The sequence below is a fragment of the Bordetella sputigena genome (assembly GCF_965137885.1).
Lineage (GTDB): Bacteria > Pseudomonadota > Gammaproteobacteria > Burkholderiales > Burkholderiaceae_B > Bordetella_C > Bordetella_C sputigena.
In genome coordinates this window covers 340085-397755 of record NZ_CBCSCA010000006.1, presented here as the reverse complement: position 1 = coordinate 397755, position 57671 = coordinate 340085, and the positions used below count along the sequence as shown (strand labels likewise).

The 57671-nt window shown below is 67.5% G+C and carries 49 protein-coding genes and 1 pseudogene (1 of these 50 cut by a window edge); 27 read left to right on the top strand and 23 right to left on the bottom strand.

Features of this window, described 5'->3' with window-relative positions:
- The first annotated feature begins 54 nt into the window (after window positions 1-54).
- Window positions 55-252: a response regulator transcription factor gene (locus ACNA0R_RS14705; RefSeq protein ID WP_232464632.1), complete on the top strand. Its 198-nt coding sequence runs from the start codon at window positions 55-57 to the stop codon at window positions 250-252.
- Window positions 253-358: 106 nt separating this feature from the next.
- Here the strand turns inward: ACNA0R_RS14705 and ACNA0R_RS14700 are convergent, their stop codons facing one another.
- Entirely contained in the window at window positions 359-1126 is a 768-nt protein-coding gene (locus ACNA0R_RS14700) for a copper resistance protein NlpE N-terminal domain-containing protein (protein WP_415826770.1), read from the bottom strand.
- Between the two features lie 281 nt (window positions 1127-1407).
- On the opposite strand from ACNA0R_RS14700, the gene ACNA0R_RS14695 reads away from it, so the two are divergent.
- The 7 genes from ACNA0R_RS14695 to ACNA0R_RS14665 all read left to right on the top strand — a co-directional run bounded on the left by ACNA0R_RS14695 (window position 1408) and on the right by ACNA0R_RS14665 (window position 13394).
- A complete protein-coding gene (locus ACNA0R_RS14695; protein ID WP_415826769.1) occupies window positions 1408-2241 on the top strand; it encodes a prepilin peptidase in 834 nt (277 codons plus the stop codon).
- Between the two features lie 15 nt (window positions 2242-2256).
- Window positions 2257-2895, top strand: coding sequence for a dephospho-CoA kinase (coaE, locus tag ACNA0R_RS14690; RefSeq protein WP_415826743.1), 639 nt, complete (start codon window positions 2257-2259; stop codon window positions 2893-2895).
- Window positions 2896-2968: 73 nt separating this feature from the next.
- A complete protein-coding gene (gene zapD, locus ACNA0R_RS14685; protein WP_415826742.1) occupies window positions 2969-3718 on the top strand; it encodes a cell division protein ZapD in 750 nt (249 codons plus the stop codon).
- Window positions 3719-3871: 153 nt separating this feature from the next.
- Window positions 3872-5218, top strand: coding sequence for an MdtA/MuxA family multidrug efflux RND transporter periplasmic adaptor subunit (locus ACNA0R_RS14680; protein ID WP_415826741.1), 1347 nt, complete (start codon window positions 3872-3874; stop codon window positions 5216-5218).
- A 78-nt stretch (window positions 5219-5296) separates the two neighbouring features.
- Window positions 5297-8470 (top strand): efflux RND transporter permease subunit, encoded by a 3174-nt coding sequence (locus ACNA0R_RS14675; protein ID WP_415826740.1) that lies wholly within the window; start codon window positions 5297-5299, stop codon window positions 8468-8470.
- Window positions 8467-11661 carry an efflux RND transporter permease subunit gene (locus tag ACNA0R_RS14670; RefSeq protein ID WP_415826739.1) on the top strand — a complete coding sequence of 1065 codons (3195 nt, stop codon included), beginning with the start codon at window positions 8467-8469 and terminating at the stop codon, window positions 11659-11661. The genes ACNA0R_RS14675 and ACNA0R_RS14670 overlap by 4 nt, the downstream gene beginning before the upstream one ends.
- 80 nt (window positions 11662-11741) lie before the next feature.
- The gene (locus ACNA0R_RS14665; protein WP_415826768.1) at window positions 11742-13394 is read left to right on the top strand and encodes an efflux transporter outer membrane subunit; all 1653 of its coding nucleotides are present in this window, start codon (window positions 11742-11744) and stop codon (window positions 13392-13394) included.
- Here the strand turns inward: ACNA0R_RS14665 and ACNA0R_RS14660 are convergent.
- The 6 genes from ACNA0R_RS14660 to ACNA0R_RS14635 all read right to left on the bottom strand — a co-directional run bounded on the left by ACNA0R_RS14660 (window position 13372) and on the right by ACNA0R_RS14635 (window position 19118).
- Entirely contained in the window at window positions 13372-14340 is a 969-nt protein-coding gene (locus ACNA0R_RS14660; RefSeq protein ID WP_415826738.1) for a Nudix family hydrolase, read from the bottom strand. The genes ACNA0R_RS14665 and ACNA0R_RS14660 overlap by 23 nt on opposite strands.
- Entirely contained in the window at window positions 14333-15202 is an 870-nt protein-coding gene (locus ACNA0R_RS14655) for an ATP-binding protein (protein ID WP_415826737.1), read from the bottom strand. Before ACNA0R_RS14655 ends, ACNA0R_RS14660 begins: the two co-directional genes overlap by 8 nt.
- Window positions 15203-15293: 91 nt before the next feature.
- A complete protein-coding gene (gene argJ, locus ACNA0R_RS14650) occupies window positions 15294-16520 on the bottom strand; it encodes a bifunctional glutamate N-acetyltransferase/amino-acid acetyltransferase ArgJ (protein ID WP_415826736.1) in 1227 nt (408 codons plus the stop codon).
- A gap of 50 nt (window positions 16521-16570) precedes the next feature.
- Complete coding sequence (locus tag ACNA0R_RS14645) at window positions 16571-17614, bottom strand: hypothetical protein (protein WP_415826735.1); 1044 nt, start codon at window positions 17612-17614, stop codon at window positions 16571-16573.
- Between the two features lie 26 nt (window positions 17615-17640).
- Window positions 17641-18141 carry a MarR family winged helix-turn-helix transcriptional regulator gene (locus ACNA0R_RS14640; protein ID WP_415826734.1) on the bottom strand — a complete coding sequence of 167 codons (501 nt, stop codon included), beginning with the start codon at window positions 18139-18141 and terminating at the stop codon, window positions 17641-17643.
- Complete coding sequence (locus ACNA0R_RS14635) at window positions 18138-19118, bottom strand: alpha/beta hydrolase (RefSeq protein ID WP_415826733.1); 981 nt, start codon at window positions 19116-19118, stop codon at window positions 18138-18140. The genes ACNA0R_RS14640 and ACNA0R_RS14635 overlap by 4 nt, the downstream gene beginning before the upstream one ends.
- Window positions 19119-19282: 164 nt before the next feature.
- Between ACNA0R_RS14635 and ACNA0R_RS14630 the strand changes: the two genes are divergently transcribed.
- The 15 genes and pseudogenes from ACNA0R_RS14630 (at window position 19283) to ACNA0R_RS14560 (ending at window position 36024) form a co-directional block, all read left to right on the top strand.
- The gene (locus tag ACNA0R_RS14630) at window positions 19283-20446 is read left to right on the top strand and encodes an ABC transporter substrate-binding protein (protein WP_415826731.1); all 1164 of its coding nucleotides are present in this window, start codon (window positions 19283-19285) and stop codon (window positions 20444-20446) included.
- 7 nt (window positions 20447-20453) lie between these two features.
- Window positions 20454-21374, top strand: a complete 921-nt coding sequence (locus ACNA0R_RS14625; RefSeq protein WP_415826730.1) for a branched-chain amino acid ABC transporter permease — start codon at window positions 20454-20456, stop codon at window positions 21372-21374.
- 2 nt (window positions 21375-21376) lie between these two features.
- Window positions 21377-22339 (top strand): annotated as a pseudogene (locus ACNA0R_RS14620) (branched-chain amino acid ABC transporter permease); the annotation flags it as partial.
- Between the two features lie 30 nt (window positions 22340-22369).
- A complete protein-coding gene (locus ACNA0R_RS14615) occupies window positions 22370-23209 on the top strand; it encodes an ABC transporter ATP-binding protein (RefSeq protein ID WP_415826767.1) in 840 nt (279 codons plus the stop codon).
- An 80-nt stretch (window positions 23210-23289) separates the two neighbouring features.
- Window positions 23290-24078, top strand: coding sequence for an ABC transporter ATP-binding protein (locus tag ACNA0R_RS14610; RefSeq protein WP_415826766.1), 789 nt, complete (start codon window positions 23290-23292; stop codon window positions 24076-24078).
- A gap of 289 nt (window positions 24079-24367) precedes the next feature.
- Entirely contained in the window at window positions 24368-26356 is a 1989-nt protein-coding gene (gene siaA / locus ACNA0R_RS14605) for a biofilm regulation protein phosphatase SiaA (RefSeq protein WP_415826729.1), read from the top strand.
- A gap of 18 nt (window positions 26357-26374) precedes the next feature.
- Window positions 26375-26917: a biofilm regulation protein kinase SiaB gene (gene siaB, locus ACNA0R_RS14600; protein ID WP_415826728.1), complete on the top strand. Its 543-nt coding sequence runs from the start codon at window positions 26375-26377 to the stop codon at window positions 26915-26917.
- A 26-nt stretch (window positions 26918-26943) separates the two neighbouring features.
- The gene (gene siaC, locus ACNA0R_RS14595; protein WP_415826727.1) at window positions 26944-27318 is read left to right on the top strand and encodes a biofilm regulation phosphoprotein SiaC; all 375 of its coding nucleotides are present in this window, start codon (window positions 26944-26946) and stop codon (window positions 27316-27318) included.
- Complete coding sequence (gene siaD, locus ACNA0R_RS14590; RefSeq protein ID WP_415826726.1) at window positions 27318-28121, top strand: biofilm regulation diguanylate cyclase SiaD; 804 nt, start codon at window positions 27318-27320, stop codon at window positions 28119-28121. The genes siaC and siaD overlap by 1 nt, the downstream gene beginning before the upstream one ends.
- Before the next feature lie 148 nt (window positions 28122-28269).
- The gene (locus tag ACNA0R_RS14585) at window positions 28270-30672 is read left to right on the top strand and encodes a bifunctional salicylyl-CoA 5-hydroxylase/oxidoreductase (RefSeq protein WP_415826725.1); all 2403 of its coding nucleotides are present in this window, start codon (window positions 28270-28272) and stop codon (window positions 30670-30672) included.
- Window positions 30669-31463: an SDR family NAD(P)-dependent oxidoreductase gene (locus tag ACNA0R_RS14580; protein ID WP_415826724.1), complete on the top strand. Its 795-nt coding sequence runs from the start codon at window positions 30669-30671 to the stop codon at window positions 31461-31463. Before ACNA0R_RS14585 ends, ACNA0R_RS14580 begins: the two co-directional genes overlap by 4 nt.
- Before the next feature lie 166 nt (window positions 31464-31629).
- Window positions 31630-32460, top strand: coding sequence for an enoyl-CoA hydratase family protein (locus tag ACNA0R_RS14575; protein ID WP_415826765.1), 831 nt, complete (start codon window positions 31630-31632; stop codon window positions 32458-32460).
- A 109-nt stretch (window positions 32461-32569) separates the two neighbouring features.
- On the top strand, window positions 32570-33745 hold the full coding sequence (locus tag ACNA0R_RS14570) for an acyl-CoA dehydrogenase family protein (RefSeq protein WP_415826723.1): 1176 nt from the start codon (window positions 32570-32572) through the stop codon (window positions 33743-33745).
- 35 nt (window positions 33746-33780) lie between these two features.
- Complete coding sequence (locus ACNA0R_RS14565; protein ID WP_415826722.1) at window positions 33781-35535, top strand: AMP-binding protein; 1755 nt, start codon at window positions 33781-33783, stop codon at window positions 35533-35535.
- 84 nt (window positions 35536-35619) lie between these two features.
- Window positions 35620-36024 carry a RidA family protein gene (locus ACNA0R_RS14560; RefSeq protein WP_415826721.1) on the top strand — a complete coding sequence of 135 codons (405 nt, stop codon included), beginning with the start codon at window positions 35620-35622 and terminating at the stop codon, window positions 36022-36024.
- Window positions 36025-36088: 64 nt separating this feature from the next.
- On the opposite strand, the gene hemL is transcribed toward ACNA0R_RS14560, so the two are convergent.
- The 3 genes from hemL to thiD form a co-directional block, all read right to left on the bottom strand.
- Entirely contained in the window at window positions 36089-37372 is a 1284-nt protein-coding gene (hemL, locus tag ACNA0R_RS14555) for a glutamate-1-semialdehyde 2,1-aminomutase (protein WP_415826720.1), read from the bottom strand.
- Window positions 37373-37453: 81 nt separating this feature from the next.
- On the bottom strand, window positions 37454-38137 hold the full coding sequence (gene thiE, locus ACNA0R_RS14550) for a thiamine phosphate synthase (protein WP_415826719.1): 684 nt from the start codon (window positions 38135-38137) through the stop codon (window positions 37454-37456).
- Window positions 38134-38943 carry a bifunctional hydroxymethylpyrimidine kinase/phosphomethylpyrimidine kinase gene (gene thiD, locus ACNA0R_RS14545; RefSeq protein ID WP_415826718.1) on the bottom strand — a complete coding sequence of 270 codons (810 nt, stop codon included), beginning with the start codon at window positions 38941-38943 and terminating at the stop codon, window positions 38134-38136. Before thiD ends, thiE begins: the two co-directional genes overlap by 4 nt.
- A 147-nt stretch (window positions 38944-39090) precedes the next feature.
- Here thiD and ACNA0R_RS14540 point away from each other — a divergent pair, with 147 nt between their 5' ends.
- The 4 genes from ACNA0R_RS14540 to ACNA0R_RS14525 all read left to right on the top strand — a co-directional run bounded on the left by ACNA0R_RS14540 (window position 39091) and on the right by ACNA0R_RS14525 (window position 41411).
- Window positions 39091-39255: a rubredoxin gene (locus ACNA0R_RS14540; protein ID WP_066632200.1), complete on the top strand. Its 165-nt coding sequence runs from the start codon at window positions 39091-39093 to the stop codon at window positions 39253-39255.
- A gap of 76 nt (window positions 39256-39331) precedes the next feature.
- Complete coding sequence (locus tag ACNA0R_RS14535; protein WP_415826717.1) at window positions 39332-39925, top strand: YqgE/AlgH family protein; 594 nt, start codon at window positions 39332-39334, stop codon at window positions 39923-39925.
- A 73-nt stretch (window positions 39926-39998) separates the two neighbouring features.
- Window positions 39999-40397 (top strand): Holliday junction resolvase RuvX, encoded by a 399-nt coding sequence (gene ruvX / locus ACNA0R_RS14530; RefSeq protein WP_415826764.1) that lies wholly within the window; start codon window positions 39999-40001, stop codon window positions 40395-40397.
- A 267-nt stretch (window positions 40398-40664) separates the two neighbouring features.
- On the top strand, window positions 40665-41411 hold the full coding sequence (locus ACNA0R_RS14525) for a lysophospholipid acyltransferase family protein (RefSeq protein WP_415826763.1): 747 nt from the start codon (window positions 40665-40667) through the stop codon (window positions 41409-41411).
- An 82-nt stretch (window positions 41412-41493) separates the two neighbouring features.
- Here the strand turns inward: ACNA0R_RS14525 and ACNA0R_RS14520 are convergent, their stop codons facing one another.
- The 13 genes from ACNA0R_RS14520 to mpl all read right to left on the bottom strand — a co-directional run.
- Entirely contained in the window at window positions 41494-42327 is an 834-nt protein-coding gene (locus ACNA0R_RS14520; RefSeq protein WP_415826716.1) for a symmetrical bis(5'-nucleosyl)-tetraphosphatase, read from the bottom strand.
- Window positions 42324-43502, bottom strand: a complete 1179-nt coding sequence (gene lptG, locus ACNA0R_RS14515; protein WP_415826715.1) for an LPS export ABC transporter permease LptG — start codon at window positions 43500-43502, stop codon at window positions 42324-42326. Before lptG ends, ACNA0R_RS14520 begins: the two co-directional genes overlap by 4 nt.
- 143 nt (window positions 43503-43645) lie before the next feature.
- A complete protein-coding gene (gene mtgA, locus ACNA0R_RS14510) occupies window positions 43646-44380 on the bottom strand; it encodes a monofunctional biosynthetic peptidoglycan transglycosylase (RefSeq protein ID WP_415826713.1) in 735 nt (244 codons plus the stop codon).
- 17 nt (window positions 44381-44397) lie between these two features.
- Complete coding sequence (aroE, locus tag ACNA0R_RS14505; protein ID WP_415826712.1) at window positions 44398-45288, bottom strand: shikimate dehydrogenase; 891 nt, start codon at window positions 45286-45288, stop codon at window positions 44398-44400.
- The gene (locus tag ACNA0R_RS14500) at window positions 45285-46133 is read right to left on the bottom strand and encodes an energy transducer TonB (protein WP_415826762.1); all 849 of its coding nucleotides are present in this window, start codon (window positions 46131-46133) and stop codon (window positions 45285-45287) included. Before ACNA0R_RS14500 ends, aroE begins: the two co-directional genes overlap by 4 nt.
- Window positions 46134-46229: 96 nt before the next feature.
- Complete coding sequence (locus ACNA0R_RS14495) at window positions 46230-47315, bottom strand: ABC transporter ATP-binding protein (RefSeq protein ID WP_415826710.1); 1086 nt, start codon at window positions 47313-47315, stop codon at window positions 46230-46232.
- Window positions 47308-49080 carry an ABC transporter permease gene (locus tag ACNA0R_RS14490; protein WP_415826709.1) on the bottom strand — a complete coding sequence of 591 codons (1773 nt, stop codon included), beginning with the start codon at window positions 49078-49080 and terminating at the stop codon, window positions 47308-47310. The genes ACNA0R_RS14495 and ACNA0R_RS14490 overlap by 8 nt, the downstream gene beginning before the upstream one ends.
- A 154-nt stretch (window positions 49081-49234) precedes the next feature.
- Window positions 49235-50329 (bottom strand): ABC transporter substrate-binding protein, encoded by a 1095-nt coding sequence (locus tag ACNA0R_RS14485; protein ID WP_415826708.1) that lies wholly within the window; start codon window positions 50327-50329, stop codon window positions 49235-49237.
- A gap of 177 nt (window positions 50330-50506) precedes the next feature.
- Window positions 50507-53188, bottom strand: coding sequence for a sensor histidine kinase (locus tag ACNA0R_RS14480; protein ID WP_415826707.1), 2682 nt, complete (start codon window positions 53186-53188; stop codon window positions 50507-50509).
- Between the two features lie 5 nt (window positions 53189-53193).
- Window positions 53194-53865 (bottom strand): response regulator transcription factor, encoded by a 672-nt coding sequence (locus ACNA0R_RS14475; RefSeq protein WP_415826706.1) that lies wholly within the window; start codon window positions 53863-53865, stop codon window positions 53194-53196.
- A 48-nt stretch (window positions 53866-53913) separates the two neighbouring features.
- A complete protein-coding gene (locus ACNA0R_RS14470) occupies window positions 53914-55863 on the bottom strand; it encodes a ribonuclease catalytic domain-containing protein (RefSeq protein WP_415826705.1) in 1950 nt (649 codons plus the stop codon).
- Between the two features lie 70 nt (window positions 55864-55933).
- Window positions 55934-56554, bottom strand: a complete 621-nt coding sequence (locus ACNA0R_RS14465) for a YqiA/YcfP family alpha/beta fold hydrolase (RefSeq protein WP_415826704.1) — start codon at window positions 56552-56554, stop codon at window positions 55934-55936.
- A protein-coding gene (gene mpl, locus ACNA0R_RS14460; RefSeq protein ID WP_415826703.1) for a UDP-N-acetylmuramate:L-alanyl-gamma-D-glutamyl-meso-diaminopimelate ligase crosses the window boundary here: on the bottom strand, window positions 56551-57671 show its 3' portion. It continues 256 nt past the right edge of the window; 1121 of the gene's 1377 nt are visible here — the last part of the coding sequence; its start codon lies off the right edge, out of view; its stop codon occupies window positions 56551-56553. Before mpl ends, ACNA0R_RS14465 begins: the two co-directional genes overlap by 4 nt.

Sequence of the window (57671 nt, the reverse complement as noted above, 5' to 3'; positions counted from 1 at the left end):
AACATCAGGGAGGCCAGCATGAATCACCCGCGGGGGTGCGCAGGAAAGCGCGCGGTGGCGTTGACGCCCCGCGAGCGCGATATTGCGACGTATCTCGTCACCGGCAAATCCAATAAATACATCGCCATCGAGCTGAATATTTCATCGCGGACGGCCGAGGCCCATCGTGCCCGCATTTTCCGCAAAATGGGGGTGCGCAATGCCATGGAACTGGCATGCCGCATGTGCCCCTATAGCGGCTGCAATGATTAGCTGCGCTGGCCGGCTGGAGGCCGGCCGAGCCATGCCGGCGCACGTCGGGCCCGGCGACACCAGCCCCGGCCATACCGGGCCGGGCCGCGTCAGGCCTGGGCGGCGATCACGGGCACTTCGGCGGTGTCTGCTTGGCCAGTTCGTTGATCGGATCCAGATCCGGCTGGCGCGTCAGGGTGTAATTCAGGTTGGGCGTGACGCCGGCGATGGCGCGCAGGCGCAGCACATTGTTGGCGGCCACGACGAATTCGGCGCGGGTGGTGTTGTCCGGGCCGATCAGGAACACGCGCGGCGGCTTTTCATCCGTGACCTGCCAGCAGCCCTGTTCCGCGATGGGTTTCTCGCGACTGCTCGCGTTGTCCAGATAGGCGGAACGGCCGCGCCAGCGTCCGTTGGGCGCAAGCGTCAGCGTGATGCGCTGGGCTTCGCACTCCATGCCCGCCGCGAAGCACGGCAGGGTGCCCATATAGGTCTGCGGCTGCGGTACCAGGCTGCGCTCGGCGGCGCTGGGCGACGGCGCTGGTGCCGGGGTGGCGGCCCCGGTACCCGTGTCGGCCGACGCGGTGCTGGTCGGCGGCATGGGTTGGCCGTCTTCGGTGGTATTGCCTTCCTGGATCGCGCGGGCGCGCTGCGCTTCCTGCTGTTGCTGCTGGCTGGGCGTGGGCGCCTTCAGGTCGATCTGCAACTGCGACGGCGCGCGCACCACCGGACGGTAGTCGGCACCCGTGCCCATGATCTGCGCGTCGGTGATGGTGCTGGCGCGGGGCGGATCGTAGTAGCCCGCCTGTCTCTGTTCGGCACAGCCCGCCACGCCGGCTGCCCCCGCCAATATCGCGGCCAGCACCGCGGCGGACCGCAAGCGCCGGGACGGCATGGAGTGGGCAGGCGATGCGCCGGCGGCGGAAAGGGCAGGAGGGACAGGAAGGGCGGGCATGACAGCGTATCCAGGGTTGCAGCACATGCGCACAATTCTCGCATGAATGCTCTACCGCGGCGCGCCGTCTTCCGCGTTGAACGGGCGATCGGGTTCGGCATTGAACAAATTACGACATGTCGGAATAATGCCGGGCGCCCGCTGTCCGCGAACGGGCGCGACGGCCGCTGGCGCACGCCGCATGCCTGGAGCCGCGCTCCGGCTTCCCGCTTTCTCCATGGATAACCCACGTGCAGCTCGATCCCCATCTCGCCATTGTGCTCGCCGCGGTGCTTGGCCTGGCCGTCGGCAGTTGGCTGACGACGGTGGTGCATCGCTTGCCGCGCATACTGGAATATGACTGGGAAGAGGCGTCCCGCGATGCGCGGGACGCCAGCGGCCCGGCGCCTCCACGACCGAGCCTGTGGCGCCCATCCTGCCGGTGTCCGGCGTGCGGCGGCGCGATACGCGGGTGGCGGCGCATACCCGTGCTGGGCTGGCTGGGCCTGCATGGCCGCTGCGGCGAGTGCCGCGCCCGCATCCCTTGGCGCTATCCCGCCATCGAGCTGGTGACGGCGGGGCTGTATGCACTGTGCGTCTGGCATTACGGCGCCAGCCTGGCGGCGCTGTGCGCGATGGTGCTGGCCGCGGCCCTGGTCGCCCTGGCGTGGATCGACGCGCAAACGGGACTGCTGCCGGATGTCATTACCCTGCCGCTGGTCTGGGCCGGCCTGCTGGTCAATACGCAGGCCGTCTTCGCGTCGCCCGTCCAGGCCATCCTGGGCGCCGCGCTGGGCTATCTATTCCTGCGTATCCTGCACCATGTGTTCCTGTGGACGACCGGCCGCGAAGGCATGGGCTACGGCGACTTCAAGCTGCTGGCCGCGCTGGGCGCCTGGCTGGGGGCGGCGGCGCTGCCGCTGGTGCTGATCGTCGCGTCGCTGTCCGGTGTCGTGGTCGGCCTGGGGCTGATCCTGGCGCGGCGCGTGGGACGTCACCAGCCGCAGCCGTTTGGCCCGTATCTGGCCCTGGCTGGTATCGTTGGACTTCTGATGGCTGTACCGCCCTTGGCGTAGGGCACTGGGGACGACATGCATGGGGAAGGGCCGCGTTTGAAGATCGGGCTGACCGGCGGGATCGGTTCCGGCAAAAGCCGCGTGGCGGATCTGCTGGCGTCCTGGGGCGCGACGGTGATCGATACGGATGAGATCTCGCGCTCGCTGACCGCGGCCGGCGGCGCGGCGATGGCCGAAATCGTACAGGCCTTCGGGCCCGCGGCCGCGGCGGCGGATGGGGCCATGGACCGCGCCTGGATGCGCGCCCGCGTTTTCGAGGACCCGCGCGCCCGCGCGCGGCTGGAAGGGATCCTGCATCCCCTGATATCGCGCGCGGCGCTGGACGCCGGCGCGCGCGCAACGGGGTGTTATGTGGTCTACGTGGTGCCGTTGCTCATCGAGTCCGGACGCTGGGCGGATCGCGTGGACCGCGTATGCGTGGTCGATTGCGATCCCGAAACCCAGATCCGCCGCGTGCGCTCGCGCAGCGGGCTGACGGCCGACACCATAGAGCGTATTATGGCGGCACAGGCCGCGCGGGATACCCGTCTGGCCGCTGCGCATGACGTTATTTTGAATGACGGCGCCACGTCCGCTGAAACGCTGTGCGCGCGGACGAAAGCACAGCACGACCGATGGTGCGCCCTGGCGTCGGGCTCGGGCCACGCCGCGTAAGCGCGGCCGGCATCCATGACAATCCCGGCGCGACTTTGGTTGCGACCGGTTCTACGACGGGTCTGTATCGAGCGTGATTCTTTACGAATATCCCTTCAATGAGCGCATCCGGGCGTATCTGCGCCTGGAATACCTCTTCGACCGGCTGTTCTTCTTCGCACGCCCGGGTGATCCCAAGAATCACCAGATCGCCGTCGGCACCATTTTTGACATTCTCGACGCCATCGAGCGCACGGATGTCAAAAGTTCGGTGCTGCAGGACATCGAACGGCAGCGATTGCAGCTGGTCGGGCTGCGCGACCATCCCGACGTGTCGCAGGACGCGCTGGAAGGCATGCTGCGGGATATGGAAAAAACCAGCACATCGCTGGTGTCGCAAGGCAAAACCGGTCAACCGCTGCGTGAAAACGAATGGCTGGTCAGCCTGCGCGGGCGCCTGGCCGTGCCGGGCGGCGGCACCCAGATCGAAATGCCGTCGTATTACGCCTGGCAGCAAAAGCCGGAGGCCGTGCGCTGCGCCGACCTGAAAGCCTGGATCGAACCATTGCTGCCTTTGCATGAAGGGCTGCAGATCGGCTTGCGCCTGTTGCGGGAATCCGGCCGCCGGGTCGAAGCCGTGGCCGAACAAGGCACGTATCAGCAGATGCTGGCCGGCAAGGCGCATCAGCTGCTGCGCGTCTGGGTGGATGGCGAAAGCGGGATCTTTCCTGAGATCAGCGCGAATAAGTACATGATCTGGATAAGGTTTTCCACCCAGGACGGCGAGCTCAAGCCGCAGCAGGTCGGCCGCGACGTGGCCTTCGAGATGTCGCTCTGCGCTTGACGCCTCGGGTGCGCGCCACCGGCGCGGCTGAGCTGCGTTTCGCGCCCCGATGGCATACCTGTTGCGGGCGATTTCAAAACAGCGAGCGCCGCTATAAAACCGGACTGCTCTGATAGACAATAGCGGTCCCGGTAGCGTCCCCCTTTGGCCCTCATGTCCGATCGTCCTCGCATTGCTCCGTCCCCCCGGCCGCGCCGGCGCGTACTCGCATGGATCGTCGTGATTCTTGTGCTGGCGGGTATCGCCTGGCTGGTGTTTCGCCCGAAACCGGGGGCGGAGAACGGCGGTCCGGCGCGGGTGGGGGCGGCCGGCCATCGTACGGGCGCCGCGGCCGGAGGCAGCGCCGGCGGCGCCCGGCATCGACCCGGCGCCGGGGGACCGGGAGCCCCCATGGCGGAGCCGCCGGTGCCCGTGCGCGTATATGTCGCGGCCACCAAGGACGTCGACATTTCCCTGCCCGCGCTGGGTACGGTCACCGCATACAACACGGTCACGGTACGCAGCCGCGTCGACGGCGAACTGGTGCAGGTCAATTTCAAGGAAGGCCAGCGGGTCAAGGCCGGCGACGTGCTGGCGCAGGTCGATCCCCGTCCGTTCAACGTGCAACTGCAGCAGGCCATGGGCACCCAGCAGCAGAACCTGGCGCAGCTGGAAAACGCCCGCCGGGACCTCGCGCGCTACCAGGCGCTGTACAAGCAGGATTCCATCGCCAAACAGCAGGTCGATACCCAGGCCGCGCTGGTGCGCCAGTACGAAGGCACGCTCAAGACCGACCAGGCGAATGTCGACAACGCCAAGTTGCAGCTGACTTTCGCCCGCATTACCGCGCCGATCGACGGCCGCCTGGGCCTGCGCCAGGTGGATCCCGGCAATCTGGTGTCCTCGGGCGACACCAACGGCCTGGTGGTGATTACCCAGACCCAGCCCATCGCGGCGATCTTCACGCTGCCGGAAACGCAGCTCCCGGAGGTGCGCGAGCAGTTGCATGCCGGCAGGACGCTGCGCGTCGATGCCTGGGACCGCACCAACACCAGGCGCCTGGCGACCGGCGTGCTGGAGACGCTGGATAACCAGATCGACGTCAGCACCGGCACGGTCAAGATGAAGGCGCGCTTCGACAATGCCGACGATGCGCTGTTTCCCAACCAGTTCGTCAACATCCAATTGCTGGTGGAGACCCGCAAGGGCCAGACCGTGATTCCCAACGGCGCGGTGCAGCGCGGTTCGCAGGGGCCATTCGTCTTCGTGGCGCAGCCCGACAATACGGTGGTCGTGCGCCAGCTGAAGCTGGGGCCGGTCAGCGGCGAACTGGTGGTGGTGACCGATGGCCTCAAGCCCGGCGACCGGGTGGTGACGGAGGGTACCGATCGGCTGCGCGCCGGCTCGAAGGTCGAAGTCGTGAGCGACCCCGCCGCGGTCACGCCGCCCACGCCAGGCGCATCGCTGGGCGCGGGGCCGGCCACGGCCACGCCCGGCACGGCGCCGCGGACCACGCCTTGAGGCCACGCTCGTGAGTTGCCGCCTGTGAGCCTCGACGTGAGCACCAACCCGTGAGCCTTAACCCGTGAGCCCCAATCCGTGAGCCCATCCCGCGTCTTCATCCTGCGGCCGGTGGCCACCACGCTGTCGATGGTGGCGATCCTGATCGCCGGCCTGATCGCCTATCGGCTGCTGCCGGTATCGGCGCTGCCGGAGGTCGATTATCCGACCATCCAGGTGGTGACGCTGTATCCGGGCGCCAGCCCGGACGTGATGACGTCGCTGGTGACGTCGCCGCTGGAGCGGCAGTTCGGCCAGATGCCCGGCCTGAACCAGATGTCGTCCACGAGTTCCGGCGGCGCATCGGTCATCACGCTGCAGTTCACACTGGATATCTCGCTGGACGTGGCCGAGCAGGAGGTGCAGGCCGCCATCAACGCGGCGTCCAACCTGCTGCCGTCAGACCTGCCGCTGCCGCCCACCTACAACAAGGTCAATCCGGCCGACGCGCCGGTGCTGACGCTGGGCATTACATCGCCGACCATGCCGCTGCCGCAGGTGCGCGATCTGATCGACACGCGCATGGCGCAGAAGCTGTCGCAGATACCGGGCGTGGGCCTGGTCAGCATCGCCGGGGGCCAGCGGCCGGCCGTGCGCATACAAGTGAATCCGCAGGCGCTGGCCGCCAACGGATTGGCGATGTCGGACCTGCGCACCGCCATCGTCGCGGCCAACGTCAACCAGCCCAAGGGCAACCTGGACGGGCCGCGGCGCTCGACGACCATCAACGCCAACGACCAGCTGAAGGCGCCCACCGACTACAACGACCTGATCATCGCGTACCGCAACAACGCGCCGCTGCGGCTGTCGGACGTGGCCAAGGCGGTGCAGGGGGCGGAGGACGTGCGCCAGGCCGCGTGGGCCGGCGACAAGCCGGCCGTGCTGCTGAACGTGCAGCGCCAGCCCGGCGCCAACGTCATCGATGTGGTGAATCGCATCAACGCGCTGCTGCCGCAACTGCGCTCATCGCTTCCTGCCACGCTGGACGTGACCGTGGTGGCCGACCGCACCCAGACCATCCGCGATTCCATCGACGACGTGCGCTTCGAAATGCTGCTGTCGATCGGGCTGGTCGTGATGGTGACCTTCCTGTTCCTGCGCAGCCTGACGGCCACGCTGATTCCCAGCGTGGTGGTGCCGCTGTCGCTGATCGGTACCTTCGGCATCATGTACCTGGCCGGCTTCAGCATCAACAATCTGACGCTGATGGCGCTGACCATCGCCACGGGTTTCGTGGTGGACGATGCCATCGTCATGATCGAGAACATCGCGCGCCATCTGGAGGAAGGCGAAACGCCTTTGCAGGCGGCGCTGAAGGGGGCCGGGCAGATCGGCTTCACGCTGATCTCGCTGACCTTTTCGCTGATCGCGGTGCTGATCCCGCTGCTGTTCATGACCGAAGTGGTCGGCCGCCTGTTCCGCGAATTCGCCATCACGCTGGCGGTGTCCATCCTGATCTCCCTGCTGGTGTCGCTGACGCTGACGCCGATGATGTGCGCGCGCTTGTTGCGGCCCGAAGGCAGGCCGGCGCGCGACGCCGCGGGCCGGCCGCTGCCCGCCGGCGCGGCGGAGCCGGGCCAGCCAGCGCGGCAGGTGGCGCATCATGGCCGCTTCCATCAATGGACCGGGGCGGCGATCGATCGCACGATCGCGGGCTACGACCGCATGCTGCGGGTGGTGCTGGATCACCAGCCGCTGACTCTCCTGGTGGCCGTGGCCACGTTTGCGTTGACGGTCGTGCTGTACGCCGCGGTGCCCAAAGGCTTTTTCCCGCCGCAGGACACGGGGCTGATCCAGGCCATCACGCAGGGGCCGCAGACGATTTCCTTCCCGGCCATGGCGGAGCGCCAGCAGGAAGCCGCGCGCGTCATCCTGGCCGATCCCGACGTGCAGACCGTGTCGTCCTTCATCGGCGTGGACGGCAGCAATGCCACCTTGAGCGCCGGCCGCATCCAGATCGCGCTGAAGCCGCGCGAACAACGCGAAGGATCGATGGCCGAGGTCCTGGCGCGCCTGCGCCAGTCGCTGGCCAAGGTGCAGGGCATGACGGTCTACATGCAGCCGGTGCAGGACCTGACCATCGAGGATCGGATCGCTCGCACGCAGTACCAGATGACGCTGTCCAATCCGGACCTGCAATTGCTCAGCGCGTGGACGCCGCGCGTGGTAGAGCGGCTGCGCCAGCTGCCGCAGCTGGCCGACGTCACCGACGACTTGCAGGACGAAGGCCTGGAAACCTACATCGATATCGATCGCGACGCGGCCTCGCGCCTGGGGATTACCGCGGCAGTGATCGACGAGGCCCTGTACAACGCCTTCGGCCAGCGGCTGATTTCCACCATCTTCACGCAGTCGGCGCAGTATCGCGTGGTGCTGGAGGTGCAGCCGCAGTTCAGCCGCGGACCCGACGCGCTATCGCAGATCTACGTGCCGACGGCCGCCGGGACGCAGGTGCCGCTGTCCAGCGTGGCGCGCATCAGCGAATCCAGCACGGTGCTGGCGATCAACCGGCTGGACCAGTTCCCCATGGTGACGGTGTCGTTCAACCTGGCGCCGGGCGCATCGCTGTCGGACGCGGTGGACGCCATCCATGCCGCGGAAAAGGACATGGGCCTGCCCGCCGGCATCGAGACGCGCTTCCAGGGCGCCGCGCAGGCGTTCCAGAATTCGCTGACCAGCACACTGTGGCTGATCCTGGCGGCCATCGTCACCATGTACATCGTGCTGGGCGTGCTGTACGAGAGCTTCATCCACCCGGTGACCATCCTGTCGACGCTGCCGTCGGCCGGCGTGGGCGCGCTGCTGGCGCTGCTGCTGACGCGCACCGAGCTGGACATGATAGGCATCATCGGCATCATCCTGCTGATCGGCATCGTCAAGAAGAATGCCATCATGATGATCGACTTCGCCCTGGAGGCCGAGCGCAAGCGCGGCCTGCCCCCGCGCGAGGCCATCCATGAGGCGGCGCTGCTGCGTTTCCGGCCCATCCTGATGACGACGCTGGCGGCCCTGTTCGGCGCGGTGCCGCTGATGCTGTCCACCGGCACGGGATCGGAGCTGCGCCAGCCGCTGGGCCTGGTCATGGTGGGCGGCCTGCTGGTCAGCCAGGTGCTGACGCTGTTCACCACGCCGGTCATCTACCTGATGTTCGATCGCCTGGCGCGCCGCTCGGGCAAGCGCCCGCAGACCGGGACCGCCGAGGCGCCGCGATGATCCTGTCGGCGCCCTTCATCGTGCGCCCGGTGGCGACCACGCTACTGGCGCTGGCGGTCGTGCTGGCGGGTTCGCTCGCCTTTCGCCTGCTGCCGGTGGCGCCGCTGCCCGAAGTGGATATCCCGACGATCTCCGTCACGGCCAGCCTGCCCGGCGCGAGTCCGGAAACCATGGCGTCCAGCGTGGCGACGCCGCTGGAACGCGCGCTGGGCGCCATCGCCGGCGTGACCGAAATGACGTCCAGCAGCACGCAGGGGTCGACGCGCATCACGCTGCAGTTCGACCTGAGCCGCAACATCGACGGCGCCGCGCGCGACGTGCAGGCCGCCATCAACGCCTCGCGCACGCTGCTGCCCAGCGGCTTGAAGAGCAATCCCACCTATCGCAAGGCGAATCCATCGGCCGCGCCCATCATGACGCTGGCGCTGACGTCCGATACGCACACGCAGGGCGAGCTGTACGACCTGGCGTCGACCATCGTGGCGCAGAAGCTGTCGCAGGTGAACGGCGTCGGCGACGTCACGGTGGGCGGCAGTTCGTTGCCGGCGGTGCGCGTGGAAGTGCTGCCCGGCGCGCTGAGCAATCGCGGCGTCTCGCTGGACGAAGTGCGCACGGCGTTGTCGAACGCCAACGCCAACCGGCCCAAGGGTTTCATCGACAGCGGCGACTACCAGTGGACCATCATGGCCAGCGACCAGCTGAGCAAGGCCGCGCAGTACCGGCCGCTGATCGTGGCCTGGCGCGACGGCGCGCCGGTACGGCTGTCCGACGTGGCCACGGTGGAGGATTCCGTCGAGGATCTGTTCCAGACGGGCTTCCACAACCAGCGCAAGGCCATCCTGCTGATCGTGCGGCGCGAGGCCGCCGCCAACATCATCAAGGTCGTCGACGACCTGCGCGAAGAGCTGCCGCAACTGCAGGCGCAGATGCCCGGCGGCGTGGAACTGGTGGTGGCGCAGGACCGCACGCCCAGCATCCGCGCGTCGCTGTACGAGGCCGAACTGACGCTGGCGATCGCGGTCGGCCTGGTGATGATCGTGGTGCTGATCTTCCTGCGGCGGCTGCGCGCGGCGCTGATACCCAGCGTGGCGGTGCCGGTGTCGCTGATCGGCACTTTCAGCATCATGTATCTGTGCGGCTATACGCTGAACACGATTTCGCTGATGGCGCTGATCGTCGCCACGGGCTTCGTCGTCGACGATGCCATCGTGGTGCTGGAAAACATCATGCGCTACATCGAACGGGGCATGTCGCCGGTGCGGGCCGCCATGCGCGGGGCGCGCGAGGTGGGCTTTACCGTGCTGTCGATGAGCCTGTCGCTGGTGGCCGTGTTCATCCCCATCCTGCTGATGGGCGGGGTAGTGGGCCGGTTCTTCCGCGAGTTCGCCGTGACGCTGTCGGCGTCCATCCTGGTGTCGTTGGTGACGTCGCTGACGCTGACGCCCATGATGTGCGGCAAGCTGCTGCGCGCCGAGCGGCGCGAACGCGGGGAGGGGGGCGGCGCTGAAGGCGATGGTGATGGCCGCGGTCCCGCGAGCGGTTCCGGACGCGGCGCCGGCCCTATTCATGCGCTGCTGGCCCGGCTGGGCCAGTGGTCCGAACGCGGCTTCCAGCGCCTGAGCGATGGCTATGCCCGCACGCTGGGCTGGACGCTGAACCATGGGCCCTTGGTCATCGTGGTGCTGCTGCTGACCATATGCCTGAACGTCTATCTTTACATCATCGTGCCCAAAGGCTTCTTTCCGAACCAGGATACGGGTCAGCTGCTGGGCTTCTTTCGCGTCGACCAGGGGACGTCCTTCCAGGCCACGGTGCCGAAGCTCGAATACATGCGCAAGGTGGTGCTGTCGGATCCCGCGGTGCAAAGCATGACGGGCTATGCCGGCGGGCGTGGCGGCAGCAACAGCAGCTTTATGCAGATCCAGCTCAAGCCGCTGTCCGAACGCGGCGTGTCGGCGGAAGTGGTGATAGAGCGGCTGCGCGGACGCCTGCAGAGCATACCCGGGGCCCGCATGTTCCTGGTGGCGCAGCAGGATATCCGCATCGGCGGACGCGCCAGCAGCTCCGGCTCGTACGACTACGCGCTGATGGCCAGCGATCTCTCGATGTTGCGGACCTGGATGCCGCGCGTGCAGCAGGCCCTGGCCAAACTGCCGGAGCTGGTGGACGTGGACACCGACGTCGAGGACAAGGGCCAGCAGGTCAACCTGGTGATCGACCGCGAGGCGGCCACGCGGCTGGGCGTCAGCATGTCGGATATCTCGGCGGTGCTGAACAATTCCTTCAGCCAGCGGCAGGTGTCGGTCATGTACGGACCGCTGAACCAGTATCACGTGATACTGGGCGTGCCGCAGAGTTTCGCGCAGGATGCACAGTCGCTGCGCAAGGTCGACGTGGTGACCAGCACCGGCGCGCGCGTGCCGCTGGCGTCGTTCGCCTCCTTCGAGGTCGGCAGCGCGCCGCTCAGCGTGCAGCACCAGGGTTTGTTCGTGGCCGATACGATTTCGTTCAGCCTGGCGCCGGGCGTATCGCTGGGACAGGCCAGCGCCGCCATCGACGATGCCGTGGCGCGCATCGGCCTGCCGACGGACCAGATCCAGGCCAGCTTCCAGGGCACCGCCGCGGCGGCCCAGCAGACCCAGCAGCAGCAGCCGCTGCTGATACTGGCGGCGCTGATCACCATGTACATCGTGCTGGGCATCCTGTACGAGAGCTTCGTGCATCCCTTCACCATCCTGTCCACCTTGCCGTCCGCCGGCATCGGGGCCCTGCTGGCGCTGATGGTGATGCGCACCGAGTTCACGGTGATCGCGCTGATCGGCGTGTTCCTGTTGATCGGCATCGTCAAGAAGAACGCCATCATGATGGTGGACTTCGCGCTCGCCGCCGAGCGCGGCCAGGGGCTGATGCCGCGCGAGGCCATCTTCCAGGCTTGCGTGACGCGCTTTCGGCCCATCATGATGACCACGCTCGCGGCCATCATGGGCGCCGTCCCGCTGGTGGTGGCGACCGGCACCGGCGCGGAGATCCGCCGGCCTTTGGGTATCACCATCGTCGGCGGACTGCTGGTCAGCCAGGTGCTGACGCTGTACACCACGCCCGTCGTTTATCTCTATCTGGATCGTCTGCGCCACTGGGCGCGGCGCCGCCGCGCCGCGCGCGCCGTCGCGCCTTCCACGGATTACTCATGAGCCGTCCGTTGACCCATCCTTCGAAACTGGCGTTGACTCCATCGTCGACGCGAACGCTGACCCGAGCGTTGCCTCCGCCGTTGGTCCGTCCGTCCGGGCCGCGCCTGCCCGCCGCGCTGGCGCGGCTGGTCCCGATGCTGGCCCTGTGCGGCGCCCTGGGCGCCTGCGCCGTCGGCCCCGACTATGTCCGTCCGGCGGTGGACGTCGGCACCCAATTCAAGGAAGGCAAGGACGATACGCCGGGCTGGACGCCGGCACAGCCCAACGAGCTGGCGGATCGCGGCGCGTGGTGGCGGGTCTATCAGGATCCTGTCCTGGACGATTTGATGCGCCAGCTGGATACGGCCAACCTGGACATCGCGCAGGCGGAGGCGAACTATCGCCAGGCGCAGGCCCTGGTCCGGGGCGCGCGTTCCGCCTTCTTTCCCACCGTCGGCGCGGGCGCGGGCGTGACCCGCTCGGGCGGCGGCGGCACGGGTGCGTCGGGCTCGGGCGGCAGCGCGGTGGGCAACAGTTATTCGTTGACCGGCACCGTCAGTTGGGAAGCCGATATCTGGGGATCGGTACGTCGGTCGGTCGAGGCCAGCCGGGCGGGCGCTCAGGCCAGCGCCGCCGATCTGGCCGCCGCGCGCCTGAGCGCGCAAAGCACGCTGGCGCAGAATTATTTCCAGCTGCGCGTGCTGGACGAACAGGAGCGGCTGCTGCGCGAAACCGTGGCGACCAACGAGAAGTCGCTGCAGTTGACCGTCAACCGCTACAACGCCGGCGTGGCGGCGAAATCCGACGTGGCCGTGGCGCGCACGCAGCTGGAAAGCACGCGCGCGCAGTGGGTGGATCTGGAGTGGCAGCGCGGGCAGTTCGAGCATGCCATCGCCGTGCTGGTCGGCCAGCCGCCATCGAAGCTGTCGTTGGCGCGTACGCCCTTCACGCAGAAGGTGCCGGCGATCCCGGTCGGCCTGCCGTCGCAATTGCTGGAGCGCCGGCCCGACGTCGCGGGGGCGGAACGCCGCACCGCGCAGGCCAATGCGCAGATCGGCGTGGCGCAGGCGGCCTGGTTTCCCGACCTGACGCTGAGCGCCGACGGCGGCTTCCGCAGCGGGCAGTTCGCGCAGTGGCTGACGGCGCCGGCGCGCTTCTGGTCGATAGGCCCGGCCCTGGCGCAGACCCTGTTCGATGGCGGCTTGCGCGCGTCGCAAGTCGAGTCGGCGCAGGCTGCCTATGATGCGCAGGCGGCGGCTTATCGTCAGGTCGTCCTGGGCGCGCTGCGGGAGGTGGAGGACACCATGATCCAGCTGCGGGTCTACGACCGCGAGCAACAGGTGCAGCGGCGCGCGCTGGAAGCGGCGCGCGAGTCGCTGCAGCTGACGCGCAATCAGTATCAGCAGGGATTGGTGGACTATTTGAGCGTGGCCGTGTTGGAGAACACCGCGCTGAACTCCGAGCGGGACGCGATTTCGCTGATAGGCAACCGGCTGGTCGCCAGCGTGCAGCTGATCGCCGCGCTGGGCGGCGGGTGGGACGGTGATGTGGACGCGCCGGTGATGTCGCAGGGGGGCACGCCCGCGCCATCCACGCCGGCCAGACCTGCGTCGGCCGAAACTACGCCGGCCGTATCCACGCCTGCCGTGTCCACGTCCGCGATGTCCACGCCGGCCGCATCCACGTCGGCCGTATCCACGCCGGCCGCACCCAGCGCGGCCGAGTCCGCGTCTACGCCGGGAACACGCCCCTGATCGCCGCGATGCCGTGGGCGCCGTGTTCCAGCGCGGCGGCCATGGTGTCCGGTCCTTGTCCACCTATCGCGTAGGCGGGCAGGCCGGCATCCTTGTTGATGTCCATAAAGGCCTGCCAGCCCAGACCCGCCTGCCCCGGGTGGCTGGCGGTTTCCGCCACCGGGCCGACCACCGCGAAATCCGCGTCCAGCGCCCGCGCGCGCGCCATCTGCGCGGCGTCATGCACCGATACGCCCACCCAGTAGCCGTCGCGCGGCAGCGGGCGCTGCGCAAGCGCCGCGGCATCGGCGGCACGCAGATGCACGCCGTCGGCCTCTTCCCACCAAGCCTGGGGATGCGCGCTATTCACCAGCACACGTGCGCCGGCCTGCCGGCATTCCCGCAGGATTTCCTGCAAGGCATGGTGCAGGCTCGTGGACGAAGGGCCATCCGCCCAGCCCGGTTCGCGGAACTGCACCAGCCGCACGCCACGCATCAGCGCATGCCGCAGCCGCGCCAGAAAACCCGGCAAGCCCTCGGGCGCGCCGATGTTGCTGATGCCATAGGTATCGGGCAGGCGCAGCCACCGCAAGGGCGGCAGCGTGGCGGGCAACAATTGCCCCACGCTTTGCGCATGCGCGGGGTCCACCCATTCCAGCCGCTGGTTTTCCAGGCCGCGCGGTTCGCCCAGCCAGCCCGTCACCCGGCAGAAAGCCAGCCGCACGGTGGTATGGGGATAGGCATGCACGTAGGTAACCCAACGCGTCGCCGCGGTGACCTGGATGCCGAGTTCTTCGTCCAGTTCGCGCGCCAGCGCCTGCAGCACGCTTTCGCCCGGTTCCAGTTTGCCGCCGGGCAATTCCCACCAGCCGGCCCACGGCTTGCCTTCCGGCCGTTGTCCCAGCAGCAGCTTGCCATCGGGGCGCAGGATCAGGCCGGCGGCGACATCCAGGATCTGCTCAGACATGCCGCGCCGCCCAGTCGCGCGCGAACTGATAGGCCACGCGGCCCGAACGCGAGCCGCGTTCGATGGTCCACTGCAGCGCCTCGGTGCGCGATTCCTCGATGTGTTCTTCCGGGCAGCCCAGTTCGCGCAGCCAGTGGCGCACGATGTCCAGGTAGTCGTCCTGGCGGAAGGGATAGAAGGACAGCCACAGGCCGAAGCGCTCCGACAAGGAGATTTTTTCTTCCACCGTTTCGCCGGGATGGATCTCGCCGTCGGGCTGGTGCTTGGCCTGCAGGTTTTCGCTCATGTATTCCGGCATCAGGTGCCGGCGGTTGGACGTGGCGTAGATCAGCACGTTGTCGCCGGACGCGGCCACCGAGCCGTCCAGCACGGATTTGAGCGCCTTGTAGCCCGCTTCGCCTTCCTCGAAGGACAGGTCGTCGCAGAACACGATGAAGCGTTCCGGCCGCGTGCCGACCAGTTCGACGATGTCGGCCAGGTCGCCCAGGTCGGATTTATCGACCTCGATCAGGCGCAGGCCGCGCGGCGCATAGGCGGCCAGCATGGCTTTCACCAGCGAGCTCTTGCCGGTGCCGCGCGCGCCGGTCATCAACACGTTGTTGGCGGGCTTCTTGTCCAGGAAGTGCTGCGTGTTGCGATCGATGATGGCCTTCTGGCGCTCGATGTGCTGCAGGTCTTCCAGGTCGATGCGGGCGACGTGGCGCACGGCGTCCAGCCAGCCGCGCGAGCCGCGCTTGCGCCAGCGGAAGGCGTGCGCGCTCCAGTCGATGTCCGGCGGCGCCGGCGGAAGATACGCTTCAAGCTGCGCCAGCACGCGCTCGGCGCGGGCGATCAGGGTGGTGAATTCGGAAGAAACGTTCACTGTGGTGATTCCAATACGGGCCAGGCGGCCGGTCCGCCATCCTCGGCGTGCCATGGATGCGCGGGCGGGCATGGCCGCCCGCCACGTTCAATCAGGAGCGGTAATCCGCGTTGATGCTGACGTACTCGTGCGAGAAGTCGCAGGTGTACACGGTGTCGGCGACCTGGCCGCGGCCCAGCGCGATGCGCACCAGGATCTCGGCCTGCTTCATCACCCGTTGGCCGTCTTCTTCCTTGTAATCGGGATTGCGTCCGCCCTGGGTGGCGACCAGCACGTCGTCCAGCCACAGGCGCAGCCGGCCGACGTCCAGGTCATCGATCCCGGCATAGCCCACCGCCGCCAGGATGCGGCCCAGATTGGGGTCGGAGGCATAGAACGCCGTCTTGACCAGCGGCGAATGGGCCACCGCGTAGGCGACCTTCAACGCTTCTTCCGTGGTGCCGGCCTCTTCCACGCGGATGGTGATGAACTTGGTGGCGCCTTCGGCATCGCGCACGATTTTCTGCGCCAGTTCGGCGGCGGCATCGCCCAGGGCCTTGGCCAATTCCGCATAGTGCGGATCGCTTTCGCTTTCCACGCGCAGGCCGGATTGGCCGGTGGCGATCACGATGAAGGAATCGTTGGTGGACGTGTCGCCGTCCACGGTAATGCGATTGAAGGACAGATCGGCGATCTGGCGGGTCAGCTTTTCCAGCAAGGGGCGCGCGATGCCGGCGTCCGTCGCCAGGAAGCCCAGCATCGTCGCCATGTTCGGGCGGATCATGCCGGCGCCCTTGCTGATGCCGGTGATCGTGACCGTCTTGCCGCCCACGGTGCGGCGCGACGAGGCGATCTTGGGCAGCGTGTCGGTGGTCATGATGCCGTGCGCGGCGTTCATCCAGTTATCGGGCGCCAGCGCCGCGATGGCGCGCGGCAGGCCGGCCACCAGGCGGTCGACCGGCAGCGGCTCCAGGATCACTCCGGTGGAAAAGGGCAGGATCTGGGTCGGCTTGATGTTCAGCAGGCCGGCCAGCGCCTTGCAGGTTTCATGCGTGCGGGCCAGGCCGTCCGCGCCCGTGCCGGCATTGGCGTTGCCGGTGTTGATCACCAGCGCGGCGATGGCGTCGCCGCCGGCCAGATGGCTTTCGCAGACCTGAACGGGCGCGGCGCGGAAGCGGTTGCGGGTGAACACCCCGGCTACCGTCGCGCCTTCGGCCAGGCGGAACACGGTGAGATCCCGCCGCCCGGCCTTGCGTATGCCGGCTTCGGCGACGCCGATCTCGACGCCGGCCACGGGGAAAATTTCGGATTCGGAAGGGATCTTCAGGTTGACGGCCATGTGTGCGGTCTCTGTGGGGCCAAAGACGCCTATTATCCCAGTCTTTTGTGCTACGGCGTCGAGCCGATCGAGGCCACGTCCAGTACGCCGGCCGCGCGGTTGCTCATGACGCCGCGCACCGTGCCGTCCGGCGCCTGCAGCACCGATTTCCCGGAAGGCACATCATCGCCATCGTCGCGGCCGGCGGAGCGCCCGCGCGACGGACTGAACACCAGATCGCCCGGCTTGGCGCCGGCGACCGCGGCGCCGGCCGTCGCCACGCGCGTCCCGGCGGGATAGGTCATGGGCCCGAGCACGTATTCCTGGGCCAGGCTGCCTTCGAACCACACCAGCTTGCGGGCCCGGTCCAGCCGCAGATCCGCCTTGAGCAGCGGCATGCCGGCGATCATGGAAGCCTCGCTGCCATCGGTGCGCAATAGCCAGCCGTCCACGTGCTGGAAGTCGCTGGCCGGGCGGGCGCCCTGGCGCAGCGCGACCCAGGTGCCGGCCGGCAGGGACTTCCCGTCCAGCTGATTGCCCGCCGCCAGATGGCAGCTGCTGAAACGCAGGGTGCCGTCTTCCGCCGGCTTGAATTCCACCTTGTGGCCGCGCGTGCAGCGCCATCCGTCGGCGGTTTCATCCACCGGCAAGGTGCCCGAGGCGCCGGTGGCGCGGTATTCCCGGGATCCTGACTTGGCCAGGTAGCGCTGCAGGCCGATCACCGGTATGCCGGCCACGGGCACCGGGCGCGGGAAGCGCGCCGCTTCGAAAGTGTCGGGCTGTCCAGCCACGCGGACCAGCAGGCGCGTGCCGGCCGGCATGTCGACGCCCCCCAGGGGGCGCGGGCCGTCCAGAATCATGGTGTGGGCGGCTTCTTCGGCGGCGGCCTGGCGGCCGTCCAGCCAGTGCAGGGCCAGGCGCGCGGGGAAGATCCCGCCGATCACCGCCAGGGCCAGCATGGCCACCGCATTCATGCGCGGCCGGGCGCGCAGCCGCAGCCTGGCCAGCCGGTTGGTGCAGAGCACGGCGATCCACGTCAGCAACGTCGCCAGGCAGACCAGCGAAACGGCCAGCATGGGATAGAAATTGCCGCCGGGCAGCGCGACCGGAATCATCGGGATTGGACGGATTGTGGTGGAGGTCAGTTGGACGGCCGCGCGCGGGCGCGGCTGGCCACGACCTGGAGTTTAAGCTCTCCCAGCGTTTGGAAGAGCGCATTGCGGCTGCTTTCCGGTAAACCCGACAATAAATCCTTGACCCAGGCTTCGTGCGCGCGCGCCATGCGGGCGAAGGTCTTGCGCCCCAGCGGGGTCAGCTTGATCAGGGAGCTGCGGCGGTCGGACGCCACCTTGGTGCGCATGACCAGGCCTTCCTTTTCCAACTGATCGGTGATGCCGGTGATATTGCCGTTGGTCACCATCATGTGGCGCGACAGCTCGCCCATTTTCATGCCCTTGGGCGCGCGCTGCAATTGCGCCATCAGGTCGAAGCGCGGCAGGGTAGTGTCGAATTCGGCGCGCAGGCGGCCGCGGATTTCGCCTTCCACCAGGTTGGCGCAGGTCAGCAGGCGCAGCCAGAGCCGCAGCGCGTGATGATCGTCCGGCGCGGCGCGCGATTCCAGGTCGGGGGACTGGTCAGTCATGAATGCCGCGCGTTTCGGTCCGCCAGGCCCGTGCTGTCGGTGGAGGCGGGCGCGCCGGCGCCGCGCGCGCGTGCCGCCGTATCGGCGGCGGCCGGGCCTGCGCCGGCCAGGCCCATCTGCTCGAAGATGGCGCGGGTAATGGGCGCGTCCGGATCGTTCAGCCGCAGCACGATATCGAAGTGATTGCTGCCGGGGGTCGCCACATAGCGGGCCTCGCCGCCGCGCGCGCGCAGCGCGTCGACATAGTCGCGGGTCTGCCGCTTGAACTCGTCGGTTTCGTTTTCGCCGTGGCTGGCGACCACCGGACAGGGCCTGGCCGGCAGGTGCAGCATCGGGCTGTTGCGGGCGGCGTCTTCCGGGGTCAGGCGCATCCATTCGTTGATGTGCGTGTGCACCAGCGGCGTCAGGTCGAACAGCCCCGATAGCGGCGCGGCGCCGCGCACGATATCGGCGGGCACGCCGTAACGGCCCTGCCAGTCGTCGGTCAACAGCATGCCGGTCAGGTGGCCGCCGGCCGAACTGCCGCCGACGTGGATACGCGCGGGATCGCCGCCATGGGCGGCGACGTTGCGGTGCAGCCAGGCCATGGCGCGGCGTATCTGGTCGACGATCCGGTCCAGCGTGACCGCCGGCGCCAGCGAGTAATTCACCGCGACCAGCATCGCGCCGGCGCGGGTGAAGGCGGGCGCCATGCTGCTGGAGTCGTCCTTGGACAGCAAGCGCCAATAGCCGCCGTGCAGGAAGACGAAGACCGGCGCCAGGCCGCCGGCACCGCCGCGCGCGGCCGGGAAAACATCCAGCGTTTCATCGGGATGTTCGCCATAGGCCACATCCAGCACGCAAGGCAGCGTCGCGCGCGCCCGTGCGCTTTCTTCGGCATACTGGCGCGTGATGACGCTGAAATCGGGTACCGTGGCGCGTGCGTTGTACTGGTAGTCCAGCGCGGCGCGATCGTAGTCGCGATAGAGAGTGGCCATTGGGGGTATTGGTAAAAACCCTAGACTTGTTCCGCACATTACTTTAAACCTAAACTATGTCGGACGCCAGCGCGCAGGGGGAAATGCAAGCGCCGGCGGTCTCTCTGGAATCGCATCCCACACTTTCAAGAACCGGCCGGCGCGGCTCGCGCCAGGAGCATCGCATGCGTTTCATCTCGTCTCTTATCGCGGCCGCCGTGCTGCTGCCCGGCATTGCCTCCGCGGACGCCATCAAGGTCGGCATCGCCAACGATATTTCCGGCCCGTTCTCGGCCCTGGGCGCCGAGGCGCGCGATGGCTTCAACCTGGCCATCAAGCAGCTGGGCAGCAAACTGGGCGGTCAGCCCGCCGAATTCCTGCAGACCGACATGGGCGGCAACCCGGATCAGGCGCGCCAGCTGGTCACGCGCTACATCCAGCGCGAGAAGGTCGACTTCTTTACCGGGCCGATAGGTTCGAACGTGGCGCTGGCCGTGGGCCCCGCGCTGTTCGCCGCCAAGGTGCCTTATCTGTCCAACAACCCCGGGCCCAGCCAGTACGCCGGCGAACAATGCAACGCCTATTGGTTCGGCACGGCCTACCAGAACGACGCCTTCCATGAAGTCGCCGGCAAGATGGCGGCCGATCGCGGCTACAAGAAGATGTTGATCATCGCCCCCGATTATCCGGCGGGCCGCGATGCGCTGACCGGCTTCAAGCGGGGCTACAAATCGCCGGTGGCCGACGAAATCTATACCAAGCTGGGCCAGCTGGACTACGCCGCCGAGCTGGCGCAGATCCGCGCCGCCAAGCCGGACGCGGTGTACATCTTCCTGCCCGGCGGCATGGGCATCAATTTCATCAAGCAGTTCGTCGGCGCGGGGCTGAAGAACGGCATTGCGCTGGTGGGGCCCGGCTTTTCCGCGGACGAGGACGTGATCCAGGCCGTGGGCGCGGATATGGTGGGCATGTACAACACGGCGCAGTGGGCGCATGACCTGGACGTACCGGCCAACAAGGCGTTCGTCGCCGCCTTCCGCAAGGAGTACAACGGCCGCTATCCCTCGCTCTACGCGGCGCAGGCCTACGACGTGATCATGGCCATGGACGCGGCGGTGCGCCAGAGCGGCGGCAAGGCATCGGATCGCCAGGCCATCATCGCCGCGCTGGCGAAGGCGGACTTCCCGTCGGTGCGGGGCAAGTTCAGCTACGGCGTCAACCACTATCCCATCCAGGCGTATTACACACGCGTGGTGGACAAGGACGGCAGCGGCCGCGTGACCAACAAGCTGGTGGGCAAGGCGGTGGATCATTACCAGGACGTCTACGTCGGCCAGTGCAAGCTCTGACGGCGCCATGGGATACACGCTGGTCCTGGAGCAATTGCTGAACGGCCTGCAGTTCGGGCTGATGCTATTCCTGATCGCCGCCGGGCTGACGCTGGTGTTCGGCATCATGGACATCCTCAACCTGGCCCACGGTTCGCTATACATGGCCGGGGCCTATGTCGCGGCGGAAACCATGCAGCGCACCGGGTCCTTCCTGGCCGCGGTGTGCGTGGCCGCGCTCGCCACGGGGCTCATCGGCGCGCTGCTGGAACTGGTGCTGATACGCCGGCTGGCGGTGCGCGACCACCTGGCGCAGGTGCTGGGCACGTATGCGGTGATCCTGATCGCCGGCGACCTGGTCAAGATGATCTGGGGGCCGGCGCCCGTGATGCTGGCCACGCCGGCGGCGCTGAGCGGGCCGGTACGGCTGTTGCCCGACCTGATGTATTCCTCGTACAGGCTGATGATCATCGTCGTGGGGCTGCTAGTGGCGCTGGGGCTGTATGTCTTCGTCACCCGCACCCGCGCCGGCGTGCTGGTACGCGCGGGCGCATCCAATCGCCAGATGGCGACCCTGATGGGCGTGCGCGTGCCGCTGCTGTTCCTGGGCGTTTTCTGCCTGGGCGCCATGCTGGCCGCGGTGGCCGGCGCATTGCTGGGTCCGTTGACGGCCGTCCAGGTGGGCATGGGTGAAGACATCCTGATCCTGGTGCTGGTGTGCATCGTCATCGGCGGCATAGGCTCCATACGCGGCGCCTTCGTGGGCGCGCTGCTGGTCGGCATGGTGGATACCGCCGGACGCGCTTTCCTGCCGCTGCTGTTGCGGCAGGTCTTCGCGCCGTCGGTGGCCGGCAGCGTGGGTCCCACGCTGGCGGCGCTGTCCATCTATCTGCTGATGGCGGCGGTGCTGGTGTTCCGCCCCGCCGGCCTCTTTCCCGCGCGCGGTTGACCATGCGGCAAACGTGGGTGTGGACGGGGGTAGGGGTGGCCGTGCTGGCCTTGTTCCCGCTGGTCGCGCCGATGGTGGGCCTGGATTTCTATATTTCCTTCGTGCGCCGGGTGCTGATTTTCGCCCTGGCCGCCGCGGGCTTGAATCTCGTGCTGGGCTACGGTGGCATGGTCGCCTTGGGACATGCCGCGTTTTTCGGCGCGGGCGCCTACGCGGCCGCGATGCTGGGCGTGGCGGGCGTGCGTTCGGCCCTGGTCGCGTGGCCGGCGGCGGTCGCGCTGGCCGCGCTGCTGGCCTGGGTCATCGGCGCGATATCGCTGCGCACGCGCGGCGTGTACTTCATCATGATCACGCTGGCCTTTGCGCAGATGCTGTTCTACGTCTTTATTTCGCTGCGCCAGTATGGCGGCGAGGACGGCCTGAACCTGCCGGGGCCGGCGGCGCTGCCGGGCATCGACCTGGGCGCCGACGTGCCGTTCTACTACATGGTGCTGCTGCTGTTCGTGCTGGTGTCGGCGCTGTTGAACCGGTTGGTGGCTTCGCGCTTCGGCACCGCGCTGCAAGGCGTGCGCGAGAACGAGTCGCGCATGGCGGCGCTGGGCTATCCGGTCTATCGCATCAAGCTGACGGCCTTCGTCATCGGCGGTGCCGTCGCCGGCCTGGCCGGTGCCTTGCTCGCCAACAACAATCTGTTCGTTTCGCCCAACCTGATGCATTGGACCCAATCGGCGAATCTGCTGATCATGGTGCTGGTGGGCGGCATGGGCTTTCGCTATGGCGGCCTGGCCGGCGCGGCGCTGATGCTGACGCTGGAAGAAGTGCTGCGGATGTGGACCGAATATTGGCACCTGCCGCTGGGCCTGGTGTTGCTGCTCGTGGTCTTCGCCGCGCCGCGCGGCCTGGCGGGGCTCGCGGCGCCGTGGTTCGCCGGCCGCCGCGAGCACCGCGACGGGACCGCGGCCGGCGCCGCTTCTTCCGCTCATGCCGGCCCTGTCATGGCCGATGCCCCGGCGGCAGCCGCCGGCGCCGCTTCATCGCAGTCCGCCACGCGTCCGGAGGCCTCGGCCCCGGTGCTGCAAGCCCAGGCCCTGGTGAAGCGCTTCGGCGCTCTGGTCGCGACCGACTCCCTGTCGCTGACCTTGTTGCCCGGCGAGATACACGCGGTGATCGGACCGAACGGTGCCGGCAAGTCCACCCTGATCCACCTGCTGGCCGGCACTCTTCCGGCGGATTCCGGCGTCCTGCTCCTGAACGGCGCGGATACCACCCGTACGCCGGCGCATCGCCGCGTGGCCGCCGGCCTGTCGCGGTCCTACCAGATCACCAACGTGTTCAAGCGTTTTTCCGTCAGGGAAAACCTGCTGCTCGCGGTCCAGGCCCATGATGGCGGTGGGCTGGGATGCTGGCGCCCACGCGCGGCCGACCGCGCTTTGTACGGCGCGGCGCAGGCACTGGCCGGCGAATGCGGTCTGGAGCCCGACCTGCTGGATCGCCCTGCCGGCACGCTGCCGCACGGGGAACAGCGCAAGCTGGAATTCGCGCTGGCGCTGGCGGCCCGGCCCAGCGTGCTGCTGCTGGATGAGCCGATGGCCGGCATGGGGCCCGACGAAACCGCGCGCCTGGCCGACCTGATCGAAACGATGCGCGGCCGCGCCGCCATGCTGCTGGTCGAGCACGATATGGAAGCCGTATTCCGCCTGGCCGATCGCATCTCGGTGCTGGTCTACGGCCGCATCATCGCGACCGGCACGCCGGATCAGATCCGCAATGACGCGGCCGTGCGCCAGGCCTATCTGGGAGACGAGATGGACGCAAGTCCGCTCGCCGCGACATGAGCCTGCCCATGGAGACCTCCACGACAAAGCCCGCGACGGCGACCCCCGCGGCGGCGGCTTCCCTCACGGACGCCGCGCCGCTGCTGGAAATGCGCGAAGTGCAAAGCGGCTATGGCGCCAGCCAGGTGCTGTTCGGCGTGGACCTGTCCGTAGGCGCCGGCGAAGTGGTAACACTGCTGGGACGCAACGGCATGGGCAAGACCACGCTGCTGCGCACGCTGTACGGGCAGTTGCCGCTCAAGGCCGGCCGCATCCGCTTCAACGGGCAGGAAATCGGCGGCTGGGCCACCGACCGCATCGCCCGCGCGGGCGTCGCCATCGTGCCGGAGGGGCGGCAATGTTTCCCCAATCTGACGGTACGCGAGCATCTGACGGCGTTTGCCACGCACCGCGCCGGGCCGTCGCGCCGCGGCGCGGCAATCGCCCGGCAAGTCTCCGCGCAGCAAGCGCCGGCGCCAAGGACGCGAGCCGCCGCCGCGCCGGACGACGCCGGCATCTGGACACCCCAGCGCGTCTGCGAACTCTTCCCGCGCCTGGCCGAGCGCGCCGGCCACATGGGCAATCAGCTGTCCGGCGGCGAACAGCAGATGCTGGCCATCGGCCGCGCGCTGGTCACCAATCCACGCCTGCTTATCCTGGACGAGGCGACGGAAGGCCTGGCTCCCAAGGTGCGCGAGGAAATCTGGGGTTGCCTGGCACGCCTGCGCGCGGCCGGGCAGACCATCCTGGTCATCGACAAATACGTGGACAGGTTGCTGGCGCTGGCCGATCGCCACGTCATCCTGGAGCGCGGCCGCATCGTCTGGACCGGCGACTCCAGGCAGCTGGACGCGGATCGCGGTCTGTGGACCCGCTACCTGGGCGTCTGATCCCGTCAAGGCCGGACCGGGCCGGGCCCGCCATCGTGCAGCCGCGGCGGCGCAAAAGACAGAAATTAAAACGCACACGATCACAGTGTTGCGCGACGCTCCGCGCGGTCCGCCGGCTAAACCGCTTGAAGGAGCCAATATTGCCTTGTTTTCAGGGGTAATCCGTCAGGATCGACCCTCTACACTTAGAGTCGACCGTAAGTGGCCCGCGGGCGGCCGCGGCGCCGGTCGGGCACCACAGCCGTGTGATGGCATTGGGCAACCACGGCCTGGTGGAGGAAAAAAGTTCATGGCGAAGTTAGGTTTGCGAGCAAAGTCCTTGCTCGCGCTGGTGCTGGCATGCCTGCTGGCGCTGATTCCCACCGTACTGCTGGGCTGGCACGCCATGGAGCAGGTGCGCGAACACTTTGGCCGCGCCTACGCGGACAATTTCGCCTTGCTGAGCCGCCAGCGCATTCTGGCCCCGATTACGCGCGAACTGGCGCTGTCGCAGCGGCTGCTCGAATCCCAGGTCACCCTGGACTGGATGCGCGACGAAGACAATCCCGCCAAGCGGGAACGCTTCTTCAAGGAGGCGGAAGGCTATCAGCGCGCATTCCGCTCCCACGCCTATTGCGTGGTCAACCCGATCAGCGGCAACTACTACTACAACGAATCGAACAAGCCGTTCTCCGACGCGCCGCGCTACCGGCTGAACCCCAACGATCCCGAGGACCGCTGGTTCTTCGAAAGCCTGAAGTCGTCGGCGGAGTACAACATCAACGTCAATCCCGACGCCAAGTTGAAGGTCACGCGGGTCTGGTTCAACGTCATCGTGCGCGACCAGGGCAAGCCGGTGGCTTTTGGCGGCGCCAGCCTGGACCTGAGTGATTTCCTGAATCAGTTCGTCGGCAGCGGCGAGCTGGGCGTGACGCCCATCATTATTGATGAGCAAGGCAACATCCAGGCGCATCCCGATGCGTCCCTGATTGACTACAACTCGGGCGCGGCCGCCGGCGCCGGCAAGGGACGGATCTTCGGCTTGATGCAGGACGATCGAAGTCGCAATGCCCTGGAGCAGGCGATGCGCGAGGCGCCCAAGACCCCGGACGCGGCCCAGTCCGTCTGGGTGCGTCTGCAAGGCAAGCGCCAGCTGATGTCCGTGTCGTATGTGCCCGAACTGCACTGGTACGTGCTGGCCGCCGTCGATCTGCACGCCGCCCGCATCGTCGACACCGCCAGCCTGTGGCCCGCCGCCGCCGCGCTGCTGCTGCTGATCGGCGGCCTGCTGGCGGTCTTCGGCTATGCGGTCAACCGGCTGGTGCTGCGGCCCATCCGCAATCTGCAGCAGTCGGCGCGGGCGATCGCCGATGGCCGCTACGACGTCGACCTGCCCAAGGGCGGCGCCGACGAAATCGGCGATCTCAGTCGCGCTTTCGGCGTCATGGCCGAAAAAGTCCGCAGCCATACCCAGGAGCTGGAAAGCAAGGTGCGGGAACGCACCCGGGCGCTTGAAGCGGCCAACCAGGCCATGGCCAGCGCCAACAAGAAAATCGGCGATTCCATCGATTACGCCAGCCTGATCCAGCAGGCCATCCTGCCGCGGCGGCAAATGGCCCAGTCCCTGGGCGCGCGCCACTTCGTCATGTGGAAGCCGCGCGACGTGGTGGGCGGGGATTTCTACGTTTTCCAGGCCGAGGGCGACAACTGCCTGCTGGGTGTCATGGATTGCGCCGGGCACGGCGTGCCGGGCGCCCTCATGACCATGCTGGTCCGGGCGGCGGTGGACGTGGCGGTCGCGGAAGTCGGCCCGTCCGATCCGGCCGGCATCCTGACGCGCACCGACGCCGCCATCCGCGGCATGCTCGCCGACATGCAGCTGCCCCATGCCCTGGCCACCAATACCGACGCCGGGCTCGTTTATATTGACCGCGCCGCCGGCCATCTGCTGTTTTCCGGCGCCAAGATTTCGCTATACCAAAGCGACGGCGTGGAATGCCGCGAGCATCGCGGGGCGCGCCGTGCGTTGGGCGACAAGCGCCAGGGCGAATACACCAACCTGACGCTGCCGCTGACGGCGGGAATGACGTTTTACCTGAGCACCGACGGGTTTCTGGACCAGGCGGGAGGAGAGCATGGCTTTGGCTTCGGCGGCACGCGCTTCACGAGCATGCTGATAGAAATCGCGCGGTTGCCGCTGGGCGAGCAAGCCGAAGCGCTGGATCGCGCCCTGGGGGAATACCGGGGCGACTTGCCCCAGCGCGACGACATCACCATACTTTCCTTTCGCTTCGAATAACTTCCCAGACGGATAGCCATGAAAGCATCGGATCTTTATGCGCTGCGAGAGCGATTCAACCAGGATCGCACGCTGCTTTGCTTCAACGGACCGATTTCGCGCAGCTTGATCGAGGAAATCGGCAACGCCTTGAAGAACTACCTGGAAACCCAGGAAGCGCGCCCCGCCGAAGCCATGGACGTCTTCTCCGCCTATATCGAGATGACGCAAAACATCCGCCAATACGCGCTGCAACAGGGTTACGGCGACGCCGACGCGGCGGCCACCGTGGTGATATCCCGCGACGAGGAAGGCCGCTACACGGTCAGCGCCGGCAATCGCGTGGAGCCGGCCGACGGCGAGCGGCTGGTGGCGCGCGTGCGCCAGCTGGCGACCATGGACAAGGCCGAATTGAAAGCGGCCTACAAGACACAGCTGCGCCAACCGCGCGATCCGGCCGCCGCCACCGGCGCCGGTCTGGGCCTGATCGACCTGGCGCGGCGCGCCACGGCCGGTGTCGAGGCTACGCTCAGCACGCACGGCGACGGCCGTGCGTTCTTCAGCCTGAGCGTCGTCATCTGATCAGCATTGCCTCGAGCAACATGCAAATGAAAGAACTCAATATTCCTGCTTCCCAATCCACGCCGTCCATCGTGTCCGACAGGGAGAACGGAAGCCTGCATCTCAGCGGTGATTCCTACCCGGAAAACTCCTTTGAGCTGTTCGGCCCGGTTATCCAGTGGGTCGACGAGTACCTGGCCTCCACGCAGCGCGCGCTGGCCGTTACGCTCGAGTTGCAGTATCTGAATACCAGCAGCGTGAAGGCCGTCATGGACATCTTTGATCTGCTGGAAGCCGCGCACGACAACGGCCACGAGGTCGCCGTCACCTGGTACTACGACAGCCGCAACGAGCGCGTGGGCGAGCTGGCGGAGGAATTCAAGGAAGACTGTTCCTTTCCCTTTACCGTTGTCGGTCGCTGATGAAAAAGAAGCGCTACCAGGATCTGGAGGCGCGCATCCAGTCCATGCTGGCTGAACCCGCCTACGCCGACCACCCGCTGCGTGGCGTGCTCGAAGAGCTGTGGCAGCACACCAACGAGCAGCTGGGCCGGATCGAGCGGATTTCGTATCTGTCCGATGCATTCCAGATGATGGCCCGCCAGCGCGAGTTGGGGCTGGTGGCGCGCTATGACCGCGAACTGAAGCGGCTGGCCAAGCTGGTGCGCATTTCCGATGGCTACCAGGAAATGATGCGCAACATGAATGCCGCGCTCAAGGAGTCGTCCATCCGCGACCCGCTGACCAATCTGTTGAACCGGCGCGCGCTGATGGAACGCATGAAAGAACTGTCCCTGACCGCCGAGCCGGACCAGCCGGCCTTCGTGGTGGCCATGCTGGACGTCGACCATTTCAAGCGCATCAACGACCGCTATGGGCACGATGCGGGGGACCGTGCGCTGACCCGCCTGGCGGATATCATGCGCGCCTCGGTGCGGGACAGCGACGATGTGGCCCGCTGGGGCGGCGAGGAATTCCTGGTATTGCTGCCCAATATCAGCCTGGAAGAGGGCGAGGCCGTCATCGACCGCATCCTGGCCGGCGTGCGCGGCAATGCCATCGAAGTCGAAGGCGAGCAACTGCTGCTGACGGTCAGCGTAGGCATGGCCCTGCATCGCAGCGGCGAAAGCGTTTCCACCACCTTGAGCCGGGCCGATCGCGCCCTTTATCTCGCCAAGCAGGCCGGCCGCGACCGCGTCGCCCTGGAGCGCCGGCCGGCCGCCTAGGGCCGGCGCAACGCGCTTCGCTGGTCTCTTTCCGCTCCGCGAAAACCCCGTCTTGCACCCGGCTCCGCTCCGGGTATATATTTCAAGCCTAAACTATCCAGGCTTGAAACTCTCGGCCCTCGCGGCCGATCCGGAAGCAGGTGACCCAATGAAGATAGTGTGCCTGGGCGGCGGCCCAGCCGGCCTGTATTTCGGTCTGCTGATGAAGCTGCGCGACCCCAGCAATGAAGTCACGGTGGTCGAACGCAACCGTCCGTACGATACCTTCGGCTGGGGCGTCGTCTTTTCCGACGCCACCATGGAAAACCTGCGGCGCGCCGATCCGGTTTCGGCGCGCCAGATCAGCGACGCCTTCAACCACTGGGATGACATCGACATCCACTTCAAGGGGCGTACGCTGCGCAGCGGCGGCCATGGCTTCATCGGCATCGGCCGCAAGAAGCTGCTGAACATCCTGCAAGCGCGCTGTGAAGAGGCCGGCGTGAAGCTGGTCTTCGAAACCGTGGTGGAGGACGATCAGGCGCTGGCCCGCCAGTACGACGCCGACCTGGTGATCGCCTCCGACGGCATCAACAGCCGCGTCCGCGCCGCCTATGCCGACACCTTCCAGCCCGACATCGACCAACGGCTGAATCGCTTCGTCTGGCTGGGTACCGAAAAAGCCTTCGACGCCTTCACCTTCGCCTTCGTCCAGACCCCGCACGGCTGGTTCCAGGCGCATGCGTATCGCTTCGAACCGGGACTGTCCACCTTTATCGTGGAAACGCCCGAGCCCACCTGGCGCGCGGCCGGGCTGGACACGATGAGCCAGGAAGAAGGCATCCGCTACTGCGAAAAGCTGTTCGCGCCCTGGCTGGACGGCAAGCCTTTGATGAGCAATGCCGGGCATCTGCGCGGCTCGGCCATCTGGATACGATTTCCGCGCGTGATCTGCCATCATTGGGTGCGCTGGAACAGCGTCGATACCCCCCGTGGCAGGCGCGACATACCGGTGGTCCTGATGGGCGACGCCGCGCATACCGCGCATTTCTCCATCGGCTCCGGCACCAAGCTGGCGCTGGAGGATGCCATCGAGCTGGCCGACCAGCTTACGTCGCAGCCGGTGGGCGCCGGCGAGCGGGGGGACGCCCCGGGCCATTTGCGCGCCGCCCTGCAGCGCTATGAAGACATTCGCGGCGTCGAAGTCCTGAAAATCCAGAACGCCGCGCGCAACTCCACCGAATGGTTCGAGCACGTCGATCGCTACGCCTGCCTGGAACCGGAGCAGTTCGCCTATTCCCTGCTGACCCGATCGCAGCGCATTTCCCATGAAAACCTGCGTCTGCGCGATCCGGTCTGGCTGCAAGGCTACGAGCACTGGCTCGCCGCGCGCGCCGGTGTCGATACGGCGCGGGAGTCCGGACGGGCGGCCGAGCGGCCGCCGCTGCCCATGCTGACGCCTTATGCGGCGCGCGGCATGCGGCTGAAGAATCGCATCGTGGTCTCGCCCATGGCCATGTACGCCTGCACGGACGGCGTGCCGGGCGATTTCCACCTGGTGCATCTGGGCGCCAGGGCGCTGGGCGGCGCGGGACTGGTCATGGTCGAAATGACCTGCCCGTCGGCGGATGCCCGCATCACGCCGGGCTGCCCGGGCCTGTGGAATGACGAACAGGCGGCGGCCTTTGCCCGTATCGTCGATTTCGTGCACGGCAACAGCGATGCCCGCATCGGCATCCAGCTGGGCCATGCCGGGCGCAAGGGCTCCACCCAGCTGGGTTGGCAGCGGATGGACCATCCCCTGGCGGAAGGCAACTGGCCCTTGCTGTCGGCGTCGGCCTTGCCCTATCTGCCGGGCATTTCGCAGACGCCCAAGGCGATGACGCGCCAGGATATGGACCGGGTACGCGACGATTTCGTGGCGGCGGCGCGGCGTGCGGCCGGGGCCGGCTTCGATTGGCTGGAGCTGCACTGTGCCCACGGCTATCTGTTGTCCAGTTTCATTTCGCCGCTGACCAACCGGCGCGAGGACGAGTATGGCGGCGACCTGGACGCGCGGCTGCGCTATCCGCTGGAAGTCTTCGCCGCCGTGCGGGCGGCCTGGCCGGCGCACTTGCCGATGTCGGTGCGCATTTCGGCCCATGACTGGGTGGAAGGCGGCATCACCGCCGACGACGCCGTGGAAATCGCGCGGCGTTTCAAGGCCGCCGGCGCCGATATGATCGACTGCTCCTCCGGCCAAGTCAGTCCGGACCAGCATCCCGTCTACGGGCGCATGTATCAGACGCCGTTCGCCGACCGCATCCGCAACGAAGCCGATATTCCCACCATCGCGGTGGGCGCGATTTTCGAAGCCGATCACGTGAACGGCATCATCGCTTCGGGACGCGCCGATCTGTGCGCGTTGGCGCGTCCGCATCTGGCGGACTCCGCCTGGACGCTGCGCGAAGCGGCGCGCGTCGGCTATACCGGAATCGACTGGCCGGTGAACTACCTGGCCGGCAAACGCCAGCTGGAAACCAATTTCGCCCGTGCCGCCCAATCGGCCGCTGCTATCGGGGGTGAGAAATGACGACCGATACATCGCTGGCGGGCCGCCACGCGCTGGTGACGGGCGGCGGCCGCGGCATCGGTTATGCCATCGCCGAACGCCTGCTGCGCGACGGCGCATCCGTAACGCTGCTGGGGCGCGACGCCGCGTCCTTGGAGCAGGCCACGGGCGCGCTGGCGCGGCCGGCGCAAGGGCAGGTGCGATGGCAAGCCGCCGACATCACCCACGCGGACGCGCTGGGCGAGGCCTTCGCGGAAGCCGCGCGCGCATTCGGCCCCATCGGCATCCTGGTCAACAACGCCGGCCAGGCCCGCAGCGAACGCTTCGACCGCACCGACGCCGCCCTGTGGGAAAACATGCTGGCCGTCAACCTGACCGGCACATTCCACTGCATCCAGGCCGCGCTGCCCGGCATGCTGGCGGCGGGCTGGGGCCGTATCGTCAACGTCGCCAGCACGGCGGGCCTGGTCGGCTATGCCTACGTCAGCGCCTATTGCGCCGCCAAGCATGGCGTCATCGGCCTGACCCGCGCGCTGGCGTTGGAAACCGCCGGCAAGGGCGTAACGGTAAACGCCGTATGTCCGGGCTTCACCGATACCGACATCGTCCGCGACGCCGTCCGCAACATCGTGGCCAAGACCGGCATGGACGAAGCCGGCGCGCGCGCCAGGCTGGCCGAACGCAATCCGCAGGGCCGGCTGGTGCGGCCGGACGAAGTCGCCCACGCCGTGGCATGGCTGTGCCAGCCGGGCGCGGACGCGATCAACGGGCAATCCATTCCGGTGGACGGCGGCGAGGTCATGGCGGGATAGCGTGGACCGGACGATATAGGCCGTCTCGCGGTATGCGGCCCAGGCAGCGGCGGATACGACGCCCTGTGCGACACCTTATGGCCCCTATCACCGTGAGAAAGATTTCCATGCGCGGTCAGCGCAAAGCGACAGGAGATGAACAGTGAGCGATAGCGAATATCCCGGCATGGCGCATCACCGCCGCCCCATGGCCGGCACGCAGCCGCGCACCTTCCGTTGGGAAACCCGCGAAAGCGGCAAGGTGGGCGTGATCACCCTGGACAGGCCGGAGCGCAAGAACCCGCTGACCTTCGATTCCTATGCCGAGTTGCGCGACCTGTTCCGCGCGCTGGTCTACGCCACCGATATCAAGGTCATCGTCGTGACCGGCGCCGGCGGCAATTTCTGCTCCGGTGGCGACGTGCATGAAATCATCGGCCCGCTGACGCGCATGACCATGCCCGAGCTGCTCGATTTCACCCGCATGACGGGCGATCTGGTCAAGGCCATGCGCGCCTGCCCCCAGCCCATCGTGGCGGCCGTCGACGGCGTGTGCGCGGGAGCCGGCGCCATGATCGCGCTGGCCGCCGACCTGCGGCTGGGCACTGCGCGCGCCCGCACGGCCTTCCTGTTCACCCGCGTCGGCCTGGCCGGCGCCGACATGGGCGCCTGCTCGCTGCTGCCGCGCATGATAGGCCAGGGCAGGGCGTCGGAGCTGCTATACACCGGCCGGGCGATGAGCGCGCAGGAAGGCGCATCGTGGGGATTCTTCAACGCGCTGCATGAACCCGACGCGCTGATGCCCGCGGCCTGCGCCCTGGCGGAGCAACTGGCCGCCGGCCCCACGTTCGCGCACGGCATGACGAAAAAACTGCTGCATCAGGAATGGAATATGGGTGTGGACGAAGCGATCGAAGCAGAGGCGCAGGCGCAGGCCATCTGCATGCAGACGCGCGATTTCCGCCGCGCGTACGAAGCCTTCGTCGACAAGAAACAGCCGCGTTTCGAAGGCGATTGAGGATGCGCCGGACGGCCGGATGTTCCCGCGACTGCGGGCCCGTGCGCAGGCAACGGGTCAAGGACGCCGACATGAACACGCGCATCAAGCGCGCGCCGAGGGCATGGACATGAATGCATCACCCGATTGGCTCACCTGGCCATTTTTCGACGACACGCACAGGCAATTGGCCACCGGGCTGGACGTCTGGTGCGCGTCGTCCCTGCACGGCCTCGACCACGCCGACACCGACGCGGCCTGCCGCTCGCTGGTCGCGCGACTGGGCCAGGCGGGATGGCTGCGCTATTGCGTGCCCGCGGGGCCGGACGGCGCCTGGGGAGGTCAACTGCCCGCCGTCGACTCGCGCGCCGTCTGCATCCTGCGCGAAACGCTGGCGCGCCATGACGGGCTGGCGGATTTCGCCCTGGCCATGCAGGGCCTGGGCAGCGGCGCCATCGCGCTGGCCGGCTCCGACGCCTTGCGGGCGCGCTATCTGCCGCGCGTGGCGCGCGGCGAAGCGATCGCCGCCTTCGCCCTATCCGAAGCCGAAGCGGGATCCGATGTGGCCGCCATGGCTTGCGAAGCCAGGCTGGACGGCGATCACTATGTACTGAACGGCGGCAAAACCTGGATCTCCAACGGCGGCATCGCCGACTTCTATTGCGTGTTCGCCCGCACCGGCGAGGCGCCCGGCGCGCGCGGCATCAGCGCCTTCGTGGTCGACGCCGGCACGCCCGGGTTCAGCATCGCCGAGCGCATACAAGTGATCGCGCCGCATCCGCTGGCGACACTGCGCTTCGACGACTGCCGCATCCCCGTATCGCAGCGGCTGGGCGAGGCGGGGCAGGGCTTCAAGCTGGCCATGATGACGCTGGATATCTTCCGCGCATCGGTCGCCGCGGCGGCGCTGGGCTTCGCCCGCCGCGCCTTGAGCGAAGCCCTTGCGCGCGCTACGTCGCGCCGCATGTTCGGCCAGACGCTGGCCGACCTGCAGCTGACGCAGGCGGCCCTGGGCGACATGGCCACCGCCATCGATGCATCGGCCTTGCTGACCTACCGCGCGGCCTGGCAGCGCGACGTGCAAGGCCGATCCACCACGCGCGAAGCCGCGATGGCCAAGATGATGGCGACGGAGTCGGCGCAATCGGTCATCGACCGCGCCCTGCAGATGTTCGGCGGCGCCGGCGTGGTGTCCGGCACGCCGGTGGAAAAACTGTATCGCGAGATCCGCGCCCTGCGCATCTATGAAGGCGCGACCGAGGTGCAGAAACTGATCATTGCCCGCGCATTGTTGAAGGGCGGTTGAGCCGGGAGCCCGACTCCGGCATCAAGGGGAACGTCATGCAAGCAACGCTGGATATCGCCGGCCGCCGGCGCGAGGGGGCCGCCACGGCCCACGTGGACACTTACGCCCGCGACAATCTGCCGCCGCCGGAGGAATGGCCCGAGCTGCTGTTGGACGGCCTCGGCCTGGACTATCCTGCCGGGGAGGGATCGGTCCCGCAAGGTGACGGCGCCCACTGGCCCGACACGGCCTATCCGGCGCGCCTGAATTGCGCGGTCGAACTGGTCGACGCCGTCGTCGCGCGCGGCCGGGGCGGCCGCGTGGCCCTGCGCTGGCCCACCGCCGAGGGCGGACAGGCCGCGATGACCTACGCCGAGCTTGCCGCCCTGACCGACCGCATCGCCCGCGTGCTGGTCGAAGACATGGGCCTGGTGCCCGGCAATCGCGTCCTGCTGCGCGGCCCCAACAACCCCATGATGGCCGCGTCCTGGCTGGGCGCCATCAAGGCCGGCATGGTCACCGTGCCGACCATGCCGCTGCTGCGCGCCAAGGAACTGAAGCAGATTATCGACAAGGCCCGCGTCAGCGCCATGCTGTGCGACGTGCGGCTCAAGGACGAAGCGCTGCCCTGCATGCAGTCCGGCCACGAATATTACAGCCCCGATCTGAAGCGCATCGTCTACTTCAACGACACGGCGCCCGATAGCCTGGATACCTTGGCGCGGGCCAAGCCCGCCGGCTTCACCGCCTGCGACACGGCCGCCGACGACGTCTGCCTGATCGCTTTCACCAGCGGCACCACCGGCAAGCCCAAGGGCTGCATGCATTTCCATCGCGACGTCCTGGCGATGTGCGACCTGTTCCCGCGCCATGTCATCCGGCCGACCGCCGACGATATTTTCTGCGGCACGCCGCCGCTGGCGTTCACCTTCGGCCTGGGCGGCCTGCTGTGTTTTCCCTTGCGCATCGGCGCCTGCGCGCTGCTGGCGGAAAAACTCACGCCGGACGCCTTGCTGAAACTGATCCAGGATTTCGGCGCCACCATCGTGTTCACCGCGCCCACCTTCTACCGGCAGATGGCCGGACTGGCGGATCGCTACGACCTGCGCACCCTGCGCAAGAGCGTGTCCGCCGGCGAGGCGCTGCCCGACGCCACGCGGCAGCTATGGAAGCAGGCGACCGGCATCGAGATGATAGATGGCATCGGCGGCACCGAAATGATCCACGTCTTCGTTTCCAGCCCCGAGCACGAGGTGCGCCGCGGCGCCATCGGCAAGGTCGTGCCGGGCTATATCGCGCAGGTCGTCGACGAAAACATGCAGCCCGTGCCGGTGGGCCAGCCCGGCCGCCTGGCCGTCAAAGGCCCTACCGGCTGCCGCTACCTGGCCGACCCGCGGCAGCGCGATTTCGTGCGTCAGGGCTGGAACCTGCCGGGCGATACCTTCGTGCAGGATGCCGACGGCTATTTCTTCTACCAGGCCCGCAACGACGACATGATCGTCTCCGCCGGCTACAACATCGCCGGGCCTGAAGTGGAAGACGCGCTGTTGCGTCATCCCGCTGTCGCGGAATGCGGCGTGGTGGGCGCCCCCGACGACGACCGCGGGCAGGTGGTAAAGGCCTACATCGTGCTCAAGCCCGGCTTGCGGGGCGACGCGGCACTGGCCATGGAGCTGCAGGAATTCGTCAAGGCGAACATCGCGCCCTACAAATATCCGCGGCAGATCGAATTCGTCGAGGTCCTGCCGCGCACCGAAACCGGCAAGCTGCAGCGCTTCGTGCTGCGCCAGCAGGTAAACAAGGCGCCCTGAACGCGAAGAGAACAACCGCGCGACGGGCAATAGGCGCGCCGAAGACACGCGCACAATCGCGTAATCAACAACAGGATGGACCCAATGCAAATACTCCAACCGCCCGACTGGCTGCCGCCGCGCGGCTATTCCAACGGCGTGCTGACCGAGCTGCGGCCCGGCAGCCGGCTGGTGTTCGTCGGCGGCCAGATAGGCTGGAATGGTGCCCAGCAGTTCGAAAGCGACGATTTCGCCGAGCAGACGAGGCAGGCATTGATGAACGTAGTGGCGGTGCTGGCCCAAGGCGGCGGCGAACCGCGCCACATCACGCGCCTGACCTGGTACGTGACCGACCGCGACGAATACGTGGCGTCATACGCGCGTATCGGCGCGCACTACCGCGAAATCATCGGTCGCCACTTCCCGGCCATGACAGCCGTTCAAGTGGCGGGGCTGGTGGAGCCGCGCGCCAAAGTGGAAATCGAGGCCACCGCCGTTATCCCGGGCTGATTCTTTCGGGCAAGGCGGCCGCGTCTTCTGACCTGCTCCCGACCCGCGCCGGCGGGGCCCGGCCTTAGCGCTTCATCGACGCGAACACCTGCTCCGCGGCGTCCAGCGTGTGGCCGATGGCCGCGTCGTCATGCGCGGCCGAGACGAAACCCGCCTCGAACGCCGACGGCGCGAAATGCACGCCGCGCTCAAGCATGGCGTGAAAGAACGTCTTGAAGGCTTCGATATCGCAGGCCGAGACCTCGGCCAGCGTGGTGGGGATCTTGTCGCCGAAGTAGATGCCGAACATGCCGCCGATCGCATCCGCGCTGAAAGGCACGTCCGCCGCGCGCGCGCGTTCGAGCAAGCCATCCACCAATTGGCGCGTCCTCGCCGCCAGCTTGTCGTAGAAGCCGGGCTGGCCGATCAGGCGCAGTGTTTCCAGTCCCGCCGCCACCGCCACCGGATTGCCCGACAGCGTGCCGGCCTGGTACACCGCGCCCAGGGGCGCGATATGCCGCATCACCTCGCGGCTGCCGCCGAAAGCGCCCACCGGCATGCCGCCGCCGATCACCTTGGCCAGCGTGGTCAGGTCGGGCTTGATGCCCGTCAGCCCCTGCACGCCCTGCGGCCCGACGCGGAACCCGGTCATGACTTCGTCGAAGATCAGCAGCGCGCCGTGCTGCGTGCAAAGCTCCCGCAAGCCTTCCAGAAAGCCCGGCAGCGGCCGCACCAGGTTCATATTGCCGGCCACCGGTTCGACGATGACACAGGCGATGTCGTGGCCGTATTGCTTGAACGCCGCGCCCACGCCATCCAGGTCGTTGTAGTCCAGCACCAGCGTATGTTCGACGAACTCGGCCGGCACGCCGGCCGAAGTGGGATTGCCGAAAGTCAACAGGCCCGAGCCCGCCTTGACCAGCAGGCTGTCGGCGTGGCCGTGATAGCAGCCCTCGAACTTGACGATCTTGTTGCGCGCGGTCGCGCCGCGCGCCAGCCGGATGGCGGTCATCGTGGCTTCGGTGCCGGAGCTGACCAGGCGCACCTGTTCCATCGACGGCACGCGCTCGATCAGCGTTTCCGCCAGGGTGATTTCCGCCTGGGTGGGGGCGCCAAAGGACAGCCCGTTCGTGGCCGCTTCCTGCACCGCGCGGACCACGTCGGGATGGGCGTGGCCCAGGATGGCCGGCCCCCAGGAACCGATGTAGTCGACATAGCGGGTGCCTTCGGCATCCCACACATAAGGCCCCTGGCCGCGGGCGATGAAGCGGGGCGTCCCGCCCACCGACCGGAATGCCCGCACCGGGGAATTGACGCCGCCGGGGATGCTGCGGCTCGCGCGTTCGAAAAGTTCGGCGTTGCTGGACATGGAAACCTGCTCGATGAAAGAGGTTGGGCACCGGCCGCCACCGCGCGCATGCGCGGCGCGAGGGCGGCCCGTTTTGGAAATTCAGTCGGCCGGATCGCGGCGCGGCGGCTCCGGCGCCGGCGTGGGCAGGAAAGGGCGGCTGCATTCCGCCGCCGCCCGCCCGACATCGGGCGCCTCGAACACGCCGGTAATCACCGCCACGGCGTCGGCGCCCGCCTGCGCCACCAACGGCGCGTTGGACGGGGTGATCCCGCCAATGGCCACTACGGCCGGTCGCGGCGCCGGCCGCGACCGCGCCAATTGCAGGGCCTGCGCGAACAGCGACAGCGGCGCGCGCACCGCCGCCGGTTTGGTCGGCGACGGGAACACCGCGCCAAAAGCAATATAGTCGGCGCCCGCGTCGAGCATGGCGCGCGCGCGCTCGATGTCGTCGTAGCAGGATGCGCCGATGATCAGGTCGGGCGCCTGGGCCCGCACCTGGGCCAGGTCGCCATCGTCGCGGCCCAGATGCACGCCGTCGGCGCCGACCTCGAGCGCCAATTCCCAATGATCGTTGATCAGGAACACCACGCCCAGTTCACGGCACAGCGGCGCCAATGCCTGGGCCTGTGCGCGCCGCGTCGCGGCCGGGACGTCCTTGCGGCGCAGCTGCAGCGAACGCATGCCGCCCGCCGCGGCCTGCTCCACCGCGCGCAGCAGTCTGCCGGTGTCGTCCCATTCAGGCGTGACGCCATACAGGCCGCGCGGAAAACGTAGCGACGTCATTGCAAACGCATCCGGTTGGCCACGCGCCGGCCCATGCCGGGCAGGAAACTTGCTGCAATGCCGGCGTCAGCGTGCGCCAGGGCACGTTCCACCGCTTGCGGCACCGGCATGCCATGCGCCAGATAGGCCGTGAGCGCCGTGGCCAGCAAGCCGCCGCTGTCGCTGCTGCGTTCCGGGGGCGCCTGCCAGGGTGCGTTCGTGGTCGCGCCGTCCGGCCCGATCAGCATGTTGGCATAGTGTCCGGGCCGCAGCGGTGCGCCCATTACCAGTACCCATTTGGCGCCGGCGCCCAGCAGCGCATGAGCCGGCGACGACGCTTCCCCGATGTCCATGGTCCCGTCCGCCAACCATTGAGCCAGCCGAGCATGCTCGACGACCACCACATCCGCTTGAGGCAACACCAATTCCAGCGTGGCGGCGAGCAGATCGTCGGCGTCTTCCTGTTCCGCCGCGTCTTCCGGCAGCGGGCCGCGCTGGCCCAGATGCAACACCAGCGGCACGTGGCTGTAGTCGGCCGCCACCTGCGCCACCGCGCTGGCGGCCTCCGCCGTATACAGGGCACCGACCTTGATGGCCTGCACCGGCATGTCTTCCAGTACGCAGCGGGCCTGGTCGTCCAGCAGTTCGGGGGCGATCGCCTGCACTTCCTCGACCGCCGCCGTATCCTGCACCGTCAGCGCGGTTACGGCCGCCAGGCCATGGCAGCCCAGGCTGGCGCAGGTCACGGCATCGGCCGGGAGCCCGTCGGAACCCGTGGGGTCGAAAGGACCGAAAATCAGTACGATGGGGGGAGTCGGAAAAGTCACTTAGACAGCATGGCCGGCCCCGATTTTTACGCAAACCGGGCCAGGAACCTATTGGGTTTCGGTAAGATCGACCCCATTCTAATTGATCGCGTCCGCTTGGGCGGCTTTAGCCCCCGGCCAGGCCGTAACTTTGATTTCAGGGAAACTATGCGAACTTGGATGTGTCTGATCTGTGGCTGGGTCTATGACGAAGAGGCCGGCCTGCCCGAAGAAGGCATCGCGCCCGGCACCCGCTGGGAAGATGTCCCGCCCAATTGGGTCTGTCCCGAATGCGGCGCCCGCAAGGAAGATTTCGAACTTATGGAGATCTGACGCCATCCATCCTGTTTTCCGGGGTCGATGATCCCGGTTCCGCGTGATAGGGCGCGAATTGTCCTGGGGGGACATTATGAGCGACGACAACAACAAGCCGGACAACGACGAAACGCCGGCGGTTGATTTTTCCAATCAGTTTCTGGTCGCTATGCCCAACATGGTGGAAGGAAGTCTGGCGGGAGCAGTGATTTATATCTGCGAGCATACCGCCAAGGGAGCGCTGGGCCTGGTGATCAACCGGCCCACGGACCTGACGCTGGGCACTCTGTTCGAACGCATCGACTTGAATCTCGAAATCGCGCCGGTCAAGGAAACCCCGGTGTTTTTCGGCGGCCCGGTGCAGACGGACCGGGGCTTCGTGCTGCATGCGCCGCCCGGCGACTATACGTCCAGCATCAAGCTGGGCGGCCTGGCGCTGACCACGTCGCGCGACGTGCTGCAGGCCGTGGCCGACGGCAATGGACCGGCCCGCATGCTGGTCACCCTGGGTTATGCCGGCTGGGGGGCGGGGCAACTGGAAAGCGAAATGGCGCGCAATGCCTGGCTCAGTGTTTCCGCGGATCCTGACATCATTTTCGACGTCCCGCCGGAAGACCGCTATCCCGCCGCGCTCAAACTGCTGGGCATAGACCCGGTCATGCTGGCCGGCGACGCGGGCCATGCCTAGCGCGGCCCTGCCTGGCGCGGCCGGGGCGGGCGCGGCCGCGCCCGCGGCGGACGTGCTCGCGCCGGCGCGCGTCGTGGCCGAGGAAACCCTGCTGGCCTTCGACTACGGCACCAAGAAGATAGGCATCGCCATCGGCAACACCCTGACCCGCCAGGCCACGCCGCTGGAGATCATCCATAGCGAGGTCCGCGACGTCCGCTTCGGCCGCATCGCGGCCCTGTTGCGCGAATGGCAGCCGCAACGCCTGATCGTCGGCCTGGCGCTCAACGTCGATGGCGGCGAACAGGAGGCCACCGCGCGCTGCCGCCGCTTCGCCAATCAGCTGCATGGCAGATTCAACCTGCCGGTCGTGCTGGTGGACGAACGCGGCTCCAGCATGCAGGCGCAGGCGCTGCTGGGCACCAACGCGCCCGACGACGCCGCCGCCGCCGCGGTAATCCTGCAGCGCTATCTGGACGCCTTGCCGGGTTAGCGCCCCGGCCCGTCATCCCGCCGCCTGAAACATGGCGCCGTGGTATGGTGGCGTCCGCGCTTCGGCACCCCGGACCAGCCACCCATCGTTTTTATGACAGACCAAGGATCTACAGGCACCCACTCCAGCGCCGCGCAGGCGTCTTCCGATGGCTTGACCCACGCCGCGCCGGGTCGCGACCTGGGCCGCGAGCCGGCCGGACACGCCGATGCCGGTATCGGCGCCGCGACCGCCCCGGGCGAACGCCACGATCCCGCCATCTTCCCCATACGCTTGTTGCGCTTCCTGCCCCGGGCGCTGGCCGTCGCGTTGATGGTGCTGCTGGGATTGGTGCTGGTCGGAACGGTATATCCGCTGGTCCGCGCGCGCGGCCGCGACCTGCTTAACCGTACCTGGTCCCGCTGCCTGCTGCGCGTATGCGGCGTGCGCTTGCTGGTGCAGGGCGAGCCGCTGATGCAAGGCCCCGTGCTGATCGTGGCCAACCACGTGTCGTGGCTGGACATCTTCGTGATCAACGCCGTGCGGCCCACCGCCTTCGTCGCCAAGAGCGAGATCCGCCGCTGGCCTATCGTCGGCCGGCTGGTGGCGGGCGCGGGCACGCTGTTTTTGCAGCGGGGTCATCGCCATGCCATCCACACGGTGGGCGAGGCCATGAAAGGGCGCTTTGCCCAGGGCGAGTCGGTGGGGCTGTTCCCGGAAGGGACCACCACGGAGGGGTTTTCGCTGCTGCCATTCCACGGCAGCCTGTTCGAGCCGGCGCGCCAGGCGGGCGTGGCCATCCAGCCGGTGGCCCTGCGCTTCCTGCGGCACGGCCGGCGCGACGCTTTTGCGGCCTTCGTCGGCGAGGAAACCCTGGTGGGCAATCTGTGGCGCGTGCTGGGCGCGCGCGGGTTGGCCGTGGAAACCTTCTATCTGTCGCCATTGGCCGCGGAAGCCGGTGGCGCCGGCGGTCAAACCCGTCTGGAGATGGCGGCCAATGCGCGCTCCCGGATCCAGCAGGCCTTGGGCGATTGATCAGCGGCGCTTCGGCGACCGATAGCCGGACCGGACGAGCCAGACCGGACGAGCCGGACTCGACGAGCCCGACTGAACGAGCTTAGACCGAGCGCGGATCCAGCCCCTTGCCGCAGTTGACCTGCACCAGCTTGCGGTCATGCAGCCGCAGTGCCGTCAGCATGCCGCCCCACACGCAGCCCGTGTCCAGGCATACGACATCCTTGCGCAGCAGGAGTCCCAGCGTGGACCAGTGGCCAAACACCACCGTGACGTCGCGCGTCTTGCGGTCGGGCACGTCGTACCAGGGGATCAATCCCGCCGGCCAGGCGCCCGGCGCCACCTTGGTATCGAACTCCATATGGCCCTTGGGCGTGCACAGGCGCATGCGCGTCAGTGCGTTGATGATGACCCGCAGGCGCTTGCCGCCATGCATGTCGTCGGTCCACGTCACCGGTTGATTGCCGTACATCTTCTGCAAGGCGCGCTGCCAATTGGGCCCGCGCAGCACGTCCTCGACCTCCGCGGCCAGCGCCATGGTCTTGTGGACGTCCCATTTCGCCAGGGTGCCGGCATGGACCAGCAGGTGCCGCTGCTCGAAGTGCGCCAGCGGACGGCGGCGCAGCCAATCGATCAACTCGGCGGCGTCGGGCGCATCCAGGATTTCCTGGATGGTGTCCGACTTGGTGGGACGGCGCACGCCCGCGGCGGCGGCCAACAGGTGCAGGTCGTGATTGCCCAGCACGGCCACGGCGCGGTCTTCCAGCGCCATGACGCGGCGTAGCGTGGCCAGCGAATGCGGTCCGCGATTGACCAGGTCACCCGCGAACCAGAAACGCGAATCGGGTTCACCGACCAGTTCGGGATGCGCCAGGAGCCTTTCCAAGGGCTCGCAGCATCCCTGCAGGTCGCCGATCATCCAGATACTTGCCGTCATACCGGGGAGCGGCGCCAAGGCCAGCGTTGGTCCATCACGCGCGAGACGGTGTGGCGGTATTCCATCAACGTCAGCGCACCCAGGGCGATCAAGAGCGCCGCCAGATTCGGCACGATGGCGGTGACCCAGGGCGGCCAGTGGCTGAGCATGCCGACGTTCAGCGACAGCTGGTTCACCATGAAAAACGCCACGCCCAGCAGGATGCCGATGAAGACCTTGGCGCCCACGCCGCCGCGGCGGGTCTGCATGAAGGCCACCGGGGCGGCAATGGTCATCATGATCAGCAGCGTGAACGGATAGACGCCCTTGCGCCAGACGGCGACGATCTGCCGGTCGGCCTGCAACTGGTTGTGGCGCAGGTAGTCGATGTAGTCCAGCAGGGTGACCAGCGACATGCGTTCCGGCGTCAGCACCCGCGCCAGCAGGCGGCCGGGCGTCAACGTGGTGGTCAGTTCGCGCTGCGGGATTTTGATGACCTGGATCACCGGCTCGGTGGGGGGCTTGGCATTGTCCAGGGCCTGCACCGCCTCATGCGAAATGCGGTTTTCCACCACGTTGTACAGGATCAGCTTGCCGTCCGTGAAGCGCCCGGTGTCCGCCTTGGACAGGGCGATCAGTTCGAGGTCCTTGCGGAATTCGTACAGGATGACGCCTTCGACTTCGCCGTCCGCCTTGAGCTTGGCGATGTTCAGCGTGCGCGAGCCGCCATCCTTGGTCGGCTCCTTGAACCAATAGCCGCTTTCCAGTCGATTGCCGCCCGCGCTGCCGCGATACAGCAGATTGGCTTCACTGCTTTTGATTTCCGCGATCGGGGTGACCCATTCCGACAGTACCGTCGCGCCGATCATGATGGGTATCGTCACCACCCACAGCATGCCCAGCAGCTTCAGGCCGCTGACGCCCGATACGCGCAGGATGACGAGTTCGTTGCGCTGCGCCAGGCCGGCCAGCGCCAGAATGGAGCCGATCAGCAGGCCGATGGGCAGCAGGTCGTACAGGCGCGTGGGCATGGCCAGCGCCTGCAGGTAGAACAGCGCGAAGATGGTGAACTTGCTGCCGACATTGTCCAGGTCATCCACCAGCGCGAAGAACGTGAACAAGCCGAGCAGGGCCAGCAGCACCACGGTGCAAGAGCGGTAGATTTCTTTGGCCAGGTATCGGCGGGCGGTTCGCATGGATGACGACGGTGGCGAGCTAGGGTTTGCCGCGGATATTGCCGCGGCCTTGCCATGCCGGCATGGCAAGGCCGGCCGGCGAAACGAAGTAGCTTAACAAAAATATGGCGCGTGTCCGGCCTGTGCCGGGCGGATGGCCTGGGTTAAGGGATGTCCACCTGTTGCATGCGTCGTTGCAGGATGGCGATGCGCCGTCCCAGGTACGGCGTGATTCCACGCTTGTCGTAAAAGCGGGGATTGGGCAGCATCGCCGCCAGACGCGCGGATCGCGCCGCGGTCAACCGGGCGGCGCTGGTGCCGTAATAATGTTCGGCCGCCGCCTGGGCGCCGAACACGCCCGTGCCCCATTCGGCGATATTCAGATAAATCTCAAGGATCCGCCGTTTGGGCATGACCCATTCGATCATATAAGCCAGGATCAGTTCCTGCCCTTTGCGCAGATAGGTACGCGATCCGGAAAGGAAAAGATTCTTCGCGACCTGCTGCGTAATGGTGGATCCGCCGCGCATGCGGCTGCGGCCCAGTTCGGCCTGCTCCTGGTTGTATTCCCATGCCTTGCGCATGGCATCCCATTCAACGCCGTCGTGATCGGTGAAGTTGGAATCCTCGGAGGCGACCACCGCCCGCTTCAGGGTGTTGTTGATCTGGTCGTAATCGACCCATTCGAAGCGCAGGCGCGCCTTGGGGTCGCTTTCCCGCAGGCGCGCCATCTCCTCGCGCATCACCGAACTGCTGCCCGGATTGCGATGGGAATACCAGACCACCATGCAGAACAGCCACAGCTGGTACAGGATGGCCAGGCAAAGCAGCAGCATGATTCCGGCCGTAATGACGCGGAACCAGGAGATCCTGCCGGTCGACCCTCGGCGCGCCGCCATCCGGCTCATTCGGCCCGTCACCGCGGCGCGGCCGCGGCCAGCTCCTGCCGCAGCGCGGCCAGAACCGGCTGGGCATCGGGCCGCACGCCATGCCAGATGAAGAAGCTTTCCGCGGCCTGGCCGACCAGCATGCCCAGGCCATCGGCGGTCGCCGCGGCGCCGTCCGCGCGCGCCTGCAGCATGAAGGGCGTGGGCTGGGCGCCGTACATCATGTCGTAGGCCAGGGCGCCATCGGCATACAGGCCGGATGGCAGCGCGGGCGGCGCATCGCCCAGGCTGCTGGAGGTCGCGTTGATGACGACATCCCAGGGACCGCCCTTATGGGCCTCGTCCAGGCCGCCCGCGCTGACGGCGGGCGAAGCCGCGCCCGTCGCGCGCAGCCATTCCGTGGCCAAGGCGTGGGCTTTTTCGGCCGTGCGGTTGACGATGTGGATGCGCGCGCAGCCGGCTTCGGCCAGCGGCTGAAGCACGCCGCGGGCGGCGCCGCCCGCGCCCGCCATCAATATCCGCGCGCCATTCAATTCCACGCCCAGGCGGCGCAGGTCCGCCACCAGGCCCACGCCGTCGGTATTGCAGCCATGCAGCGCGCCGTCACGCTGCCACAAGGTGTTGACGGCGCCGGCCAGGCGCGCGCGATCGCTCAGGCGCGGCGCTGCCAGCGCCCAGGCTTCCTGCTTGAACGGCACCGTCACGTTCAGGCCGCGCCCGCCGGCGGCGAAGAATTCGCGCACCGCAGCTTCGAAACCATCCAGGGGCGCCGGCAGCAGGCCGTATTCGACGGGGATGCCGGTCTGCTCCGCGAACATGGCGTGGATGCGCGGCGATCGGCTATGGGCGACCGGATTGCCGATGACGGCGTAGCGGCCCGGCGCCGCGCCAGCGGCAAAGGGGGTGGAAGGCATCGTCATGGCGCCCGGGTCTCCAGCGTGTCGTTGACGAAATTCCAGGTGCGCGTGATCGCCAGGACGTCGGTATCGCGCGCGATGTCCGGCGGAAACGGCGCGAAAGGCGCCGCCAGCTGGACGATGCGGCGGGCGGCCTGGTTCAGCACCGGGTATTGCGACGGGGTATCGATTTCGACGTCGGCCACGCTGCCGTCCGCCCGCACGTAGACGGTCATGCGCAAAGTGCCATAGAGCTTGCCGCGCGCCTCCTCGGGGTAGTTCTGGGTACCGACGGCTTCGATGCGGCTGCGCCAGGCATCCAGGTACTGCGCGTAGCGGGAAGCCTCGGCGGACGGCGCCACGAAGGTGCGGCGCGGGCGCTTGTTGTAGGCCTGCACCCTGGCCGCCAGGGCCGCCACCTGGGCGTTCTGCAGCACGCTATCCTGGTCCTGGTCTTCGCGCCCTGGCGTACTGGCGTCCGGTACCGGTTCGCCGGACTGATGCGGCGGGCTGACCTGGGTGCTGGCCTGCAGCTGGGACAGCAGGCGCTGCTGGGTTTCCTCCAGGGATGCCTGGCGCTTGCGCATGGCTTCCAGCACGACGGCGCTGGGCGCGTCGCCCGACTGCGGCAGGGGCGACTGGGCCATGCCTTTTTCCGCATCGCCGCCGCCTTCCACATTGGCCTGCGCGCGGGCTTCCGCCTTGACCGGCGCGGTGTCGGTCTTGGCGTTCACCAGAATGATCTCCAGCGACTGCGCGGGCGGCCGCGGCGTGCGGGGCGGCGCGAAGCGCACCGCCAGGATGGCGCCGTGGACGATCAGCGAGATCGCCAGGGCCAGCCACAGGTGGTGCTGCGCGCGCGCGCCCATCCAATGGGCCGCCCGGATAAAAGAGGAGTCGTGATCGTCTTGCACCCGCGCATTTTAGTCGCGTTGCATGGCCGCGCCGCCATGCCGCGCGTCGTCCTATGCCTGTCGCGGAAAAATCCACAGCCGGGACGGCGGCAGCGCCAGCCGATGCGCGCCCGGCGCCCGGTTTTCCTGGCCGTAGGCGCGCAGCGCCATGGAGCTGACCGATTCCTCGCCGGGCGGGCGGAAGACGTACTCCCAGCGGTCGCCCAGGTACATGCTGGTCATCAGCCGCATGTCGACGTGGTTGCCCTGGGCTTCGTCGCCCAGCCGCACGCTTTCCACGCGGATAACGCCCACGGCCTCCTGGCCCGCCTGGACGCCCGCGCCGGCCCGGCCCCACAGGGCCCAGCCCTGGCCTTCCAGCCTGGCTTCGCCGTCGCGCACCTCGGTCACCTTGCCGTTCAAGCGGTTGTTGGTGCCCATGAACTCCGCGGCGAACAGGGTGGCCGGCGATCCGTACATTTCCTCCGGCGTGCCCTGCTGCTCGATGCGCCCGTTGTTCAGCAGCAGGATGCGGTCGGAGATCGCCATCGCCTCGCTCTGGTCGTGCGTCACCATCAGCGCCGACAGGCCCAGCCGCACGATCAGCTCGCGCAGGAAGGCGCGCGCTTCCTCGCGCAATTTGGCGTCCAGATTGGATAGCGGCTCGTCCAGAAGAATGACCGGGGGGTTGTAGACCAGCGCCCGGCCGATGGCCACGCGCTGCTGCTGGCCGCCCGACAATTGATGCGGATGGCGCTGCGCCAGATGTCCCAGGCCCAGCTGGTCCAGGACTTCCTGCACGCGCTGGCGGGTTTCCGCGGCGGGCGTGCGGCGCAATTGCAGCGGATAGGCGACGTTGTCGAACACGGTTTTATGCGGCCACAGCGCATAGGACTGGAACACCAGGCCCAGATTGCGTTCTTCCGCCGGCACTTCGCGCCGGGCCGCGCCATCGTAGACGAGGCGTTCGCCGATGGCGATCTTGCCGCGCTTGGGCGCTTCCAGCCCGGCGACGGCGCGCAGCAGCGTCGTCTTGCCGCTGCCTGACGGGCCCAGCAGCGAGACCACTTCGCCCTGCTTCAGGGCCATCGATACGCCTTTCAGGACCGGATTGTCGCCGTAGTCCAGATGTAGGTCGTCAACGGATAGTTCAATCATGAAGTTTCACTCCGAATCGCAGCGCGATGCCCAGGCCGACGACGACCAGCGCGATATTAATGAAGGACAGCGCCGCCACGATGTCGATGGCGCCCGCCGCCCACAGCGAGACGAGCATGGAACCGATGGTTTCCGTGCCGGGCGACAGCAGATAGACGCCGGTGGAATATTCGCGCTCGAAGATCAGGAACATCAGCAGCCAGGAGCCGATGAGCCCGTAGCGCGCCAGCGGTACGGTGACATGGCGCGTCACCTGGCCGCGGCGGGCGCCGGCGCTGCGCGCCGCCTCTTCGAGTTCCGGCCCCACCTGCAGCAGCGTGGACGAGATCAGGCGCAGGCCGTAGGCCATCCACACAACGGTATAGGCCAGCCATACACTGAAGATCGTGCTGCGGATGGAGCGCAGCCATTCCACGAAGTTTTCGCGCAGCCAGTCGGCATAAGGCAGGAAATGCAGCAGCCCGCCTTCATCCAGGGCGTTGTCCAGCCATAGCGGCACGAATAGGAAAACCCACAGGAAAGCCAGGCCGGCCAGCAATCCGGGCACGGCGCGCGGAACCAGCACGCTGTAGTCCAGGAAGCGCGTCACGTGATCCTGCTTGCGATGCATGGCCAGGCCGATGAAGGTGTAGCAGACCACCGCGAGCGCGCCGCCGAAGACGCCGATCGCCACTGAGTTGACGATGGCGCGCAGCAGATTGGGCTGGCCCCACACCGAACGGAAGGCGTCCAGCGACAGCACGTCCAGCAGCGACACGCCCATGCCCCAGTTCGACACGAAGGCGCGCAGCACCACGCCGGTCAGCGGCACGAAGATCGTGACGATCAGCCACAGCCATACCACCGCGCCGGCAATGCCGCGCCATTTGCCCAGCGGCAGCGGCCGCGCGCGCGAGGCCTTGCCTTTCACCGTGACGAAGCGGTTGGCCGTGCGCATCAGCCGCCGCTGCAACGCCACCAGCGGGATGGTGATGCAGATCAGCACCACGGCCACCGCCGCCATCAGGTGATACGACGGGATGCCCAGTTTGTTGGTCAGTTTGTAAAGGTAGGTGGCCAGCACCAGGTTGCCTTCCGGATCGCCCAGCACCAGCACCAGGCCGAAGACTTCCAGGCCCAGGAAGAACAGCAGCACCGATGCGTACAGCAGCGCCGGCCGCACCATGGGCAGGCTGACCGACATCATCACGCGCAGGGGCGATGCGCCCGTCACGCGCGCGGCCTCTTCCACGTCCGAGCCCATGCTGCGCAGCGCGGACGAAATGTACAGGTAGGCGTGCGGCACGTGCGTCAGCCCGGCGATGATGACGATGCTGGTCATGGAATAGACGTTCCACGGCACGAAGCCCAGCAGTTCCCTGGTCCATATGGAAAAGAAGCCCACCGGCCCGGCCGCCACCACGTAGCCGAAACCCAGCACCATCGGCGATACGAACACCGGCACCAGGATCAGGGGCTGGATCCAGTTGCGTCCCGGCAGGTCGGTGCGTACCAGCAGGAAGGCCAGCATGCCGCCCAGCGGCACGGCAATGATGAACAGCCCGAAGGCCAGTATCAGGCCGCTGACCAGGGCTTTGTAGAAGTCGGGATCGTCGAAGATAAAACGGAAGGCATCCAGTCCGACTTCTTTCGATGGCGAGAAGAAGGGCGCGGACAGAAAACTCTGGTACACGATCAGCGACAGCGGCACATAAATGGCCAGGGCGGTGATCAATACCACTACGCCGCGCGGCAATGATTGCCATCTGGAGCGCAAGGTCTGCATGGTGATGTCCTGGGTTGCGAACGCGGTGCGCCGGACGACGGCGCGATACTCCACGGTACGGCCGTGGCGGGGCGGCGGCGCTTATGGCCCCGCCGCCCCACCCGGCGCGCGCTTCACTTCGGCACGCGCGCCGACCGTTCCTTCGTACGCGGCCTTACTTGCCGGCCGCCTTGCGCCAATCGTTGATGAATTCCAGGCGCTTCTTCTGCTGCAGGTAGTCCAGCAGCGTTTCATTCACCGGGATCGGCTTGAGCGACTTGCCCAGTTTCTTGGTCAGGCCGTCGACGTCGTTGTCGCCCGGAATGTCGTCACGGATCGAGGCCATGTCGGCCTTGTTGGCGACCAGGTCCTGGCCCTTCTGCGACAGCAGGTAATCCAGCCACAGCTTGGCGGCATTGCGATGCTTGGACTTCTTGCTGATGAAGGCCACGCGCGACAGCACCAGCGTGTAGTCGCTGGGGTAGACGATGCCGATCGATTCATCCTTGCGGGCGCGCGCTTCCGCGTAGGAGCCCAGGATGTTGTAGCCGATCAGGTTTTCGCCGGACGACACGCGCTCCATCATCGTGCCAGTGGACGACTGCACCACCAGCCCACCCTTGGCGGTATCGCGCAGGGTGTCGAAGTAGTGCGGATCGTTCATCTTGTCCTGCACCGCCAGCATGAAGCCGACGGCGGATTTTTCGATGTCGTAGGTGGTGACCTTGTTCTTGAACTTGTCGGTTTGCGTGGCGACCAGCTTGGCCAGGTCGCCGTGCGTCTTGGGCACGTCGCCTTGCGGGACCAGGCGCTTGTTGTAGATGAAGACCGCGGGTTCGTAGGTCGTGCCGTAGGCGGTGTCCTTCCACACGGCCCAGGAGGGCAGCTTGCCTTCTTCCGGCGACTTGTACTGCAGGGCGTAGTCCTTGGCCAGCTGCAACGCCGAATCCATCGACGAGCTCCACACCACATCGCCGCTGGTGCCGCCCGAAGCCTGTTCGCTGATGTAGCGGTTGTAGAGCTCCGTGCTGTTCATGTCGTTGTATTCGACCTTGACGCCGGGGTAGGCGGCTTCGAAGCCCTTGATGATGGGATCGGCCGTCTTGGTGTCCGTGGTCGAATAGATCACCACCGTGCCTTCTTTCTTGGCACCGTCGATGATCTTCTGGTAATCCGAGGGATACCCCGCTGGGGTCTGCGCCAGCGCGGACGCGGCGGTCAAGGAAAAAGCGGCGGCGCAGGCCACCGTCAGGCGTGACGGGACTAGCATGGTTGTCTTCTCCATTTTGGAATAGTCGAACTGGACGGCGCCAGTGTGCCGGCATCTTAGTGGCCGCATGCTGTCGCCGTCCTGTCATGGCGCGGCGGGGCCGACGCCCATGTTGATGCGGCGTTGAAAGATTGCGCCGGGCCATGGGGGCATGGCCGCCGTGCGGCCGGGCGGCGCTCAGGGCGGCGCCGGCCTGCCCAGGGCGGGCGTGTCGGTCACCAGCCGCGTCCAGTTCTGCACGAAGCGCGCGTTGCGCTGGCGGTCCAGGCCCACCAGCAGCGCGGGGCCGAGAACCACCGGCTGCACGATGCCTTGCGAGCGCGCCAGCGCCGCCTCGCCGCCGCGGCCGGCGCCGCCGTCATCCACCATGGGCCCCAAGCCGCTTACGTTGGAGATTTCGTTCTGTCCCGCCGGGGACAGCAGCCAATCGATGAAGGCGCGCCCCAGCGCGGGCTGCGGCGCCTGGCGGGCGATCATCGCCGAGCGGGGCAGCACCAGCACGTAGTCCTGCGGAAAAATGACGCCGATGCGGCGTCCCGCCGCCTGGCGCGCCAACGCATAGGAGCCGAGCACGTTGTAGCCGAGGTCCAGTTCGTCGTTTTCGATGGCGTTCAGGATCTCGGCCGTGGTGGCGCTGAGCCGCGCGCCGACCTGGCCCAATGCGTTCGTCAGGCCCCAGAAATTGGACGACACCTGCTCGTCTTCCTCGGCCAGCAATTGGCCCACGCTGCTGCGGCTGATGTCGTAAGTGCCGACCCGGCCGTGCAACTGCGCGCGGTCGGTTTCCAGCAGTCGCAGCAGTTCCTGCCGCGAACGCGGGACCGTGCCCTCGTTGAAGCGGCGCGGGTTGTATACGATGACCGCCGGCTCGAAAGCGAAGCCGAACACTTCGTCGCGCCAGACCGCCCAGGGCGGCAGGCGCTCGGCGCCGGGGGCGTCGTAGCGCATGGCATAGCCGTCGTTGGCCAGGCGGATCTGCAGGTCGGCGGCCGAGCTGATCAGTATGTCGGCATCGCGCAGCCGGCCGGCCACGGTGGCCTCGTACAGTTCCCGGCTGCCCATTTCCCGATATTCGACCGTGACGTCCGGCTGGCTTGCCTGGAAGGCGACGATGACCGGCGCGGCGGCGGGCGTGTCCGTGGTGCCGGCGATGACCAGCAGGCGCCCCGGCGGCTGCGGAGCGGGAAAGCGCGTGACCGTCAACGGCGCCGACGCTCCGCGCGCGGTCGTTGCATGACTCGCCGTGCCTCGCGCTGCGCCTCCCGCCGTACCTGCTGTCGTGTCCCCCGCCAGGTCCCCGGCCGTGCCTGCTGCCGCACGGCCGGCTGCATCGCCGACCTCGCCTCCCGCCGCGCCCTCCGACGCCGCGGCTTGCGCCCGCGCCGGTTGCGGCGTCATCGAGGCCAGGCCGGCCATCACGGCGACCGCGGCCAGCAGCGAGCGTGGGTACGCCGGCCGCGCGCGCGGCAGCACGACGCGCGCCGACAGGCCGCCCCCGACGCGATCCTGCAGCCACAAGGCGCCGCCGTGCGCTTCGGCCACGGTCTTGGCAATGGACAGGCCCAATCCGGATCCCGGCGTGCCCGTACCGCTGCGGCCGCGCGTAAAGCGTTGTTGCACCGCGTCCTTCTCATCATCGGCGATGCCCGGCCCGCAGTCGTTGACCGTCAGCGCCACCCGGTAGCCCGCGACAGGCGTGGCCTGGATTTCCACCGCGCCATCCGGCGCATAGCGCAAGGCGTTGTCGACCAGATTGCGCAGCATTTCCCGCAACGCCACCCGATCGCCGACGACCCGCGCGCGCCGCACCTCGGGCGCGATGGAAATCCGCAGGCGTTGCGCGTCCAGCGGCCCGATGCGGCGCCGCGTTTCGTTCACCGTTTCCGCGATCCCCACGGATTCGTGCCCCCGCATGCTCAGTCGGTGCGTAATGGTCGCGTCCATCAGCAGCTGATTGATCAACTGGCTGGCGTGCGTGGCATTCTGGTGGATACGCGCGACGCGAGCGCGCAAGCGGTCGGGATCGGTTTCATCCATCGCCACTTCGGCCTGCGCGCGCAGGGAGGCCAGCGGCGTGCGCACCTGGTGCGCCGCATCGGCCACCAGGTTGTTCAGCGACGACATGATGCCGCTCAGCCGCCGCATGAAGCCGTTCAGGGCTTCGGCCAGGCCTTTGACCTCGCGCGGCACGGGCGTCTCCAGCGGCGTCAGGTCGTCGGGCGCGCGGGCGCGCAGCGAGCGTTCGATCAGGGCCAGCGGTGCGAAGGCGCGCTGGATGCCGAACCACAGCAGCGCCAACGCCACCGGCACGACGACCAGCAGGGGCAGGGCGCTGCGATTCAGGATTTCAGCCGCCAACGCATCTCGCGAGTCGCGGGTTTCAGCCACGCGGATGGTCACCCAGCCGGCGTGCCGCCCGGCGGAAATCAGCCGTCCCACCGTTGCGATGCGTATGGATTCGTCGTGGTAGATGCCGTCGGAGAACACGGGCGACGCGGACCGCGCCAAGGGCAATCCCGGCGCCAGATCGTCGTAGCCGGTGATGGGCCGGCCGCTGGCATTACGCACGCTGTAGAACACGCGATCATTGCCCGACAGCATGGCCAGCGACGAAAAAGGCGGTTCGGCGGTAACGTCGTTTTCGTCGATCTGCACCGATCCCGCGATGGTCAGGGCCGATGCCGCCAGCAGGCGATCGAAAGCGCGGTCGGCCGCGCTGTGGGCGTAGTCGCGCAGAAACAGGCTCACGGCGATGGAAGCGCCGAGCAGCAGCAGGCAGCCCATGGCGAACACCCGGCCGCGTATGGAGGACGCCGCTCCCAGCGGCATCCCGGCCTGCGCGGTTGCGCCCGTTTCCATGCGCGCTACGAAGCGTCGTGGATGCGCGCCTGGTAGCCCACGCCGCGCACCGTAACAATATCGACCGTCGCTCCCGCGATCTTGCGCCGCAGCCGCGACACCAGCAACTCCAGCGCGTTGGGCAGCACGTCTTCCAGATCGAACAGCTGGCTCATCAGCCTATCCTTGCCCACGGTGCTGCCCATGCGGTCCAGCAGGATTTCCAGCAGGCGGAATTCGCGCCGTCCCAGCGTTACGGGCACGCCGCCGATATGCGCTGTGCGCCCGGCCACATCCAATGTCAGGTTGCCATGCACCGCCACGCTGGTGGTACGGCCGGCGGGCCGGCGCAGCAGCGCGCGCAGACGGGCTTCCAGCTCGCGCAGGTCGAAGGGTTTGACCAGATAGTCGTCGGCGCCCAGGTCCAGCATATCGATTTTGTCTTCGATTTCCGCGCGCGCGGTCACCACCAGCACCGGGGCTTCGATGCCCGTCGCGCGCAGTTCACGAATGACGTCGAAGCCGCTCTTGCCTGGCAGCATGATATCCAGGACCAGGGCGTCCCATTCTTCGTGGCGGCTCCATTGCAGCGCGGTCTCGCCGTCCTGCACCCATTGCACGCTATGGCCCGACGCGCGCAGCTTGCTTTCGATCGCGTCGCCCAGGTCGGCATTGTCTTCGATCAGCAGTATCCGCATGCTTGTTCCTCCCGCATCGGGCCGGTGTCGCGGCATGGCCGCCGCGCGTTATTCGGTCTCGGTTTCGCCTTCCGTGGCCGGCGCCGCCGGCGCCGCCGATCCCGCTGCCGTCTCGCTGGCGAGTTCGCCGACGAAGCGGCATTCCACTTCCAGGGTCAGTTCATCGCGACTCAGCAGATCGATTTCCACCTGGGTGCCGCGCGCCAGGCTGGGCAGGCCGCCCACCCGCGTCACCAGGGGCGCGTTGTTCAGCCGCACCAGATCGTCGCGAAGCACGCTCGCCGTGGTCCGCGTGATGCCCTGCTGCGCCAGCCAGCGCAGGCACCAATAGCGTTCCATGGTGTTCTGGAACTCGCCCCAGGCCGCGTACTGCGCGTCGAAGGCGCCGATGATGGCGAAAAGATCGGCGTCGCGCGGTTTGAAGGGCGCCACCAGGCGCGCCGACACGCCGTTGTCGACCGCCGCGATCAACTGCCATTGGTTCACCAGGTCGACGTAGCGGCGCAGCGGCGATGTGCTCCAGGCGTACTGCGGCACGCCGATCGCCTCGTGCGGCAAGGGCTGGGTACTCATGCGCACCCGGCCGGCCTGCTGCGAGCGATAGATGCCCGGCACGCCATGCTGCGCCAGCAGGCCGCCCCACAGATTGTTGGCCAGGATCATGTATTCGGCCACCATGCGATCCAGCGGGGCGTTGCGCTTGCGCGGCACCAGGCGCACGGGCGTATCGGGATCGTCCGGGTCGCCGTCGACGTAATAGCTGTATTCGACGCGGCTGTTGTTCTCCGGCTTGCCGCGCACCTCGTCGCGCCTGGCGGACAGCGCCTGGGCCAGTCGCCACAGCGGGCGCAGCCATTCGCCGTAGGGCAGGGCGGCCTCGGGGTCGGCCAGCGCGGCTTCCGTGACGGCCTCGTCCAGCAGGTTGTGGCGCAGGTTTTCCTTCACGACGATACGTTCGACCCGGCTTTCGGACGCCAGGATTTCACCCGTCGAGGGATTCGCCGTCACGTACAGCGACAGGGCCGGCACCTCACGCCCGGCGTCCAGCGAAAACGCCTGGATAACGGTATCCGGCTGCATGGGGATTTTGTCGCCCGGCATATAAACCGTGGACAGGCGCGCGCGCGCCAGTTTGTCCAGTTCGCTGCCGCGCGTCACGGCCAGCCCGGGGGCGGCGACGTGGATGCCGACGCGCACCATCCCGTCCGGCAGCATCGACACCGACAGCGCGTCGTCGATTTCGGTGGTCGTCACGTCGTCGACGGAATAGATTTCGGCATCCGCCAGCGGCAGCTCGCGGTCCGGCATCGGGACAGCGACCTCTGGAAAGCCCGTGCCGCGCGGGAAATACTGTGCCAGGAAGCGGCGCTTGTGCAGCGCCAGCGCGTGGGGAAAGGCCCCCAGGTCCAGCAGCAGCCGGTCGGGGCTTTTCTGCAGCCGCGAGCAGGCGCTTTCCAGCGCTTTCCACTGCATGGTGTTCTTGTCCGGCCGCACCACCAGCGCCTCGGCCATGGCGCCGATTTCCTCCGGCAGCTTGCCCGCCACCATATCGTCCACCCATTGCTGCTGCTGGGCCGCCTGTTTCTGCTTTTTATCGATGGCAGCGAGCGCCGCCGCCAGGATGTCCGGCGGCGCGGGACGATAGCGGCCCTTGCCGCGGCGATGGAAGTAGGCCGGCGCGCCATGCAGGCGCAGCAGCAGCGCCGCCTGTTCCGTGGGCGTGGGCGCGTGGCCGTAGTAGTCCGCGGCCAGCGCGGGCGAGTCGAATTCCTCCTGCGGGGCGCATTCCCACAGGAACTGCAGGTCGATGTCCTCGGCGGCCGCTTCGGCCTGGCGCAGCAATTCCGCCGGTTCCGGCGCGGAAAAGGTGAATATCGCGTTGGCTCGCTTGATCTTGCTGCGCTTGCCCGATTCGGATTCCACCTGCAGGCTGGCGTCCGCTTCGGAAAGGATATGTCCGGCCTTGAACTGGCCGTCGTCTTCGTAAAACACGTGCATGGCGAGGTCCATCTGGGGCGCGGGGCGCTGCTGCGCCGTCCGCGCACGATACTTCTGAATAGTTATTGGGTCAGGGCTGGCCGCCACTAGGGTCTGGGTCGAGCGCGAAATCCAGTACTTCGGGCATCCAGGTGGCGAAGTCGGACAGCCCATGGTCGCTGCCTTCGACGATGCGCTGCCGGGCGCCCGCATACCAGTCGCGCATTTCGCGCCAATCGAGCACTTCGTCCCCCGTGGCCGCGATCAGGAAATAACGCTCCAGGCGGGTCGGCCGCGCCACTTCCAGCGCGGCCAGTTCGTCGACGTATTCGGGACGGAAGTCGAACGGCGCGCCCGAATGATACATACTCTGGTGCCCTACCTGCGTCGCAAGGTCGCGCGGCGCGTGCACCGCGGGGTTCAGTAGTACCGCCTTGCAGTTGAGCTGTTCCGCCATCCAGGTGGCGTAATACCCGCCCAGCGACGACCCGATCAGGGTCAGCGCGCGCGGCGACGCCTGGCCGCGGCGCGCCAGTTCGTCCAACTGCCGGCGCGCCAGCGCCATGGCCAGATCCACCGCCTCGCGCGGGCTGGCCGGCAGTTGCGGACACTGCCAATCGGCGGCCAGGCCGCGCCGGGCCATTTCTTCCGCCAGCAGGCGGGCCTTGAACGAAGCCGGCGATGAGCGGAAGCCGTGCAGGTAAAGAATCATGGCTGTCCCCGTCCCGCCAGCGCTTTCAGCAGTTTGTCGTGGATGCCGCCGAATCCGCCATTGCTCATTACCAGTATGTGGTCGCCAGCCTGCGCGGCCTGTGCGATGGCGGCCACCATGGCGTCCATGTCGTCGTAGGCGGCGGCGCGTTCGCCCAGGGGCGCCAGCACGCGCGCCGGGTCCCAGCCCAGCGCATGCTTGCCCGTATGGGCGCCGAAGCAGAATACGCGGTCGGCGTCCCGCAGCGCCTCCGGCAAGCGCTGCGCCATGGTTCCCAGCTTCATGGTGTTGGAGCGCGGCTCCAGCACCGCGAGGATGCGGGCGCCGCCCACCCGGCGCCGCAACCCGGCCAGCGTGGTCTCGATCGCGGTCGGATGGTGGGCGAAATCGTCGTAAACCGCCACGCCGCGCGCCGTGCCGCGCAGCTCCATGCGCCGCTTGACCCCGGCGAACAGGGACAGCGCCCGCACCGCATCGCCCGGCGCCACGCCGGCATGCTCGGCGGCGGCGATGGCCGCCAGGGCGTTCAGCCGGTTGTGGTCCCCCAGCAGATTCCAACGGACCCTGCCGACCTCGTCGCCCTGATGCAATACGGAGAATGCGCCCTCGGCGTCCGCTTCGGCCGCCTGCCACTCGCCATCGTCGCCGAACCGCACGGTTTCAGACCAGCAACCGCGCGCCATGACGCGATCCAGCGCGGCCGAATGCGCCGGCAGCACGATGCGGCCGCGGCCCGGGATAGTACGCACCAGATGATGGAATTGCGTCTCGATGGCGGCCAGATCCGGAAAGATATCGGCGTGGTCGTACTCCAGATTGTTCAGGATCGCGGTGCGCGGCCGATAGTGGACGAACTTCGAACGCTTATCGAAAAAGGCCGTGTCATATTCGTCGGCCTCGATCACGAACAGCTTGCGCGCCGCTTCGTACCGGGCGGAAACCTGGAAGTCCTGCGCCACGCCGCCCACCAGGAAGTTCGGACGCAGCCCCGCGTGTTCCAGGATCCAGGCCAGCATGGCGCTGGTGGTGGTTTTGCCATGCGTACCCGCCACGGCCAGGACGTGCTGGCCGGCCAGCACGTGGTCTCCCAGCCACTGCGGTCCCGACACATAAGGCG

Excerpts from the sequence above, each read along its gene's own strand:
- ACNA0R_RS14700 (WP_415826770.1), bottom strand. The coding sequence starts at position 1,126 with ATGCCGTCCCGGCGCTTGCGGTCCGCCGCGGTGCTGGCCGCGATATTG.
- coaE (WP_415826743.1), top strand. The coding sequence starts at position 2,257 with ATGCATGGGGAAGGGCCGCGTTTGAAGATCGGGCTGACCGGCGGGATC.
- ACNA0R_RS14680 (WP_415826741.1), top strand. The coding sequence starts at position 3,872 with ATGTCCGATCGTCCTCGCATTGCTCCGTCCCCCCGGCCGCGCCGGCGC.
- ACNA0R_RS14670 (WP_415826739.1), top strand. The coding sequence starts at position 8,467 with ATGATCCTGTCGGCGCCCTTCATCGTGCGCCCGGTGGCGACCACGCTA.
- ACNA0R_RS14660 (WP_415826738.1), bottom strand. The coding sequence starts at position 14,340 with ATGTCTGAGCAGATCCTGGATGTCGCCGCCGGCCTGATCCTGCGCCCC.
- argJ (WP_415826736.1), bottom strand. The coding sequence starts at position 16,520 with ATGGCCGTCAACCTGAAGATCCCTTCCGAATCCGAAATTTTCCCCGTG.
- ACNA0R_RS14645 (WP_415826735.1), bottom strand. The coding sequence starts at position 17,614 with ATGATTCCGGTCGCGCTGCCCGGCGGCAATTTCTATCCCATGCTGGCC.
- ACNA0R_RS14640 (WP_415826734.1), bottom strand. The coding sequence starts at position 18,141 with ATGACTGACCAGTCCCCCGACCTGGAATCGCGCGCCGCGCCGGACGAT.
- ACNA0R_RS14635 (WP_415826733.1), bottom strand. The coding sequence starts at position 19,118 with ATGGCCACTCTCTATCGCGACTACGATCGCGCCGCGCTGGACTACCAG.
- ACNA0R_RS14630 (WP_415826731.1), top strand. The coding sequence starts at position 19,283 with ATGCGTTTCATCTCGTCTCTTATCGCGGCCGCCGTGCTGCTGCCCGGC.
- ACNA0R_RS14625 (WP_415826730.1), top strand. The coding sequence starts at position 20,454 with ATGGGATACACGCTGGTCCTGGAGCAATTGCTGAACGGCCTGCAGTTC.
- ACNA0R_RS14615 (WP_415826767.1), top strand. The coding sequence starts at position 22,370 with ATGGCCGATGCCCCGGCGGCAGCCGCCGGCGCCGCTTCATCGCAGTCC.
- siaA (WP_415826729.1), top strand. The coding sequence starts at position 24,368 with ATGGCGAAGTTAGGTTTGCGAGCAAAGTCCTTGCTCGCGCTGGTGCTG.
- siaB (WP_415826728.1), top strand. The coding sequence starts at position 26,375 with ATGAAAGCATCGGATCTTTATGCGCTGCGAGAGCGATTCAACCAGGAT.
- siaC (WP_415826727.1), top strand. The coding sequence starts at position 26,944 with ATGAAAGAACTCAATATTCCTGCTTCCCAATCCACGCCGTCCATCGTG.
- siaD (WP_415826726.1), top strand. The coding sequence starts at position 27,318 with ATGAAAAAGAAGCGCTACCAGGATCTGGAGGCGCGCATCCAGTCCATG.
- ACNA0R_RS14585 (WP_415826725.1), top strand. The coding sequence starts at position 28,270 with ATGAAGATAGTGTGCCTGGGCGGCGGCCCAGCCGGCCTGTATTTCGGT.
- ACNA0R_RS14580 (WP_415826724.1), top strand. The coding sequence starts at position 30,669 with ATGACGACCGATACATCGCTGGCGGGCCGCCACGCGCTGGTGACGGGC.
- ACNA0R_RS14575 (WP_415826765.1), top strand. The coding sequence starts at position 31,630 with ATGGCGCATCACCGCCGCCCCATGGCCGGCACGCAGCCGCGCACCTTC.
- ACNA0R_RS14570 (WP_415826723.1), top strand. The coding sequence starts at position 32,570 with ATGAATGCATCACCCGATTGGCTCACCTGGCCATTTTTCGACGACACG.
- ACNA0R_RS14565 (WP_415826722.1), top strand. The coding sequence starts at position 33,781 with ATGCAAGCAACGCTGGATATCGCCGGCCGCCGGCGCGAGGGGGCCGCC.
- ACNA0R_RS14560 (WP_415826721.1), top strand. The coding sequence starts at position 35,620 with ATGCAAATACTCCAACCGCCCGACTGGCTGCCGCCGCGCGGCTATTCC.
- hemL (WP_415826720.1), bottom strand. The coding sequence starts at position 37,372 with ATGTCCAGCAACGCCGAACTTTTCGAACGCGCGAGCCGCAGCATCCCC.
- thiE (WP_415826719.1), bottom strand. The coding sequence starts at position 38,137 with ATGACGTCGCTACGTTTTCCGCGCGGCCTGTATGGCGTCACGCCTGAA.
- ACNA0R_RS14540 (WP_066632200.1), top strand. The coding sequence starts at position 39,091 with ATGCGAACTTGGATGTGTCTGATCTGTGGCTGGGTCTATGACGAAGAG.
- ACNA0R_RS14535 (WP_415826717.1), top strand. The coding sequence starts at position 39,332 with ATGAGCGACGACAACAACAAGCCGGACAACGACGAAACGCCGGCGGTT.
- ACNA0R_RS14520 (WP_415826716.1), bottom strand. The coding sequence starts at position 42,327 with ATGACGGCAAGTATCTGGATGATCGGCGACCTGCAGGGATGCTGCGAG.
- lptG (WP_415826715.1), bottom strand. The coding sequence starts at position 43,502 with ATGCGAACCGCCCGCCGATACCTGGCCAAAGAAATCTACCGCTCTTGC.
- mtgA (WP_415826713.1), bottom strand. The coding sequence starts at position 44,380 with ATGGCGGCGCGCCGAGGGTCGACCGGCAGGATCTCCTGGTTCCGCGTC.
- aroE (WP_415826712.1), bottom strand. The coding sequence starts at position 45,288 with ATGACGATGCCTTCCACCCCCTTTGCCGCTGGCGCGGCGCCGGGCCGC.
- ACNA0R_RS14500 (WP_415826762.1), bottom strand. The coding sequence starts at position 46,133 with ATGGGCGCGCGCGCGCAGCACCACCTGTGGCTGGCCCTGGCGATCTCG.
- ACNA0R_RS14495 (WP_415826710.1), bottom strand. The coding sequence starts at position 47,315 with ATGATTGAACTATCCGTTGACGACCTACATCTGGACTACGGCGACAAT.
- ACNA0R_RS14490 (WP_415826709.1), bottom strand. The coding sequence starts at position 49,080 with ATGCAGACCTTGCGCTCCAGATGGCAATCATTGCCGCGCGGCGTAGTG.
- ACNA0R_RS14485 (WP_415826708.1), bottom strand. The coding sequence starts at position 50,329 with ATGCTAGTCCCGTCACGCCTGACGGTGGCCTGCGCCGCCGCTTTTTCC.
- ACNA0R_RS14480 (WP_415826707.1), bottom strand. The coding sequence starts at position 53,188 with ATGGAAACGGGCGCAACCGCGCAGGCCGGGATGCCGCTGGGAGCGGCG.
- ACNA0R_RS14475 (WP_415826706.1), bottom strand. The coding sequence starts at position 53,865 with ATGCGGATACTGCTGATCGAAGACAATGCCGACCTGGGCGACGCGATC.
- ACNA0R_RS14470 (WP_415826705.1), bottom strand. The coding sequence starts at position 55,863 with ATGCACGTGTTTTACGAAGACGACGGCCAGTTCAAGGCCGGACATATC.
- ACNA0R_RS14465 (WP_415826704.1), bottom strand. The coding sequence starts at position 56,554 with ATGATTCTTTACCTGCACGGCTTCCGCTCATCGCCGGCTTCGTTCAAG.